Raw genomic sequence first — 57671 nt, forward strand, 5'->3', positions numbered from 1 at the left:
CACACGCCCCCCCCGGGGCCGCCGTTTTCGTGGGCGGGGGGCGGCGCAACCCCCCCGGCGGCGCGCGCGGCCCGCTGCAGTTCGATCCGGAACGTGTCACCGCCCGCGGCGGCGATATCGCCGGCGTGGGCGTCTTCGAGCGGCAGCACCTGTTCGCGGATGAACTCGCGGGTGCGTTCGGTCAGTGTGTGCACCTCGGGCGGAAGTGTCAGATCGATCGCCACGGACCACTCCTCGTTCGCAGTCGCCGAACGATCGCTCGGCATTCGACTGTTATGCAGACAAGCATGCGGTGATAAGTACTGTCAAATCACCATTTATCCCGACACGTGGTGTTCAGGTATTCTGAACAAATGGACAACGCTGAGCGTGATCGACAGGCGCTGGGAGCCCGGGTGCGGCACGCCAGGACGGCGTCGGGGCTCTCGTTGCGCGCCGCCGCGCAGCGCATCGGTGTCAGCCCGGCGACCCTGAGCGCGGTCGAGAACGGCAAGACCGGCGTGTCGATTCCGCGGCTGCGCGTAGTGGCCGCGGAACTCGGCACCACGGTGCCCTGGCTGATCGGTGCGTGGCAGCCGTCCACGACCAGTGCTCCCCAACGACGCCGCGCACCTGGCATTCCCCGCGATACCGGCGGTGACGTGGTGGGCGACTGGCGGCGGTTTCCCCCGCTCGAGATCGACCCGGTCCTGGCCGCCGCGATCGGCGCGTTCACCGAGATCGGGTACCACGGCGCCACCATGCGCTCGATCGCGCAGCGTGCCGGGATGAGCGTGCCCGGCGTCTATCACCACTACCGGGACAAGCAGGAGCTGCTGGTGCGGGTGCTGGAGTTGACGATGGACGAGTTGCACTGGCGGGTTCGCGCCGCCCGCGGCGAGGCGGGCACCGGTCGCGCGCGGGTGTGGCAGGTGGTGGAAGCGCTGGCCCTGTTCCACACCCACCGCCGCGAACTGGCCTTCATCGGCGCCAGCGAGATGCGGGGCCTGGCCCCCGCGAATCGACGCCGGATCACCGCGGCCCGCAACGAGATTCAGTATCTGCTCGACGAGGATATCGATGCCGCGCTCGCCGAGGAAGGCATGCCCGCCGAGCACGCCCGCGTCGCGGGCCGCGCCATCGCGACCATGTGTACCGCACTGCCGCAATGGTTTCGGCTCGACGGTCCCGTCACGCCAGAGCAAATCGCCACGGAATACGCGGCTTTCGCCCTTCGGCTACTCGGGATCCGGGAGCCGGACCGGTGATCCGATGCCGCCGCGGGTGCTGTCAGCGGATCGAGGAACCGATGCCCAGGCCACCGTCGACATCGAGGACCACTCCGCTGACATATCCCGCGGCCGGTGAGCACAGATAGGCGGCCGCCTCGGCGATGTCGCGGGGCTGCCCGGTCTTGCGTTGGGGCACTTTGGCGATCAACTTGTCGCGGGCCGCGGTGTTCATCGAGGCCAGCATGGGTGTATCGATGAGGCCCGGCGCTTCATCGAGGAGAACGACACGATCTGGCCGTAACCGCGTAACCGCGTAACCGCGTGATCGCATGTGCGGCAGCACGTTTCGCGTGCAGTAGAAAGCGCCCGTGAGCGAGGCGTCCAGCACCGCGTGCCCGTCGGCGTCGGGCGAGCAGGGGGCGGGGGACACCCCGCTGTCCGAACTCCTCGATCGGGCAATGGGCGTACTGGCGGAGCCGGAAATCAGCCAGGGGATAGCGCAGGGGTAGTTTCCCCGGCGAATAAATAAAATCGCGATGATTGCAATGAATAGCTCGAGCCGCGGAATCCTCGTACGCGGTGAGGCCTTATTCGAATCATCGTGATTTCATCGGTGGCGGTGCGCCGGAATTTACGCTCCCGCGGCCAGTCGCAGATGCGGTGAGAGCAGTGGGCGCAGTGCGTCCGCCGCTATTTTCGCGGTCGTCGTCGGCAGGCCCGGTCGAACGCCGACAGAAAGGTGCAACGGCTGTGCGGCGGGAAGGTCCGGGCGCGGAACGAGGCCCTCCGGCGTCTGCCCGAGCGTGGCGAGCAGCGCTACTCCCACGCCTGTCGCGACCGCCGCGTGCACGCCGCTCAGCTGCGGCGCCTCGGCGCGGATCGATGCCGGCAGCGCGAGCCCGGACAGGGTTTCCAACGCGCGGGTGCGCAGTGCGCAGGGACTGTCGAACGCGACGATCGGCACGGGCTCCGGCCGGGGCGGGAGCTGCCAGCCCGGAGCGGAATACCAGGTCAACTCGAGTTCTCCGACGCGGATCGCGCTGGGATCGTCGCTGTTCAGCAGCAAGGCGAGGTCGAGCCGGCGGCTCGCCAGGCCGTCGCGGAGGGCGCCGCCGCGGTCGATCCGGAACCGCACCGAGAACTGCGGCAACGCATGCTCGAGCGCGGTCGCCAGGGCCGGCAACAGCCGCGCGGCCGCGTGCTCGGTCGACCCGATCGTGAGGGTGCCCGCGGCCTCCGCGCCGAAGCTGCGCAGCGCTTGATCGTGCAGGTCGAGGATCCGCCGGGCCACGGCGAGGAGTTCGTCGCCGTCGGCCGTGAACCGCGAGCCGCGGCCGTGGCGCCGCACCAGCTGCCGGCCGACCGCATCCTCGAGTCGGCGCACGTGCTGGCTGACCGCTCCCTGGGTCAAATGCAGATGTGTCGCCGCGCGCTGGAAGCCGCCACAATCCGCGATGGCGACGAAGCTTCGTAACGGAGCAATGTCGAGATTCTTTTGCATGATGCCGACAATTATGCACTCTCATTACGAATCATGATGGTTCTCATCATGGATGCTCGTTGGATGGTCCGTGAGAATTCCCGTAATTTCGATGATGCGGGATATCAATGGGATGGAGCGGCGTGCGAAGCAGACGGCAGATTCATCTGGGTGCCGTTCCCTATGGAACGGGTGGTCCGGGCAGTCATACTCTCTGGCTGGATCCGGACATCCCCGGCGACGCGAGCGTGAACATCGACTGGTTCACCGAGGTCGCGCGACTGGCGGAGAGCGGCCTGTTCGATCTGGTGTTCATCGTCGACAGCCAGTTCATCACCCCGTTCTCGCCGCCGCACTACCTCAACCGCCTGGAGCCGTTGACCCTGCTGAGCGCGCTGGCGGTGCAGACCGCCCGGATCGGCCTGGTCGGCACGGCGACAACGAGTTTCAACAGCCCGTTCAACCTGACGCGCAGGTTCGGGTCGCTCGACCTCATCTCGCGCGGCCGCGCGGGGTGGAACGTCGTCACGACCGGTGACGCGGGCACCGCGCGCAACTACGGGCTCGACGAGCACTACGACTACGACACGCGGTACGGACGAGCGCGCGAGTATGTCGAACTGGCTCGGGCACTGTGGGATTCGTACGAGGACGACGCCTTCGTGCGCGACCGGGCGACCGGGCGATTCCTCGACCGCAGCAAGCAGCATCGGCTCGACCACGACGGTGCCTTCTTCCGGGTGCAGGGCCCGCTCAACCTGGTCCGCTCGCAGCAGGGACACCCCGTGATCTTCCAGGCGGGCGACTCCGACCAGGGCCGAGACCTCGGGGCATGCGTCGGCGAGGGCATCTTCACCCACGCCGCCGACATCCCCGCCGGTCAGGCGTTCTACAACGACATCAAGGACAGGGCGACACGGCGATTCGGCCGCGATCCCGACCATGTACTGATCCTGCCCGGCGTCCAGATCGTGGTCGGGGACACCGACGCGGAGGCACGGGAGATCGAGGCCGCGAACCACGCCGCCGACCACACGTTCACCGCGGCGCTCGAGGAGTTCGGGCGGCCGTTCGGATGGCACGATTTCACCGGCTACGACCTCGACGCGCCGTTTCCCGCCGAAGCGCTGGCATACGGCGAGCGCTCCTTCTATACGCAGGCCAAGGCGATCACCGAGCGCGCCCAGCGCAACGGATGGACGCTGCGGCAGACGGTGGAGGCCACCCGCGAGCGGCGCAAGAGCGAGTTCGTCGGCTCCCCGGCGACGGTCGCGGACAAGCTCATCGAATGGTGGCAGGCGCGGGCGTGCGACGGGTTCAACATCGCCGTCGACCACCCCGCCAACTTCCGCCGGATCGTCGCGGAGGTCGTGCCGATCCTGCAGGAGCGCGGGGTGTTTCGCACCGAGTACACCTCGGAGACCCTGCGCGGCCACCTCGGCCTGCCGATCCCGCCGAACCGGTACAGCGCGGTCGTCTGACCGGGCCGGATATTTGCCGCGAGAAGGAACCAGCCCGCCCATGTCTCTCAGCGTTCAGCGGACCGACCGCACCGCTCCCGTCACCGTCAGCCGCCGGGCGATGCTCCGGCTCGGCCTCGGTGCCGGCGCCCTCTTCGCCCTCGGGGCCTGCAGCGACGCGGGCGCCGGATCCGTCGGTGGCGGCGGCCCGGGCACCGTCTCGTGGGCCTGGCAGCTGCCGACCACCTGGGACCCCGTGACCTCCTCCGCCGGTTCCGACGTCACGATGCTCGCCCTCGCCTACGACGCCCTGACCGCGCTCGACGGCGACGGCAACGCGGTCGGCTGGCTCGCCGAGCGGTGGGCCTACAACCACGACGGCACCCAGGTCACGTTCACTCTCCGCCCGGGGCTGCGGTTCTCCGACGGGTCGCCGCTGGACGCGGCGGCGGTGGCCAAGTCCATCGAACGCGGGCGTTCCGCGCCGGGCTCGCTCATCGCTCCGCAGATCGCCGACCTGAGAAGGGTTACGGCGCAAGGGGATCGGGATGTCGTGATCGACCTGACCGGGACCAACTATCAGTACCCGCTGCTGCTCGCCGGGAAGACGGGCATGGTGGTCAACCCCGCGGTCTTCGAGAAGGACGCCCATGCCCTCGCGACCCGCCCCGCCGGATCGGGGCCGTTCACGCTCACCTCCTACGTCGACAACGACCACGCGGAATTGCGGAAGAACGAGCATTTCCACCTCGCGGATCAGGTCGGGATCACTCGGTTCCTGCTCTACCCGGCCGCCGACCCGGCGACCGTCGTCGCCTCGGTGGCGTCGGGGCAGTACGACGTGGCGAAGATTCCGGCCTCGGGTATCCGGGCCGCCCAGGCGAGTGGTCTCGAGGTGCAGGTGCTCGACTCGATGTATGTCGCCGTGCTCGACGTCAACACGTCGAAGCCGCCCTTCGACAACCCCGCGGTCGTCGAGGCGCTGAAGTACGGCATCGACCGCGAGGCGATCAAGAAGATCGCCAACTTCGGCATCGGCGATGTCGGCTACCAACCCTTTCCGCAGGGTTATGTCGGCCACAACGCGGCGCTGGCGCGGGCGTTCGCCTACGACCCCGCCAGGGCGCGCAAGATTCTCGCGGAGGCCGGCCTCTCCGGCGGTGTGCGCTCCACGTTGTCGGCGCCGGCCCCGATCTCGGCCGCCGTGGAGCAGATCCAGGCCCAGCTCGCGGAGATCGGGATCGACCTCGCCATCGACCCTGTGCCGCAGTCGCAATGGACCCAGATCGTCTACCTCAACCGCGCCAAACCCCTCGCCTACGACGGCTTCGCGGGCCGGGAGTCGCCGGTGCAGGCGTTCCAGGTCCTGTTCAGCTCCACCGGGCTGATGAACCCGGCGCGCTCCGGCGACCCGGAGCTGGTGGCGCAATTGGCGAAGGTCGCCGCGACCCCGACCGACGCCCCGTCGTACCCCGCGGCGCTGCAGGAGGCGACGCGCCTCGCGGTCACCCGATTCCCCAACACCTTTCTGTACGAGGTCCCGAGCATCCTCGTCCGGCGTAAGTCGCTCGCGCCGCTGCGGCAGCATCCGAGTCTGCTCCGCTGGGAAGGGGTGTCCGTATGACCGCGGTGACGGCGGCACCCGATCCGGTCGCACCCGGTCGCACATTCCGTGGCCTGCCGACTGCACCGGTTCGCAGGTGCGCCCGGCTGCTTCTCACGTCGGCCACCGTGCTCGTGCTCGCGTCGATGATCACCTTCGTGCTGGGGGCGCTCAGCAAGAACAACCCCGCCGCCGTGGTGCTCGGCGAGACCGCGACGCCGGAGGACATCGCCCGCCTCGACCACGAGTTCGGGCTCGATCGGCCGCTGGTGGTGCGCTATCTCGACTGGATCTGGGACGCGCTGCACGGCGACCTCGGGCGGTCGTGGTTCACCACAGTGCCCGTCTCCCGGTCGATTCAGCTCGCGTTTCCGGTGGATCTCTCGATCGCGCTGTACGCGCTGCTGCTCGCGCTGATCCTCGGCTTCGGGGCCGGAGTCGCCGCGGCGGCGAGGCCCGGAGGCCCGGTCGACCGGATCATCACCGTCGTCTGCTCGGTGCTGGCGACGCTGCCGCCCTTCGTCATCGGCATTGCGCTGATCGTGCTTTTGGCGGTGCAGGCCCGCGTCTTCCCGGCCGGGGGCTACTCGCCGTATGCCATCGACCCGGTGCAGTGGCTGCGCTACGCCACGCTGCCCGCCCTGGCCCTGGCACTCGAGGTGGCGGCGAACATCGCGCGCCAGCTGCGCACCACCTTGGTGACGGCGCAGGCACAGAACTACGCCATCGGCGCTCGCATGCGCGGATACAGCAGGGGCCGAGTGCTTTTCGGCCACGTGCTACGCAACGCCGTCGCGCCGACACTCGCCGTGGTGACCAACGCGCTGCCGCTGATCATCGGTGGCGCGGTGATGACCGAGAAGCTGTTCAACCTGCCCGGGGTGGCCCAGCTGGCATTGCAATCCGCCCAGCGCGGCGATGTGCCCGTCGTGCTCGGCACGCTGCTGGTCACCTCCGGCGTCGTACTGCTCGGCACCCTGGCGCTGGGCGCGCTGCAGATCCTGCTCGACCCGGCCGCTCGCCGCGGCACCGCCTCAGGGAGCCGACGATGACGACGCTGCGCAGGCTTCTCTCCATCCCCAGTGCCCGGGTCTGCCTGGCGATCCTCGCCGTGGTGATCTTCCTCGCCGTCTTCGGCGCCGCGCTGGCGCCCTACGACGCGCTCCGCCAATCCCCGGAGATCCTGCAGGGGCCCAGCGCCGATCACCTGCTGGGCACCGACTACGTCGGCCGGGACGTCCTCAGTCGCCTGATGGCCGGGACTCGGCTCTCGGTTCTCGGCGCGGTGGAGGTGGTCCTCGTCGGGATGTGCCTCGGCGTGCCCACCGGACTCGCGTCCGTATGGGCGGGGCGGGCCGGCGAGTGGCTGGCGCTGCGCGCGGCCGAGACGCTGACCGTGCTGCCCTTCACCGTTTTCACGATCGCGGTGGCCGCGACCCTCGGAAACGGCATGAACCAGGCCATGATCGCGGTCGGGATCCTTTCCGCCCCAACCTTTTTCCGCATCAGCCGCGCCGTCGCACTCGGCCTGCGCACGACCCAGTACGTCGAGTCCGCCGAGCTGATGGGCGCGTCCACCTGGTGGATCCTGCGTACGCACATGTGGAGCAAGGTGCTGCCGAACGTCGCCGTGGCGGCGGCACAGGCCACCGGCGCCGCGCTGCTGGTCATCGCCTCGCTCGCCTTCCTCGGCGTCGGTGTCACGCCGCCGGCTCCGACCTGGGGCGGCATGCTGGCCTCCGACCTCGGATACCTGGAACTGCAACCGTGGGCGCCGCTGTTCCCGGGCGTGCCGATGATGCTCACCGTCGGCGCTCTCAACATCCTGGCCGACTGCCTGCGCGAGGCGGGCTCCGAGACGCCCCGCGCGCGGCGCGGACTGTTCGCGCGGCTGCTCGGCCGCGGCCTGTCGCTGCCGGTCGTCGTGCCGAAATCCGCCTTCCCCACCGAGGAGCCCGACCGTGTCACTGCCCGATGATCCGGCCCCCGGCGCCGAGCCCCCGGTGCTCCGCGTCGACGGGCTGAACGCCGACGTCGCCGACGGCCGGCGGATCCTGCGCGACGTCTCCCTCGAGATCCGGCGGGGAGAGACCGTCGCCCTGGTCGGCGAATCGGGGTCCGGTAAGACGCTGACCTGCCGGGCCGTTCTCGGGTTGCTGCCGCCAGGCGCGGGGATCGCCAGTGGCACAGTCACTTTGGGCTCGGGTACGGCCGCGGTCGATCTCACCAGCGCCCGGCCCGCCACCTGGCGGCGGCTGCGGGGCACCCGGCTGGCCGCGGTCTTCCAGGACCCCGGCTCGTACCTCAACCCGTCGCTCACCATCGGCTACCAGGTCGCGGAGCAGTTGCGGGTGCGTGGGGGCCTCACTCGCCGGGCCGCCCGCGACCGCGGCCGAGAACTCCTGCGCGAGGTAGGTATTCACGATGCGGAGCGGGTGTCCGGCCTGTACCCGTTCCAACTCTCCGGAGGCATGCTGCAGCGGGCGCTCATCGCCGTCGCGATCTCCCTCGGCCCCGAACTGCTGATCGCCGACGAGGTGACGACCGCGCTCGACACCGTGGTGCAGGCCGAGATCCTGGACCTGCTCGAGCGACTGCGGCGCGGCCACGGGCTCAGTGTGCTGCTGGTGACGCACGACCTGGCCGTGGTCGCCCGGACCAGTCACCGCGTGCTGGTCATGTACGCGGGCGAACTCGTCGAGAGCGGCCCGACCGAGCAGGTACTGCGCACTCCGCGGCACCCGTACACGCAGGCCCTGTTGCGCGTCGCCGCGCCGGGCGACTGGTCGCCGCGCACGCTGGAGACGATCGACGGGCAGCCGCCGGCCGCGGGCGAGGAGATCGCCGGCTGCCGCTTCGCGGCGCGGTGCGCACACTCCGCGCCCGACTGCGCCGACGGTGTGATCCCGTTGCGTGAGGTCGGTCCGGGACACCTCGCCCGGTGCGTCCGGGATCGGGTGGCCGCATGAGCACCGCGCCACTGCTCCGGATCACCGACCTGTCCGTCACCTACGCGGTGCCGCGCCGGGGCGTGGGGCTCGGCACCGGCGCCGCGTTGCGCGGCGCGAGCCTCGAGGTGCACCCGGGCGAGATCGTCGGGATCATCGGCGAAACCGGTTCCGGCAAAACGACATTGGCCCGCGCGATCGTCGGGCTGACGGTCCCGGCGGGCGGCACCATCGAGTTCGACGGCCGCGACCTGACCGGCCTGCGCGGCCGCGACCTGCGTAACTTCCGGCGGCAGGGCCGGATTCAGCTGGTGTTCCAGGATCCGCTGCGCTCGCTCGACCCCGATCTCACCGTCGCGCGCCTCGTCGGCGAGCCGCTCGAGGTGGCGGGTGGCCTCGACACCACGGCCCGCGGCGAGCGGACCGACCGCGCGCTGCGCGAGGTCGGGCTGGAGCCCGAGGCGGTGCGCGACCGGCGCCCGGGCGATCTGTCGGGAGGCCAGCGCCAGCGAGTGTCGCTCGCGCGCGCCATCGTGACGGAACCGCGGTTGCTCATCTGCGACGAGCCGGTCAGCGCGCTCGACGTCTCCAACCGCAACCTGGTACTGAACCTCCTCGACCGATTGCGGCGCGACCTCGGCGTCGCGGTCGTGATCATCGCCCACGACCTCGCCTCGCTGGCCGGCATCGGCGACCGCGTGGCGGTGTTCTACCGGAGCCGGCTGGTCGAGCAGGGACCCTTGCATGAGGTGCTGACGCGCCCCGCCCACCCGTACACGGCCCTGCTGGTCGCGTCCGCACCGACCCTCGGCGAACGGTCGGCGATCCGGCCCGCCGACGTCCGCGTCGACCGCGAGCCCGCCGGCGCCGCGGACCCGGACCGGTGCGTGTTCGCCGACCGCTGCCGGTTCGCGTTCGCCGACTGCGCCACCCAGCCACCGTTGCGCGAAGTCGGTGAACGCTGGTCCGCCGCATGCCATCTCGCCGCCCGATGGTCCGACGAGACACCCGATGACCCCCACACCCCGCCGACGCACACCGGCACCCCCGCGAAAGGCGAACGATGACATACGACGACGTCGAGATCCTGGGCATGATCGGCACGGCCGACGCCTCCGAAACGCGGGCCGGCAACGGAGCGGCCATCGACCCCGACTACACGATCCGGTTCGCGCGGGCCCACGAGGACGGAGGATTCGACCGCGTGCTGATCGGGTACGGCTCCGGCTGGCCCGAGGGCTCTCAGGTGGCGGCCGCCGTCGCCGCGCACACCGAACGACTCGGTCTCCTCGTGGCGCACCGGCCGGGGGTCGTGCACCCCACGCTGGCCTCGCGCCTGTTCACGACCCTCGACCAGTTCTCCGGCGGCCGCGTGGCCCTCAACATCGTCACCGGAAGCACCGCCGCGGAGCAGCGGCGCGAGGGCGACTATCTGCCCCATGACGAGCGGTATGCGCGGACCGACGAATATCTGCGGGTCCTGCGCTCGGCGTGGGACACCACCGGGCCTCGCGACTTCGCGGGCGACTACTACCGATTCGAGGGTTTCCACCCGCACGTCCCTCCCTACGAGGATCGGCATCTCGAACTGTTCTTCGGCGGTAGTTCCCCGGCGGCCTACGCCGTCGGCGCCCGGCACGCGGACACCTACATGCTCTGGGGCGAGCCCCTGCGCGAGACGGCCGAGCAGATCGCCACCATCACCGACCGCGCGGCCGCCGCGGGCCGCGACCGCAGCCCGCGGATCTCGGTGTCGTTCCGGCCGATCCTCGGGGCCACCGACGACGCCGCCTGGCAACGGGCACACCGCATCCTGGACACGATCACCACCGGCGCGGCACACAACCTGCGCGCCAACCAACTGCACCCGCGCGGCGCCGAACCGCAGAACGCGGGTTCGCAGCGGCTGCTGGCCGTCGCCGACAAGGGCGAACTGCACGACCGATGCCTGTGGACCCCGACCGCGAAGGCGGTGGGGGGTGGCGGCAACTCCACCGCGCTGGTCGGTTCGCCCGAGACGGTCGCGGCCGCCCTGCTGGACTACATCGAGATCGGCGTGGACACCGTGCTGATCCGTGGGTACGACCCGCTCCAGGATGCGATCGACTACGGCCGGGATCTGCTGCCACTGGTGCGGCAGGAATTGGCGCACCGCAAGGCGAGTCGTTCCGACCGGGCGGCGGTCTAACCGATGCGGCCGTTGCACGGTGTGCGCGTCGTGGAGTTCGCCCACGTCGCGGCCGGTCCGTTCGCGGGGATGCTGCTCGCGGACCTGGGCGCGGATGTCGTGAAGGTCGAGCCCCCGACGGGCGACCAGATGCGCGCGTGGCCGCCCTTCGCCGACGACGGCGAGGAGCGGTTCAGCCACAACTTCGCCTCGGTCAATCGCAACAAGCGGTCGGTGGTCGCCGATCTGCGCGACCCCGATGATCTGGCGCGGGTCCGCGAATTGGTCGCCGCCGCCGATGTACTCGTGGAGAACTACCGGCCGGGAGTCCTGGACCGCCTCGGCGTCGGCTACGACCAGGTACGGCATCCGGGGTTCGTCTACTGCTCGATCTCCGGCTACGGCCGCACCGGGCCTTTTGTCGACCACGGCGCGTACGACGTGGTCATCCAGGGGATGTCGGGGCTGATGAGCGTCACCGGCGAACCCGGCGGCGGTCCGGTGAAGGCGGGGGTTCCGGTCGGCGATTTCACCGCCGGGCTGTACGCCGCCTACAGCATCGCCGCCGTACTGCCCCAGGCCCGCGCCGAGGGCCGGTCCGTGCGGCTGGACTGCCCGATGCTCGACTGCCTGATCGGCGTCTCGGCATTGCAGACCAGCGAGTTCTGGGGCTCGGGGGAGGAGCCCGCCAGGCTGGGGACCGCGCATCCCCGCAACGCGCCGTACCAGGGATTCACCGCGGCCGACGGTGATTTCACCGTCGCCGCCGGCAACGATCGGCTCTGGGCCGCGGTCGCCGAGGCGGTCGGGATGCCCGAACTGATCGACGATCCACGTTTCCTTTCCCAGGTGGACCGGGTCGCGCACCGCGCCGAGCTGGCGGCGATCCTGCAGGCCCGGTTCGTGACCGAGAAGGTCGACCATTGGCTCACCGAGCTGCGGGCGCGGGGAGTGCCGTCCGGCCCGGTCAATTCGTTCGGCGACGTCCTGTCCGGCGAGCACGTGCGCGGCACCGGATTGGTCGGTTCGCTCGACATCCCGGTCGCCGGGCCCACTCCGACCGTCGTGTTCCCCGTGCGGATCGAGGGCCAGGACGCACGCCTCGACCGGGCGGCGCCCCGCCTGGGCGCCGACGACGACGTCTTCGACGAGTGGTGCGGCGCGTGACTCTCGTCGTCCATCGCGGCGCCACGTGGCGGGTCGGCCTCGACCGTCCCGAGGCGGCCAACGCGCTGTCGCCCGCGCTCGTCGAGGGCCTGCACGACGTGCTCGCCGAGGCGGCGGAAATTCGACCGGAAGCCCTTGTGCTGGAAGGGAATTCACGGCACTTCGCCGCCGGGTTCGATCTGGTCGGGCTGTCCCGCGAGTCCGATGCGTCGCTCGCCCATCGGTTCCTGCGGATCGGGTTGTTACTCGAGCGGCTGGCCACCGCGCCGTATCTGACGGTGGCCGTCGTGGAAGGCAGCGCGATCGGGGCAGGCGCGGACCTGGTCGCCGCGTGCGATCACCGGCTCGCCGGACCGGACGCTCGCTTCGCCTTCCCCGGGGCGCGTTTCGGAGTCGTCCTCGGGACGGCCCGCTTGCGCGGCATCACCGATCCGTCGGTGTTCCTGGGCGGCGGCACGGTCGCCGCCGCGGACGCCGGGGGACTGGTGACCGGCACGCCCGGCGATCTCACCGCGATCCTCGACGCCTGGGCCGGTATCGACCCGGCGACCCGGCCCGCCCTGTTGGCCGCGGCGCGGCCGGTGCACGACGCCGACGCCGCACTCGCCGCACTGGCCCGGTCCGTGATCAGACCCGGCCTGCACGACCGGCTGAGCGCCTATCGCCGCCGCGTCCGCTCGCCTCGATCGCACAGTGAGGAATTGGCATGACCCGACCCCCGATCGTCCCGGTACAGACCGATGTCCCCGAGTTGGCGGCCTTCGCCGACACCGTCGCGCGGCGGATCGCCGACATCCCGGACGAGCGCGCGCTGACCGCTGCCATCCGCGACGACCTCGCCGCCGTACTGGCCGCCGGGCTCGACCTGCCGCCGGACAAGACGCGACCCGATCCCGACCACTACGTCATGTATCCGCTGCACGTCGCCCCGGGCGGGACCTTCTCCATCGCGGCCGCGGTGTGGAACGTCGGGCAGGGGACCCCGGTGCACGGCCACGAAACATGGGGTGTCGTGGGCATCCACCGCGGCACCGAGATCGAGACCCGATTCCGCAAGCCGACCGCGGCGGGCGGGCCCCTCGTCGAGGCGGGCACCGCGGCGTGGACCACCGGCCAGGTGACGGTCTGCTGCACCACCGACGACGACGTGCACCAGGTGCGCTGCGGCGGCGACGAGCCGGTGATCGGAATACACGTCTACGGCGCCGACATCGGGACCCTCCCGCGACGGTCCTACCGCCCGGAAACCGGTGCGGTGCACTGGTTCACGTCCGCTTGGGCCCAGGGAGCGACCGAATGACAGCGGTGCGGACACACCCGGCCCCCGGCGCCTGGGACGAGCCCGAGGGCGTCGCGCCGCGCGGCACCGTCGTGCTGCTGCCCGGGCGCGGCGAGACCGCCGCGTCGTACGCGCGTCTCGGCCGGCGGCTCGCCGCCGACGGATACCGGGTGCGGTATGTGCCGGTGAGGCTCGAGGACGTCGCCGCCGCCGCCGTCGAGGAACTGCTGGCGGACGAGTCCCTGCCCGCGCCCCGAGTCCTGCTCGGCTCGGACAGCGGCGCCGCGCTCGCGGCGCGGTGCGCCGCGGAGCTGCCCGTGGAAGGTATTGTGCTGGCGGCGATCACACTCCCGGAATCCGTGCTGCGACCGTCCGGCGCGGCGGACGCCGATTGGGCGGACGAGCTCGACGCCCGCACCGCGTGCCCGGTGCACCGGGCCGTGATATCGGCGGACGAGGAGTTCGGCCGCGGCGCGATAGCCACGCCGGTGCCGTGGGACACGGTGACCCTCCGAACACCGGATCGCCCGACGCTCGCCCTGCACGGCACCGACGACCGCATCACGCCGCTCGCCGCGGCGCTCGACGTGTACGCGCGGGCGCCACGCCCCGATGTCCGTCTCGTACAAGGCGGTCGGCACGACGTGCTCAACGATGTCGCCCACCGTTCCGTCGCGGCGACGATCGTGCTGTTCCTCGAATCGCTGCGACTGGGACCCGGCGCCCCGCCGATCGTTACCGAACCGGCCTGAGCCCCTGAGGGAGAGACCGCGTTCGATCGCCGGGGGGCGTGCGGTCGTCTTCCCCGTTCCGCCGACGCGTGCGAACCTGCGGCCGACATAGAGAAGATTTCCAGGACGTCCAGTTTGTCTTGATCCCCGGAATTAGGTTGGGTACCTTGACAAATCGGCATCCGGAAGGAACTCTGAGGTATAGACGGGGGTTCCAACGACGGGGCCGAACATCCACTACCGTGTTTTGCGGGCCCATTTGCCGTGGCCTCGTTTCAGTGTTCTCCAATGGTTCGTCCAGCTGATTCCAGCCAGCGTGTGCGCCCTGTCGGTATGGATTCCGTTCGAAGCCGAAAGGAGTTTCGGAATGAGTGCAGAAGCCACGGGGGCGGTCGGAAGACGTCGAGTGTGTCATCGCGGTGTCTGCGCCGTCTTTGCGCTAGGCTGGTCCCGCTGACCACGATGTGACGGCCGGTCGAAAATCTATCTGGATCACAACAGAACACTCGATTGCGTTCGCTTTTCCCTAATGCTCGTCCGGTTGGTGATGCGCGCAGGATAGCCGACCGGGTATGTCGCACACAGGATTTCCGGTCCATCCGGTGTGCGCCCGCAGGAAACCACACAATGACGGCTTGTTCGATATGCAATCCGGGAGTTAGGTCACCTATGCATCGTTCGACTTCGATTCAGAACGAACTTTGGATCGCTCACGAATTGTCGGATATTCCTAATAATTGCATTGTTTATATCGATATCCGTGCCGCATTGGACCGACGCCGCATGGACACCGCGCTCCGACAGGTATTCGCCGAGTCGGAGGCGCTGCGGGTGAACTTCCTGCGCGGCGCCGACGGGCTCATGGCCGTCGAACGGGATATCGACGGCTGGGCCTCCGCGTACGTCGATTTCACCGCGGAGCCCGATCCGATATCGGCCGCCTTCGAATATATGGCCCGGGACCGTGAGTCGGGTTTCGATCTGGAGCGGGATGCGCTGCTGCGGGTCGCGCTGCTGCAGGTGGGAGATGATCACTATTTCTTGTCGGCGTGTTTCGATCACATCATCATGGACGGTGTGGGCGTCGCGGCCTGGGCGCAGCGGGTGCTGGATGTGTACGGCGCGCTGACGGCCGAAACCACTCCCGAGCCTTCGGGTTTCGTGAGCATCGACGATATCGTCGAAGACGATCGTGCCTATCGCCGCCACCAATGGGCGCTCGATCGCGAGTACTGGCGCGGGCGCGTGCGGCCCGATGTCGACCCGCTGCGGCTCCCGGGCCGTGCCGATGCCGACGCGCAGCCCGGACGGCTCGGTCGCACGTACAGCTTCTCCGCCGCGGCGCTCGGCGAACTGGTGAGTGCGGCGCGCGCCGCCGAGGTCAAGCTGCCGTTCCTGCTCATGTCCGTCGCCGCGGCCGCCATCCAGCGCTGTTCGCTGCGCGACGAATTCTGCCTCCAGATGCCGGTATCGAACCGGGTCGGCCGCGCCGGCCGGACGCCGTGCCAACTCTCCGATACCGTTCCCCTGCCCATCGAGTCGAGTCGCGACCTCTCGCTGCGCGAGCTGGCCGCCAGGATCGCCGGCGCCTTCTCGGAGGCCGAACCCCATCTGCGGTACGGGATTCCGGACATTCTGCGCGACAGGCGGATACCGAACACCGGGCACAACCCGTTCGGTCCGGTCGTCAATGTCATGTCGTTCTTCGGCGCCCTGCGAATGAGCGGCGGCACAGCCGATCTCCAGCTGTACTCGGCCGGAAACAGTGGCGATCTGTCGATCGTCTTCTATTACGAGCGACAGTCGGAGCGTGGGGGATATCTACGGCTGGAGGGGGACGCCCGCGTATACACCGACGACGATCTCCGCACTTATCTCGGATTCATCGAGCACTATCTGCGGCAAGCGATGTCCGATCCGGCCGTGCCGATCGGGGACGTAGATATTCTCGGTGACGACCGCCGGCTGGTGACGGATGTATGGAACGACACCGCAGTGCCGATCGATGCGGATGCGACGCTGCCAGGGTTGTTCGAGGACCGAGCGCGGCAGGTACCGGACGCGGTGGCGGTGGTCTCCGACGGTGTCGAACTTTCCTACCGGGAGCTGAACGCGCGGGCGGACCGCGTCGCGCGGGAATTGATCGTGCGAGGCGTGGGTGCGGATAGTGTTGTGGCCGTGGTCCTGCCGAGATCGGCGGACCTGATCGTCGCGATGCTGGCGGTGCTGAAAGCGGGCGGCGCCTATCTTCCCCTCGATCCGAGTTATCCGGCGGACCGGCTGGCATTCGTGCTCGGGGATGCCGCGCCGGTCACGGTCCTCACCGATGGCGCCACTTCGAAAGCCGTGCCGGAGAACGGGATTCCGCTCATTCTCCTCGACGAGATCGGCGCGGAATTCCCGCACGAACAGGCGGCGGCCCGCGAACCGCGACCCGGCAACCTCGCATATGTGGTGTATACGTCCGGATCTACCGGAACACCGAAGGGTGTCGCCGTCACCCATCGCAATGTGGTCTCGTTGTTTCTCGGCACCGCTTCGTGGTGTGAATTCGGTCCCGACGACGTCTGGGCCTGGTGCCATTCCCAGGCGTTCGACTTCTCCGTCTGGGAAATCTGGGGCGCGCTGCTGCACGGTGGCCGGATCGTGGTTGTGCCCTGGGATGTGGTGCGCACTCCCACACAACTGTGGGATTTGGTGGTGGACAAGGGAATTACGGTCCTCAACCAGACCCCCGCCGCATTCCGTGCCCTGGCGGAGGCCCGATTGCTGCGCGACAGCACCGATTCCGCGCTGCGCCTGGTGATATTCGGCGGAGAGGCGCTGCACGACACGCACGTGCGGCCCTGGTATGCGGCCGGACGCTCCGAACTTCCGGCTCTCGTGAACATGTACGGAATTACCGAGACCACGGTCCATGTGACGCGGCTGGACCTGTCGACGGTACACGACATCGCGGGCGGCAGCCCTATCGGGCGTCCGTTGGCCAATGTCCGGGTGTACGTGCTGGATTCGTGGATGCAGCCGGTTCCGGTCGGGGTAGCGGGTGAGTTGTACGTGGCCGGTGCCCAGGTAGCGCGCGGGTATCTCGACCGGCCCGCGCTGACCGCCGCGCGGTTCGTGGCCGATCCGTTCGACCCGGGCGGCCGGTTGTATCGCACGGGTGATGTGGTGCGGTGGAACTCCGCCGGGCAGCTGGAATTCGTGGGCCGGGCCGACGATCAGGTGAAGATCCGCGGATTCCGCATCGAACCGGGCGAAGTGGAAGCCGCGCTGGCACAGCATCCTTCCGTCTCACAGGCGGTCGCGACCGGCCGTGACGTCCGCGGTGACACCAGGCTGGTCGCGTATGTCGTGGTCGACCGAGGCAGTCCGGTCGACGGCGGGGAGGTGCGTCGATGGGTGGCGGATCGGCTGCCCGATTTCATGGTGCCGAGCACGGTCACGGTGATCGAGTCGATTCCGTTGACCGCCAACGGGAAAGTGGATCGGCGGGCACTGCCCGATCCCGAGGTGGCGTCGTCGGCGGAATATCGAGCCCCCGGCAGCGAGCGTGAGCGGGTACTGGCGGAGCTGTTCGCCGAAGTCCTCGGACTCGATCGAGTGGGCGTGGACGACAACTTCTTCGAATTGGGTGGCCATTCGCTGCTGGCGACTCGGTTGGTGAGTCGTATACGGGTGGTGCTGGGAATCGAGGTATCGATCCGCACGGTGTTCGACGCCCCGGCCGTCGCGCAACTCGCGACCCGGTTGGACGCGAACGCTTACGTGCGTCCGGCGCTGTCGGCCCGGCCGCGCCCCGATGTGGTGCCACTGTCGTTCGCGCAGCGGCGGTTGTGGTTCATTCATCGGCTCGAAGGTCCTTCGGCTACCTACAACATCCCGTTGGCCGCACGGCTGCGGGGCGTCTTCGACCCGGACGCGTTCGCGGCGGCGGTCGGTGATGTGATCGCGCGGCACGAGAGTTTGCGGACGGTTTTCGCCGAGGTGGACGGTGTGCCTGCACAGCGGGTGCTCGAGGTCGCGGATCTCGAACCGCCGGTGACGGTTGCGGACGTGGATTCCGAGGCGCTCGATGCGGCCGTGACCTCGGCCCTCGGGCACCACTTCGATCTGTCCACCGAGATCCCCGTGCGCGCGTCCGTATTTCGTGGTGACGGCGACGAGTACGCCATGGTTTTGCTGATGCACCACATTGCCGGTGACGGGTTGTCGGCGGCCGTGTTACTGCGCGACTTGTCGACGGCGTATACGGCACGGCGAGCGGGCCGACCGCCGGAGTGGGCGCCGTTGCCGGTGCAGTACGTGGATTACACGCTGTGGCAGCAGGACTGGCTGGGGGCGAGCACCGACCCCGACAGCATCCTGTCTCGTCAATTCGAGTACTGGCGGCGCGAACTCGACGGGTTGCCGGAGGAGTTGCGGTTACCGACCGACCGGCCACGGCCGCGGATGGCGTCCTATCGCGGGGACATGGTGCTGTTCGACATCGATCCTGAAATCCGTGACGCGGTGGAACGCCTGGCCGTTCGTGAGGGTGCGACGGTGTCGATGGTGTTGCAGTCGGCACTGGCGGTGTTGTTGTTCAAACTCGGTGCGGGCGAGGATATCCCGATCGGATCGCCGATTGCCGGACGCACCGATGAGGCGTCGGCCGATCTGGTGGGATTCTTCGTCAACACGTGGGTGCTGCGCGCATCGGTCGCTCCGGCCGCCGCCTTCACCGAATTGCTGGCGCAGGTGCGAGCGAAAGCGCTGGCCGCGTACGAGAATCAGGACGCGCCGTTCGAGTTGCTGGTCGAATTGCTCAATCCGGCCCGCTCGGCGGCCCACCATCCGCTGTTCCAGGTGCTGCTGAGCTTCCAGGACAACACCCTGGCGACGCTGGAGCTGCCGGGCGCCGACATCGAGCCCAGGCCGCTCGCCACCACGACCTCACGATTCGATCTGACCGTCAATATCGGCGATACCGCCGGCACCGCCGGGTGGGAAGGATTCATCGAGTACGCCACGGATTTGTTCGACCGCCCCACGGTCGAGGCGATGGCGGCGCGGCTGGTGCGAATACTGCGGCAGCTGATCGCCGACCCGCACACCGCGATCGGGTCGATCGAGGTGCTGGGCGCCGACGAACGCGAACGAGTAGTGCACCGCTGGAACGACACCGCCGTCGAGGTCCCCGGCGGCACCGTGCTCGACTTGTTCCGCGCGCAGGTCGCCCGGACACCGGACGCGGACGCCGTGTACTGCGGTGATATGGTCCTGTCGTATCGGGAACTCGATTCCCGGGCCGATCGGGCGGCGCGGCTCCTCATCGCACACGGAGTCGGCCCGGATGCCGTGGTCGCGGTGGCACTGCCGCGGTCGGCGGAACTGATCGTGACGGTGCTGGCTGTGCTGCGGGCGGGCGGTGCGTATCTGCCGATCGATCCGGCCTATCCGTCGGATCGGCTGGCCCTCATCTTCTCCGATGCCGCGCCGGTGGTCGTCGTGACCGACTCCGCCACCGCGAACATCCTGCCGCACACCGAGATACCGCAACTCCATGTGGAGACCCTCGACCGGGCCGGAGAGCTCGATCGGCCCGCTCGGATCGCGCCGGCGTATCCGCAGAATCTGGCCTACGTGATCTACACCTCCGGTTCGACCGGGGTGCCGAAGGGCGTCGGCATCACCCACCGGAACCTGCTGAATCTGGTGTCCCAGACCTGGTCGGCAGGGCCGGGCGAACGCGTGCTGGCGCATTCGTCGATCGCCTTCGACGCGTCCACCTACGAGATCTGGCCCGCGCTGACCAGTGGCGGCGCACTGGTCGTGGCCACCGAGCAGCGCTCGGACCCGGCCGAGATCATCGACCTGGTCGGTACTCGATCGGTGACGAAGATGTTCTCGACCCCGGCATTTCTCTCCGCGCTGCTCGACCGGGCGGAGTCGGCGCCCGGCAAGGGATTACGAAGCCTGAACCAGCTGATCGCCGGTGGCGCGGAGCTGACCTCTCCGACCGCGCGCCGAATGAAAGCCCTCGCCGCGACGGCCAACGGCTACGGTCCGACGGAGACCACGGTGTTCGCCACCATGTTCGCGGTGGGCACGGCGTCGACGGGCCTCTCGGTGCCGATCGGTGCTCCGTTGGCGAATATGCGTGTGTACGTGCTGGATTCGTGGTTGCAGCCGGTTCCGGTGGGGGTGGCCGGTGAATTGTGCGTGGCCGGTGCGCAATTGGCGCGCGGGTATCTCGGACAGGCGGCGCTGACCGCCGCGCGGTTCGTGGCTGATCCGTTCGATGTGGGTGGCCGGTTGTATCGCACGGGTGATGTGGTGCGGTGGAACCCTGCGGGGCAGTTGGAGTTCGTGGGTCGTGCCGACGATCAGGTGAAGATCCGCGGATTCCGGGTCGAGCCGGGCGAGGTGGAAGCCGCACTCGTACAGCATTCTTCGGTGTCGCAGGCCGTGGTGGTGACGCGTGACACCGAGGCGGGCGGCAAACAGCTGATCGCGTACGTCGTCGCCGATCCGGGCAACCCGGCCGACGGCGGACGACTGCGCCGGTGGGTGGCCGACCGGCTGCCGGAATTCATGGTGCCGGCCGCGGTGACGGTGATCGACTCGATTCCGTTGAACCCCAATGGAAAAGTGGACCGCCAAGCCCTGCCCGACCCCGAATTCACCGCGATGGCCGACTACCGCGCACCGGATACCGAGCCCGAGCGGGTGCTGGCCGGACTGTTCGCGGAGATTCTCGGGGTCGATCGGGTCGGTGCGGACGACAGCTTCTTCGCCCTGGGCGGGCATTCGCTGCTGGCTACCCGGCTGGTGAGCCGGATCCGGGCGACTTTGGGAATCGAGGTGCCCATTCGGACGGTGTTCGACGCACCCACCGTCGCACAGCTCGCGCACCGCATGGATACCGGTGTCCAGGTCCGCCCGATACTGACCCCCCGGCCGCGACCCGATGTCGTGCCGCTGTCGTTCGCGCAGCGACGGCTGTGGTTCATCCATCGCCTGGAGGGCCGGTCCGCCACCTACAACATGGCCCTGGCGGTCCGCTTGCGTGGCGTCGACATCGCGGTCCTGCGTGCCGCGGTCGGTGATGTGGTGGCCCGGCACGAGAGCCTTCGCACGATCTTCGCCGATGTCGACGGCGAACCGTCGCAGCGCGTACTCGACTCCGGCGATGCGGACGTGCCGTTCCTCGTCACGGACACGACCGCAACGGAATCGGCGCCGGAAGTGACCGCGGCGGCGCGGTACGGATTTGAGCTGTCCGCGGAGATTCCTTTGCGCGCCACCGTCTTTCGCCGTGACTCCGACGAGTGTGTGCTGGTGTTGCTGATACACCATGTCGCCGGGGACGGCTGGTCGATGACGCCCCTGCTGAACGACCTGTCGACGGCGTACGCGGCACGCCTCGAGCATCGCGCGCCGGAGTGGACGCCGTTGCCCGTGCAGTATGTGGATTACACGCTGTGGCAGCGGGAATTACTGGGGTCGCCGAACGATTCGGGCAGTGTGCTGTCCAGGCAGCTCGAGTACTGGCGCCGTGAACTCGACGGATTGCCCGAGCAACTGCGCCTGCCGGCCGACCGGCCGCGGCCCCGGGCCGCGAGCTATCGCGGCGACATGGCCTATTTCACCATCGACCTCCCGACCCGGACGGCGGTGGAGCGGCTGGCGGCCCGCCGGGGCGCGACGGTGTCGATGGTGTTGCAGTCGGCGTTGGCCGTGCTGTTGTCGAAACTCGGTGCGGGACAGGATATCCCGATCGGAGCGCCGATCGCCGGGCGCACCGACGAGGCTCTGACCGATCTGGTGGGGTTCTTCGTCAATACCTGGGTGCTGCGGACCGAAGTGACGCCGGAGTCCCCGTTCACCGACATCATGGCCCAGGTCCGCGCCAAGGCGCTGGCGGCGTACGAGAACCAGGACCTTCCGTTCGAATTACTGGTCGAATTGCTCAACCCGGCCCGCTCGGCGGCACATCATCCGCTGTTCCAGGTGTCGCTGGCATTCCAGAACAACACCATGCCCGCCCTGGATCTGTCCGGTGTCCGGGCCGAGCCCTACCCCGCGCCCACCGGCACCTCCCGCTTCGATCTGTTCTTCAATATCGCGGATGCTCCGCCCGGCCGGGAGTGGAGCTGTTTCGTGGAATACGCGACCGAGCTGTTCGACCGGTCCACGGTCGAGGCGATGGCGCAGCGATGGGTGCGATTGCTGCGGCTGGTCGTGGCCGATCCGGACGTGCCGGTCGGGTCGATGGATGTACTCGGCTCCGACGAGCGTGAACTGGTCCTGCGCCGTTGGAACGACACACCCGTGGCAGTCCCGGACACCACGCTCGTCGGTCTGTTCGAGGACCGGGCCGCGCTCTGCCCGGATGCCGTCGCCGTGGTCTGCGACGAGACCGAGGTGACCTACCGCGAGCTGGATACTCGCGCGGACCGGCTGGCGGGCGCCCTGCGTGCTCGCGGGGTGGGCCCGGACACGGTGGTGGCGGTCGCGCTGCCCAGGTCCGCGGAGTTGCTCGTGGCGTTGGTCGCGGTGCTGAAGGCCGGTGGCGCGTATCTGCCGATCGACCCGGCCTATCCGTCGGAGCGGCTGGCGTTCGTCCTCACCGACGCCGAGCCGGTGGCGCTCGTCACCGATCGGCCGACCTCGAAACTCCTGCCCCGCAACGCGATACCGCCGCTGTATCTCGACGAGACCGACCTCGCCGACATGAGCGACCGCCGCCGGAACGTCGCGGTACGGCCGCGGAATCTGGCCTACGTGATCTACACCTCGGGTTCGACCGGTGTGCCGAAGGGCGTCGGGATCACTCATGGGAACGTGGTGAATCTGCTCGCCCAGGCATGGACGGCGACCTTCGGGGATCGGGTGCTGGCGCATTCGTCGGTGGGGTTCGACGCCTCGACCTACGAGATCTGGCCCGCGCTGACCGGTGGCGCGGCGCTGGTCGTCGCGAGCGGGCAGCGATCGGATACGAGCGAGATCATCCGCGTGGTCCAGGAGCGGTCGGTGACGAAGATGTTCGCGACCCCGCCTCTGCTGTCGGCGCTGGTGGAGCACCTGGAAACCTTGCGCGGCAACCCTTTCGAGAGTCTGACGCAGATCGCCACCGGCGCCGACTCACTCACCGGTGAACTGGCCGATGCGCTGAAATCCGCACGGCCGGGCCTGCGGCTCGACAATCTCTACGGGCCGACCGAGGCGACGGTCGATGTCACGGCACTGGCCGTACCCGACGGCGTCACCGGCACGGTGCCGATCGGTGCGCCGGTCGCGAATACCCGGGTGTTCGTGCTGGACTCGTGGCTGCTGCCGGTACCCGTGGGAGTCCCGGGTGAACTGTATGTCGCCGGCGCGCAAGTGGCCCGCGGGTATCGGGGGCGGGCCGCGCTGACCGCGACGCGATTCGTGGCCGACCCGTTCGATGCGGGCGGCCGGGTGTATCGCACGGGCGACGTGGTGCGGTGGAACTCCGCCGGAGAGCTGGAGTTCGTCGGCCGGGCCGACGACCAGGTGAAAATCCGCGGTTTCCGCGTCGAGCCGGGCGAGGTGGAAGCCGCACTGGCACAGCATCCTTCGGTGTCGCAGGCGGTGGTGGTGGCCCACGACACCGATACCGGCGGCAAGCAATTGGTCGCCTATGTGGTCCCCGACAGCCGCGGACCGGCCATCGGCGAGGACGAATTGGTCGGTCAGTGGCGGCGGGTGTACGACGACCTGTATTCCGGCACGGCCGCTCTCGGGAACGCCGGTGCACCGGCGGCGTTCGGCGCGGACTTCTCCGGCTGGAACAGCAGCTATACCGGGGCGCCCATCCCGATCGAGCAGATGCGGGAATGGCGGGCCGCCACCGTCGACCGCATTCGAGAATTGCGGCCGCGCCGGGTGCTCGAGATCGGTGTCGGCACGGGACTGCTGCTGTCGCAACTGGCCCCCGAGTGCGAACAGTATTGGGCCACGGACTTTTCCGCCGCTACCATAGCCACACTCGAACGGCACTTGCGCGAACTCGGCGCCGACTGGACCGACCGGGTCGCCCTCGAGGTCCGGGCCGCCGTGGACACCCGCGGACTGCCGGAGAACCACTTCGACACCGTGGTGCTGAACTCCGTCGTGCAGTACTTTCCCGGCGAGGCCTACCTGCGCCGGGTGCTCGGACAGGCGCTGCGGCTGCTGGCTCCCGGCGGTGCGATATTCGTCGGCGACGTGCGCAACCTGGCACTGCTCGAGGAATTCGCCACCGCGGCGCAGCTCGCGCGGCACGGTGTCGGAGATGCCGCGGCGATCGGTCGCCGGGTGCGCCGGGATATCGCCGCCGAACAGGAACTCCTGGTGGCGCCCGAGTATTTCGTGAGCCTGTGTCGCGAAGGCGACGATGTCGACGCCGTCGATATCGAACTCGAGCGCGGCCGCTGCCTCAACGAATTGAGCCGGTACCGCTACGACGTCGTGCTGCGCAAGTCGCCCTCGCGGCCGCTGTCGGTCGCCGACGTGCCGAAAATCGAGTTCCGTGACCAAGATCGGCTGCGCGAGACGCTCCGGGAACGCCACAGCGACGGCATTCGCATCACCGGCATTCCGCACGCCGGGCTGATCGATGAGGTCGAAGCCGCCCGTCGCGTCCGCGGCGGCCGTCTCGGCGACGCCACCCAGGGGCTCGCCGTCGGGGTGGAAGGCGTGCTCGCTGCTACGAACGAGCGGCCGGGCGACGGCCTACTGCCCGAGGATCTGCACGCGCTCGGACGGCGATTCGGATACGCCACCGCGGTCACCTGGTCGGCGGAACCGGACCGGATGGACGCGGTGTTCGTCGATCCCGTCGTCGCTCGCGGTCGCGCGCTGACCGACGTCTACCAACCGCCGGTCCCGCTGGGTGACCCTGCAGCTCATACGAACAACCCGCAGATCGGCATCCTGGCCGCCGACGCGCGCCGATTCGCCGAGGCGCGGCTGCCGGAATTCATGGTGCCCGCGGTGGTGATGGTGATCGACTCGGTGCCGTTGACGGTGACCGGGAAACTCGATCGCAGGGCCCTGCCGGATCCGGAGTTCGCCTCGTCGATGGAGTACCGGGCGCCCGGCAGCGTCGAGGAGCAATCGCTGGCGGACCTGTTCGCCGAGGTGCTGGGGCTGGACCGGGTCGGCGTGGACGACAACTTCTTCGCGCTCGGCGGCCACTCACTACTGGCGACGCGCCTGGTCAGCCGCATCCGGGCGGTGCTGGGCGTGGAAGTGCCGATTCGGACCGTCTTCGATGCCCCGACCGTCGCGCAGCTGGCGGCCGGACTGGACACCGGCGCGCGGGTGCGCCCCGCGCTGTCGGCCCGGCCGCGCCCCGACGTGGTGCCGCTGTCGTTCGCGCAGCGACGGCTGTGGTTCATCCACCGTCTCGAGGGACTGTCCGCGACCTACAACATCGCGCTGGCGCTGCGCGTGACCGGTGCGTTCGATGTGGCGGCCTGCCGGGCCGCGGTCGGCGATGTCCTGGCCCGGCACGAGAGCCTGCGGACGATCTTCTTCGAAGATGACGGCACGCCCGTGCAGCGAGTGCTCGACGCCGCCCAGCTCGTGGCGCCGGTAACCGTGTGCGATGTCGATGCCGCCGAACTGGACTCGGCCGTGACCGCCTCGGTGCGGTACGGATTCGAGCTCTCGTCGGAAATCCCCCTGCGCACCACCGTCTTTCGCGTCGGCGCGCGGGATTGCGTGCTGGTGGTCCTGATCCATCACATCGCCGCCGACGGCTGGTCGATGACCCCACTGCTGCGAGACCTCGCCACGGCCTATACGGCGCGACTGGGCGGGCGCGCGCCGGACTGGGAGCCCCTGCCGGTGCAGTACGCGGATTACACGCTGTGGCAACAGGAACTGCTCGGCTCGCACCTCGATCACGAGAGCGTGCTGTTCCAGCAGTTCGAATACTGGCGCCGCGAATTGGACGGTGTGCCGGAGCAATTGCGGTTGCCGACCGATCGGCCGCGCACCCGGCTGGCCGACTATCGGGGCGACATGGTGCTGTTCTCCATCGACGTCGACACCCGCGCGGCCGTGGAGCGGCTGGCGGCGCGCGAGGGCGCGACGGTGTCGATGGTGTTGCAGTCGGCCTTGGTCGTGCTGCTGTCCAAACTCGGTGCGGGAGAAGATATTCCGATCGGTTCGCCGATCGCCGGGCGCACCGATCAGGCCTTGGCCGATCTGGTGGGTTTCTTCGTGAATTCGTGGGTGCTGCGGGCGCAGGTGGATTCGGCCGCGTCGTTCGCCGAGTTACTGGGGCAGGTGCGGGCGAAGGCGCTGGCGGCGTACGAGAATCAGGACGTTCCGTTCGAATTACTGGTCGAATTGCTCAATCCCGTGCGGTCGGCGGCGCATCATCCGTTGTTCCAGGTGTCGCTGGCATTCCAGAACAACACGCTGCCGGCGCTGGAACTGCCGAATGTGCGAATCGAGCCGTACCCGGCCTATACGGCGACGGCACGGTTCGACATGTTCTTCAATATCACCGACGCCCCGGCCGGCCGGGAATGGGCCGGGTTGGTCGAGTACGCGACCGGGTTGTTCGATCGGTCCACGGTCGAGGCCATGGCGGATCGGCTGGTGCGGATTCTGAGACGGGTCGCGGCCGATCCGGGTACGCCGGTGGGAGCGATCGACGTGCTCGAGGTCCGGGAGCGGGAACTGCTGTTGCGGCGGCGCAACGAGACCGCCGCACCCGTCGCCGACACCACCCTGGCCGCATTGTTCGAGGCTCAGGCCGCCCGGACCCCGGAGGCGGTCGCGGTCGTCGGTGCGGACACGAGCCTGACGTATCGGGAACTCGATACCCGCGCGGAGCAGTTGGCGCGGTCGTTGACCGCGCGTGGCGTGCGTCCGGATTCGGTTGTCGCGGTGGCGTTGCCGAGATCCGCGGCACTGATCGTGGCGATGCTGGGCGTGTCGAAAGCCGGTGGCGCGTACCTGCCGATCGACCCGGCCTATCCGCCGGACCGGCTGGCATTCATCTTCACCGATGCCGCGCCGGTACTCGTCGTGACCGACTCCGCCACCGCGGGCGGACTGCCGCACACCGCGACACCGCACCTGTGTCTCGATGCCCCGCACGCCGAGGACGCGGGCGGCCGGGAGCGGTTCGTGGCGCGGCCGGGAAATCTGGCGTACGTGGTCTACACCTCGGGTTCCACCGGTGTCCCGAAGGGCGTGGGAATCACCCACGCCAACATGGTCAATCTGGTTTCCGGGGCGTGGCCGACCGGCACGAGCGACCGCGTGCTGGCCCATTCGTCGATCGCCTTCGACGCGTCGACCTATGAGATCTGGCCCACGCTGTGCGGCGGCGCGACGGTCGTGGTGACGAGTGCCCAGCGCTCCGATCCGGCGGAGATCACGCGGTTGATCGAAACCTGGTCGGTGACAAGGATGTTCGCGACCCCGCCGCTGCTGTCGGCCCTGCTCGACCATGCCGGGTCGGTCCCGGGCACGCCCCTGGCCACGCTGGAACAGATCATGTCCGGCGGCACCGAACTGACCGCGGACGTGGTGCGCGCACTGCACGCGAAATACCCCCGAACCGGGATCGTGAACGGCTACGGCCCCGCTGAGACGACGGCCTGCGTGACCGAGCACGCGGCCGCCGCGGGCGGTGACGGCACGGTCCCGATCGGGCGTCCGGCGCGGAATGTGCGTGTGTTCGTGCTGGATTCGTGGCTGCTGCCGGTGCCGGCGGGAGTCGTGGGCGAGCTGTATGTGGCCGGTGCGCAAGTAGCTCGCGGCTACCTCGGCCGCCCGGCGTTGACCGCGGCGCGGTTCGTGGCCGACCCGTTCGACGCGGGCGGCCGGCTGTATCGCACCGGCGACGCGGTGCGGTGGAACTCCGCCGGGGAGCTGGAGTTCGTCGGCCGGGTCGACGATCAGGTGAAGATTCGTGGTTTCCGCGTCGAGCCGGGGGAGGTGGAAGCCGCACTGGCGCAACATCCTTCGGTATCGCGCGCCGTCGTGGTGGCGCGCGATACCGGCTCCGGCGACAAACAGCTGATCGCGTACGTCGTCGCCGACCGATCCGGTCCGTACCACGCCGAGGACGATCTGGTCGGAGAGTGGCGGCAGGTGTACGACGACCTGTACGTCGGCAACGGCGACGGGGCGGACAAGCCGGTGTTCGGCGGGGATTTCGGTGGCTGGAACAGCAGCTACACCGGGAAACCCATACCGCTGGAGGATATGCGGGAATGGCGTGCGGCCACCGTCGAGCGCATCCGCGACCTGTCGCCGCGCCGCGTGCTGGAGATCGGTGTGGGTTCGGGCCTGTTGCTGTCGCAGCTCGCCCCGGCATGCGAAGAGTATTGGGCGACAGACCTTTCCGCCGCCACCATCGGCACACTGCGGGACCAGCTGCGCGGCCTGGGTGTGGGCTGGGCGGACCGGGTGTTCGCGAGCGCTCAGGCGGCCGATGACACGAGTGGATTGCCCGACGGTCATTTCGACACCGTGGTGCTCAACTCCGTCGTGCAGTACTTCCCCGGCGAGGCGTACCTGCGGCGGGTCCTCGACGGGGTGCGGCGCGTGCTCGCCCCCGGCGGCGCGGTCTTCGTGGGTGACGTGCGCAATCTGGCACTGCTGGAACAGTTCACCACCGCGGTCGAGATCACCCGCAACGGTGGCGACGACCCCGCCGCGGTCCGGGACCGCGTGCGCCGGGGCGTGTCCGCCGAGAAGGAACTGCTGATCGCCCCGGAGTACTTCGTCGGTCTGTGCCGCGAGGCGGGCGGTTTCGGCACCGTCGACATCGAACTCGAGCGTGGCCGCGCGGTCAACGAGCTGACCCGGTACCGCTACGACGTCGTGCTGCGCGAGGCCCCGGCGAACCCGCTGTCGGTGGCCACCGTGCCGGAAGTCGCGTTCCGCGACGAGGATTGGTTACGCGCGCTGGTGGCGGCCCCGCACCCCGAAGGCATTCGCGTCACCGGCATTCCGCGCACCGGGCTGCTGGGCGAAACCGAGGCCGCCCGGCGCATCGGGACGGGCCGTCCCGTCTCGGTCGATCAACTCGACGACCCCGATCCGTCCGGCCTGCTGCCCGAGGATCTACACCGGCTCGGCCGGCGATGGGGGCACCGCACCGCGGTGACCTGGTCCGCCCAACCGGATCGGATGGACGCGGTCTTCATCGACGCCGCGACCGCGCGGAACCGGCCGCTGACCGATGTCTACCTGCCCACGGCCGCCGCGGATGATCCGGCGGCGCACGTGAACCGGCCCCAGGACCTGCTCCTGCCGATCGATCTGCGCAGGCTCGCCGCCGAGCGGCTGCCGCAGTTCATGGTGCCCGCGGCGGTGCTGGTCATCGACTCGCTGCCGTTGACCGCCAACGGAAAGCTCGATCGCGGCGCATTGCCCGACCCCGAATTCGCCTCGTCGACGCGCTACCGCGCCCCGGGCAGCGAGCGCGAACGGGTCCTCGCCGAGTTGTTCGCCGAGATCCTCGGGCGCGACCGGGTCGGTGTGGACGACGACTTCTTCGCACTCGGCGGCCATTCGCTGCTGGCCACCCGGCTGGTCAGCCGGATTCGGGCGGTGCTGGGCGTGGAGGTTCCGGTCCGGGTGATATTCGACGCCCCGACCGTCGCGCAACTCGCACAGCGGTGGGAACAGCTGGCCCCCTCTCGGCGACCGGCGCTGCGCAGGATGAACAGAGAGGTGGTCTGAGATGATCCCGTTGTCGTTCGCGCAGCGCCGGCTGTGGTTCATCGACCGGCTGGACGGTCCCTCCGCCACCTACAACATGCCGGTGGCGGTCCGACTGCGAGGCGAATTGGACGAGTCGGCCTTCGCCGCCGCGGTCGGCGACGTCGTGACCCGGCACGAGAGCCTGCGCACCATCTTCGTCGAGGTCGACGGCGTGCCCGCCCAGCAGGTGCTCGACTCCGGCGGCGTCGAGGTGCCGATCGCGATCGCCGACGTGCCCGTCGGCGAGGTGGACGCGGCGGTCGCCGAGGCCGCGCGGCATCCGTTCGATCTCGCGACCGAGATCCCGCTACGGGTCACCGTGTTGCGTTGCGGCGCGGGCGAATACGTGGTGCTGCTGCTGATCCACCACATCGCGGGTGACGGCTGGTCGATGGCGCCGCTGCTGCGGGACCTGTCGGTCGCGTACGGAGCGCGCAGCCGGGGAAGTGCGCCGGAGTGGGAGCCACTGCCGGTGCAGTATGTGGATTACACGCTGTGGCAGCGGGAGTTGCTGGGGTCGGCGGATGATCCGGACAGTGTGGTGTCGCGGCAGTTCGAGTATTGGCGTCGCGAGCTGGAGGGTGTGCCCGAGCACTTGCGGTTGCCCACCGATCGGCCCCGGCCGCGCGCGGCGGGCTCGCGCGGGGACGTCACGGTCATCGAGATCGAGGCGGATCTCCGCGCCGCGGTGGAGCGGCTGGCGGCCCGCGAGGCCGCGTCGGTGTCGATGGTATTGCAGTCGGCCTTGGCCGTGCTGTTGTTCAAACTCGGTGCGGGGGAAGACGTTCCGATCGGCTCGCCGATCGCGGGTCGCACGGACGAGGCCCTGACGGAGCTGGTGGGATTCTTCGTCAACACCTGGGTGCTGCGGGCCCGCGTGGACCCGGCGGCGAAATTCACCGACATTCTCGGCCAGGTCAAGGCGAAGGCGCTGGCCGCCTACGAGAATCAGGACATCCCGTTCGAACTGCTGGTCGAACTGCTCAACCCGGTCCGCTCCACGGCCTATCACCCGCTGGTACAGGTCCTGCTGAGTTTCCAGAACAATGCCGCGCCCGCGCTGGAGCTGCCGGGGCTCGTCATGGAGCCGTACCCCCTGGCCGCGACGACCTCGCAATTCGATCTCGTATTCAATATCGGTGACGCGTCCGCGACCGGCGGCTGGAACGTCCACGTCGAGTACTCGACGGACCTGTTCGACCGGACCACCGTCGAGGCGATGGCCGCACGGCTGGTGCGGGTGCTGCGACAGGCGGCGGCACGTCCGGACATCGCGGTGGGTGCGGTCGAGGTCCTCGATACCGCGGAACGCGAACTCGTCCTGCGCCGATGGAACGAGACCGCCGCCGAGGTCCCGGAGGCCACGCTGACCGGGCTGGTGCGGGCACAGATCTCGCGCACACCCGACGCGGCCGCCGTGCTCTGCGGTGACGCCGCGCTCTCGTATCGGGAACTGGATGTGCGGTCGGCCCGGCTGGCGCGAGACCTGATCGCCCGCGGCGTGCGGCCGGACGATGTCGTCGCGGTGGCCTTGCCGCGGTCCGCGGAGCTGATCGTGGCGTTGCTGGCGGTGCTGCGGGCCGGTGCCGCGTATCTGCCGATCGATCCCGCCTATCCCTCCGAGCGGCTGGCATTCATCCTCGCCGACGCCGGGCCGGTCCTCATCGTGACCGATTCCGGGACGGCGTCCGCGGTGCCCGCCACCGTGGCGGCGCTGTACCTCGAGTCCGTCGACGTGGCCGCGGAGGACGCGCCCGATCTCGCCATCGATGTGCGGCCGCGGCAACTGGCCTACGTGATGTACACCTCGGGTTCGACGGGTGTACCGAAAGGCGTTGGTATCACGCACCGTAACGTGGCGAATCTGGTTGCGCAGGCGTGGTGTGCGGTGCCGGGGGATCGGGTGCTGGCGCATTCGTCGGTGGCCTTCGACGCGTCCACGTATGAGATCTGGCCCGCGTTGTGCGGCGGCGCGACCGTGGTGCTGGCGACCGAGCGGCGTTCGGACCCGGCCGAGATCACACGACTGGCCGAGACTCGGTCTGTGACGAAGATGTTCGCGACGCCCCCGCTGCTGACGGCGCTGGTCGAGCACGCGGAGTCACTGCCGGACAACGCCTTCCGGAGTGTGGTGCAGGTGAATACCGGCGCCGACACCCTCGGAGCCGGGCTGGTCCATGCGGTGCGGGACATGTGCCCTGGTGTGCGGATCGACAATCTGTACGGCCCGACCGAGGCGACGGTCGATGTGACGTCCTCGGTCGTGCCGGACAGTGTCGACGTGACGGTGCCGATCGGTGCTCCGTTGGCGAATATGCGGGTGTACGTGCTGGATTCGTGGTTGCAGCCGGTTCCGGTGGGGGTGGCCGGTGAGTTGTATGTGGCCGGTGCGCAGTTGGCGCGCGGGTATCTCGGTCGGGCGGCGTTGACGGCTGGTCGGTTCGTGGCTGATCCGTTCGATGTGGGTGGCCGGTTGTATCGCACGGGTGATGTGGTGCGGTGGAATCCGGTGGGGGAGTTGGAGTTCGTCGGCCGGGCCGATGATCAGGTGAAGATCCGAGGTTTCCGGGTCGAGCCGGGTGAGGTGGAAGCCGCTCTGGCACGGCACCCTTCGGTGTCGCAGGCCTTGGTGATGACGCGCGACACCGATTCCGGCGACAAGCGGCTGATCGCCTATGTGGTCGCGGACCGAGCCGAGCCCGGCGAACTCGACGGGACCGCGGTGCGCGAGTTCCTCGCCGGACAACTACCGGATTTCATGGTCCCGGCCGCGGTGACGGTGATCGAGTCCATTCCGTTGACCCTCAACGGGAAGGTCGATCGCGACGCCCTGCCCGTCCCGGAGATCACGTCCGCGGTGGAATACCGGGCTCCGGGCACCGAGCCCGAGCGGGTGCTGGCCGGACTGTTCGCGGAGATTCTCGGGGTCGATCGGGTCGGTGCGGACGACAGCTTCTTCGCCCTGGGCGGGCATTCGCTGCTGGCTACCCGGCTGGTGAGCCGTATCCGGGCGGCACTGGGGATCGAGGTGCCGATCCGGACGGTGTTCGACGCACCCACCGTCGCACGGCTCGCGCACCGATTGGACGCCGACCTCCAGGTACGTCCCTCGTTGACGGTCCGGCAGCGCCCCGAGCCCGTCCCGCTGTCGTTCGCGCAACGACGACTGTGGTTCATCCACTGGCTCGAAGGACCGTCCGCCACCTACAACATCCCGGTGACGGCGCGGTTGACGGGCGAGCTGGATATCCCGGCGCTCGAGGCGGCGATCGGGGACGTCGTGACGCGGCACGAAAGCCTGCGCACGATGTTCGCCGAGGTCGATGGCGTGCCCGCACAGCGGGTCCAGGACGCCGACCGGATCCGGCCGCCGCTCACGGTGACCGAGACGACCGCCGCCGAACTGGCGGCGGACGTGACCGCCGCGGTGTGCTACGAATTCGATCTGTCGTCGGAAATACCCTTGCGCGCCACTGTCTTTCGTAGCGACAGTGACCGCGTACTGGTGCTGCTGTTGCACCACATCGCGGGTGACGGCTGGTCGGCGGCGACGTTGCTGCGGGATCTGTCGGTCGCGTACACGGCGCGCAGCCGGGGGACCGCGCCCCGGTGGGAGCCGTTGCCGGTGCAGTATGTGGATTACACGCTGTGGCAACGGGAGCTGCTGGGATCGGCGGACGATCCGGACAGCGTGTTGTCGCGGCAGTTCGAGTATTGGCGTCACGAGCTGGACGGTATGCCCGAGCATCTGCGGTTGCCCACCGATCGGCCCCGGCCCCGCACGGCCGGATATCGCGGGGACGTTGTGGGTTTCGGCATCGATGCCGAAACGCGCGCCGCCGTGGAGCGCCTGGCCGCACGCGAGGGCGCGACGGTGTCGATGGTGTTGCAGTCGGCCCTGGCGGTACTGCTGTTCGAACTCGGTGCGGGAGAAGACATTCCGATCGGTTCGCCGATCGCCGGTCGCACCGATGAGGCGCTGACGGAGCTGGTGGGATTCTTCGTCAACACCTGGGTGCTGCGGGCGCGCGTGGATCCGGCGGCGTCGTTCGCCGAGCTGCTGGGGCAGGTCCGGGCAAAGGCCTTGGCGGCGTACGAGAATCAGGACATCCCGTTCGAGCTGCTGGTCGAATTGCTCAACCCGGCGCGCTCGGCGGCCCATCATCCGCTGTTCCAGGTGATGCTGGCGTTCCAGAACAACACGCTGCCCAGGCTGGAACTTCCGGGAGTCGGCATCGAGCCCTACGCCGCGTTCACCGGCACCGCCCGGTTCGACCTGCTGTTCACCATCGCCGACGCCCCGGCGGGACACGACTGGGGCGGGCTCGTCGAATTCGCCACCGACCTGTTCGATCGGCGGACGGTCGAGGCCATCGCCGGGCGTCTGGTGCGACTGCTGCGGCAGGTGGCCGGGGAGCCCGGCGTGCCCGTCGGATCCGTCGAGGTGCTCGACGCCGGTGAGCGGGAACTGATTCTGCGGCGGTGGAACGACACCGGGGTGCCGGTCGCCGACACCACCGTGGTCGGGTTGTTCCGGGCGCAGGCCGCCCGGACCCCGGACGCGGTCGCGGTCGTCGGTACGGACACCGAGCTGACCTACCGCGAGCTGGATGTCCGGGCCGACGCGCTCGCCGATGCGCTGATATCGCACGGCGTCGGCCCGGAAGCCGTTGTCGCGGTGGCATTGCCGCGCACCGCGGACCTCATCGTGGCATTACTGGGCGTGCTGAAGGCCGGCGGCGGATATCTGCCCGTCGACCCGGCATATCCGTCGGATCGCCTGGGTTTCGTCTTGACCGACGCCGCGCCCGCGGTCGTCGTGACCGACACGGCCACCGGAGAAACGCTGCCGGACAACGACATACCGCGGCTGCGTCTCGACGCCATCGACGCCGGTGCGGCCCGGCGCGACCGGCTCCCGGCGGTGCGGCCGCAGCAACTGGCGTACCTGATCTACACCTCCGGTTCGACGGGCCGCCCGAAAGGTGTCGAGGTCACGCACCGCAACGTCGTGAACCTGATCGCCCAGGCCTGGGACACCGATACCGCGGACCGGGTCCTGGCGCATTCCTCGGTGGCATTCGACGCCTCGACCTATGAGATCTGGCCGGCCCTGTGCGGCGGCGCGGCGGTGGTGATCGCGGGTGCGCAGCGCTCGGACCCGGCCGAGATCAGCCGGTTGGCCGACACCGGGCCGGTGACGAAGATGTTCGCCACACCACCACTGCTGTCGGCGTTGCTGGACTACGCGAAGACCTTGCCGGGCAACCCTTTCCGGGCTCTGCGACAGGTGAATACCGGCGCCGACGTCCTGTCCGCGGCACTGGTGCGGACCCTGCGGGCGGGGTGGGGGGAGATCCGGATCGATAACCTCTACGGGCCGACCGAGGCGACGGTGAATGTCACCGCGTCGGTGGTGCCCGACGGCGTGGCGGGCGCCGTGCCGATCGGTGCTCCCGTGGCCAATACGCGTGTCTACGTGCTGGATTCGCGGTTGCGGCCGGTGCCGGTGCGGGTACCCGGCGAGTTGTATGTGGCCGGTACGCAGGTGTCACGAGGTTACCGGGGCCGGGCAGCGCTCACCGCGGCGCGATTCGTGGCGGACCCGTTCGACGCGGCGGGCGGGCGGCTGTACCGCACCGGGGATGTGGTGCGCTGGAACAGCGACGGGATGCTGGAGTTCGTCGGCCGCGCCGACGACCAGGTCAAGATCCGTGGGTTCCGGGTCGAACCCGGTGAGGTGGAAGACGCACTCGCACAACATCCTTCGGTGTCGCAGGCGGCGGTGACGGCGCACGCCACCGAGACCGGCGCCAAGCAGCTGATCGCGTACGTGAGCGCCGGTGGCGGCACGGTCGACGGCGCGGAGGTGCGCGAATTCGTGTCCGGGCGCCTGCCGGAATTCATGGTGCCCGCGGTGGTGATGGTGGTCGAGTCGATGCCGCTGACCACCGGCGGAAAGCTCGACCGCGCGGCGCTGCCGGAACCGGAGTTCACCTCCGCGACGCCGCATCGGGCGCCGCGCACGCCGCAGGAGCGAATCCTCGCCACCGTGTTCGCCGAGGTGCTCGGGCGCGATCGGGTCGGGGCGGACGACGACTTCTTCGAATTGGGCGGGGACAGTATTCGTTCCATCCAAGTGGTGTCCCGGGCGCGCGCACTGGGCGTCGAAGTCGGTCCGCGGCAGGTGTTCGAATGCCGGACCGTGTCGGCGTTGGCGGCGGTGGCGACCGAACCCGCGAGCGCGGTGACGGACGAGTCGGCCCTCGGCGCGGTGGGCTGGCTGCCCTTGCTGCCGGTGGCGCGGTTCGTGCGCGAGCTGGGCGGCCGGTTCGACGGTTTCCATCAGTCCATGACGCTGGATCTGCCGGTGGGCATCGACCGGGCGGGTCTGGAGGCGACGCTCACGGCCGTGCTCGACCATCACGATGCGCTGCGGTCGCGGCTGGTCGACGACGAGCGCGGCCCCGGACTCGAGATCGCACCGCCCGGTTCGGTGGACGCCGGGATGTGGCTGCATCGCGTCGAGGCGGCCGAACCCGAACCCGCCGAGGTGACCGCCGGACACCTGGCGGCCGCGGTCGGCCGGTTGGCCCCGGCGGCCGGGGTGATGATGCAGTTCGTGTGGTTCGACGCCGGTCCGGCGCGCGCGGGCCGACTGGCGATCATCGCGCACCACCTGGTGGTCGACGGCGTCTCGTGGCGAATCCTGTTGCCGGACCTGGTCTCCGCGTGGCAGGCCGTGTCCGCCGGAACGCCGCCGGACCTCATGCCCACGGGCACCTCGCTGCGGCACTGGGCGCACGGACTGGCCGAACAGGCGTCCGCGCCGGAGCTGACCGAGCAATTGCCGTGCTGGCGTTCGGTTCTCGACGGACCCGACCCGATGCTGGGCACGCGGCCGCTGGACCCGCGGGTCGACGTCATGGCCACCGTGCGCCATACGGTCGTCGAGCTTCCCGTCGTGGAGACCGAGGCGCTGTCGACCACCCTGCCGTCGGTCTTCCACGGCGGCGTGGCGGACGGTCTGCTGGCGGCCCTGGCGGCGGCGGTGACGCGCTGGCGCCGGGCTCGCGGGGTAGCCGAGGAATCGGTGCTGATCTGGCTCGAGGGGCACGGGCGCGAGGAGGAGACCGTGCCGGGCGCCGACCTGTCGAATACCGTCGGCTGGTTCACCAGCGTGTTCCCGGTGCGGTTGCGTGCGAACGCGGCGGCGTGGGAGGAGTTCTGCGCCGGTGGTCCGGCGGCGGGCGCCTCGATCAAGTCGGTCAAGGAGCAGTTGCGCGCGATTCCGGGCAAGGGCATCGGCTACGGGTTGCTGCGCTACCTGAATCCCGAGACCGCCGCGGCACTGCGGCCGTACTCGGCGGGACAGCTCGGGTTCAACCACCTGGGCCGGTTGACCTCGACGGACCTGCTCCCGCAACGACTGCGGGGCGCCGGATGGACTCCCGCACAGGGCGATTCCGGATCGGTGGCGGCCCCGGACTCGGCGATGCCCGCGCTGGCGGTCGTCTACGTCACCACCATGATCGCCGACACCGACTAAGGCCCGGTCCTGCGAGCGGTGTTCGCGACTCCGGCCGGAGTCGCGGACACGGCGGCGGCCGAGGAATTGGCCGGGCTCTGGCGGGCCGCGGCGCTCGGACTGGCCCGGCACGCCGTCGGCTCGGGTGCGGGTGGCCTGACGCCGTCCGACCTGCCGCTGGTGGAGCTGGCGCAGAACGAGATCGAACACTTGGAGCGGCGCTATCCGGGACTGGTCGAGGTCTGGCCGCTGACCGCCATGCAGTCGGGGTTGCTGTTCCATCGCGCGCTGGCGGGCAAGGGGCCGGACTTCTACCACATGCAGGTGGTGTTCGGCCTGACCGGAACGGTGGACCCGGCCCGGATGCGCGCGGCCGGTCAGGGATTGCTCGACCGGTATCCGAACCTGCGGGTCGGATTCGCCGAGGACGCCGCCGGTGTTCCGGTGCAGGTCGTCGTCCACCCGGTCGAATTGCCTTGGCGTGTCGTAGATTTGCGGGACTGCGACGAGGCGGAGGGCGCCGTGGCGCTGGATGCGCTCCTGGCCGAGGACCGGCACACGCAATTCGACGTGGCGACGCCGCCCCTGCTGCGACTGACGTTGGTACTGACCGCCGACCGGCGCTCGGAATTGGTGTTCACCGCCCACCACATGCTGCTGGACGGCTGGTCACTGCCGCTGCTGATCCGAGATCTGCTGCGGCTCTACGGTTCCGGTGGTGACGCCGCGGCCCTGCCGCCGGTACCCGGCTATCGCGAATTCCTGGCCTGGCTGAGCCGATGGGATTCCGGCGCGGGCCTGCGGGCCTGGGCCGCGGAACTCGACGGCTTCGACGAACCCACGATGCTCGCCGGCGCCGCCGACGACGCCGCGCCCGCGGAGGTCGAGCAGGTCGAGGCGCCCCTGCCCGCGGCGACCGCGCAGGCGGTGAGCAGGCGGGCCGTCGAACTCGGGGTCACGGTGAACACGGTCGTGCAGGCGGCGTGGGGGATTCTGCTGGCCGCGTCGACGGGCCGCCGCGATGTGGTGGCCGGGACGACGGTCTCGGGCCGGCCACCCGCGATCGCGGGGGTCGATTCGATGGTCGGCCTGTTCATCAATACCGTGCCCGTGCGCGTGCGGTTCGACCACGGCGACACCCTCGCCGACGTGCTGACCGATCTGCAGGCCCGGCAGGTTGCCCTGCTGGACCACCATCATGTCGGGTTGAGCGATATCCACCGGGCCACCGGGCTGCACACGCTGTTCGACACGCTCATCGGCTTCGAGTCCTATCCCGTCGATTGGACCGGGATCGACGCGGCCGTCACCGCCAGCGGACTCGGCCTCACCGATCTGCGTCCCACCGCGCCGACGCACTACCCGCTGACCGTCGTCGCCGGCGCCGCCCCCGACCTGACGCTTCGACTGGAATACCGCACCGATATGTTCGATCGCGCCACGATCGAGTCCGTCTCGCGGCGGCTGGTGCGGATATTCGAGCAGGTGGCCTCGAACGCGACGGTGCCGGTGGGCTCGATCGACCTCCTCGGCGACGAGCGCGACCTGGTGCTGCGGCGGTGGAACGAGACCGCGCTGGACGTCCGGGACACCACGCTCCTCGGGTTGTTCGAGGCGCGGGTGGCCCGCACTCCGGACGCCGTAGCCGTCGTCTGTGGCGATACGGAGCTGACGTATCAGCAGCTCGATTCCCGGGCGGCCCGGCTGGCGCGAGTGCTGGTCGCGCGTGGCGTGGGACCCGACACGCTCGTGGCCGTGGCGCTGGGGAGATCCGTGGAGCTGCTGGTGGCGCTGGTGGCGGTGGTGCGGGCCGGTGGCGGCTACCTACCGGTCGATCCCGCCTATTCGGCGGATCGGGTGGCGTTCGTGCTCGCCGACGCCGATCCGGTCGTGATGGTGACCGACCGATCGACGGCGGACCGCTTGCCGCGCAACGCGATACCGCGCCTGTATCTGGACGAGGTCGGCGAGGCGGGCGGCCGCGATCGAACGGCGGCGGTGCGGCCGCGGAATCTGGCGTATGTCATCTACACCTCGGGTTCGACGGGTGTACCGAAAGGCGTTGGTATCACGCACCGTAACGTGGTGAATCTGGTTGCGCAGGCGTGGTCTGCGGGGCCGGGGGATCGGGTGCTGGCGCATTCGTCGGTGGCCTTCGACGCGTCCACGTATGAGATCTGGCCCGCGTTGTGCGGCGGCGCGACGCTGGTGCTGGCGGCCGCGGAACAGTCCGACCCCGCCGAGATCACCCGGCTGGTCGAGACCCTGTCGGTGACGAAGATGTTCGCTACGCCGCCGCTGTTGTCGGCGCTGGTCGAGTACGCGGAGTCGTTGGAGCGTCAGCCGTTCCGGAGTCTGACGCAGGTGAATACCGGCGCGGACACGCTGACCGGGGGATTGGCCGCCGCGGTGAAAGCGGTGTGCGGCGGCGTCCGGGTCGACAATCTCTACGGTCCGACCGAGGCGACCGTCGATGTGACGGCGTTCAGCGTGCCCGACGGCACGAAGGGCTCGGTGCCGATCGGCGCTCCGGTGGCCAATACCCGGGTGTACGTGCTGGATTCGTGGTTGCTGCCGGTCCCCGTCGGTGTCGCGGGCGAGCTGTATGTGGCCGGTGCGCAGGTAGCGCGGGGATATCTCGGTCGGGCGGCGTTGACGGCTGGTCGGTTCGTGGCTGATCCGTTCGATGTGGGTGGCCGGTTGTATCGCACGGGTGATGTGGTGCGGTGGAACGCGGTGGGGGAGTTGGAGTTCGTGGGCCGGGCCGATGATCAGGTGAAGATCCGTGGCTTCCGGGTCGAGCCGGGGGAGGTGGAAGCCGCACTCGCACAGCATCCTTCGGTATCGCGGGCCGCGGTCATCGCGGTGGACACCGGGACCGGCGGCAAACAGCTGGTGGGATACGTCGCCCCCGGCGTGGCCGGACTCGAGGGAACACGGCTGCGCGAGTTCGTCTCCCGGCGACTGCCGGAGTTCATGGTGCCGGCCGTCGTGATGGTGCTCGACTCGATTCCGTTGACCGCCAACGGCAAGGTGGATCGCAAGGCGCTGCCCGCTCCCGAGGCGGCGCCGTCGGCGCGCTACCGGGCGCCGGGCACCGCCGAGGAGCGGGCGCTGGCCGCGGTGTTCGCCGAGGTGCTGGGAGTGGAGCGGGTCGGGGTCGACGACAGCTTCTTCGAATTGGGCGGGGACAGCATTCGTTCCATCCAGGTGGTGTCGCGGGCGCGGGCGCTGGGCGTGGTGGTGAGCACGCGGGAGGTGTTCGAACGCCGGACGGTGGCGGCCTTGGCGGCCGTAGCCGATGGGCGCGCGGCGGATTCGGTGCTACGGGAACCGGCGGGCGCCGGAGTGGGCTGGATGCCGCTGCTGCCGGTGGCACGGTTCGTGCGGGAGCTGGGCGCCGGTTTCGACGGTTTCAATCAGACCATGGTGCTCGAGCTGCCGGCCGGCATCGACCGAGCGGGCCTGGTGGCGACGCTGACGGCGGTCCTCGACCGTCATGACGCGCTGCGGTCGCGGCTGGTCGACGACGAGCGCGGTCCGGGACTCGAGATCGCACCGCCCGGTTCGGTGGACGCCGGGATGTGGCTGCATCGCGTCGAGGTGAGTGAGGCTTCCCGTGCGGACGTGATCGCCGCGCAGCTGGAAGCCGCGGTCGGCCGGTTGGCTCCGGCGGCCGGAGTGATGATGCAGTTCGTGTGGTTCGACGCCGGTCCGGCAGAGGCGGGCCGGCTGGCGATCGTGGCGCATCACCTGGTGGTCGACGGTGTGTCGTGGCGAATCCTGTTGCCGGACTTGGCCGCCGCGTGGCAAGCGGTGGCGTCCGGAGCGCAGCCGGTGTTCGCTCCCGCGGGGACATCGATGCGGCGGTGGGCGCGCGGACTGGCCGACGAGTCGGTCCAGCCGCGTCGGGTGGCCGAACTCTCCTGGTGGCGTGGCGTTCTCGACGGACCCGATCCGATGCTGGGCGCGCGGCCGCTACGGCCGGACGTCGACGTCCTGGCCACCGTGCAGCATGTCGAGGTGCCGATTCCAATGGCCGAGACCGAGATCCTGGTGACGACCCTGCCCGCGGTCTTCCACGGTGGCGTCGAGGACGGGCTGCTGGCGGCCCTGGCGGTGGCCCTCACGCGCTGGCGTCAAGCGCGCGGGGTCTCCGAGGAATTTGTCCTGCTCCGGCTGGAAGGCCATGGGCGCGAGGAGGATACCGTTGCGGGCGCCGAGCTGTCGGACACCGTCGGCTGGTTCACCAGCATGTACCCGGTGCGGCTGCGGGCCGCCGCGACGGCGTGGGATCGACTGTGCGCGGGCGGCGACGCCGCGGGCGACCTGGTCAAGTCGATCAAGGAGCAATTGCGGGCACTGCCGGACAAAGGCATCGGCTACGGGTTGCTGCGGTACCTGAACCCCGAGACGGCCGCCGTCCTGCGGCAGTTTCCGGACGCCCAGATCGGATTCAACTACCTCGGCCGGTTCACCTCGGCGGATCTGCTGCCGCAACGATCGCGGGGAGCGGGCTGGGCGCCCGCGGCCGACGCCGGACCGGTGATCACGCCGGTGGACCCCGCGTTGTCCGCGATGCCGGTGATGTCGGTGCTGGACATGAGCGCCATGGTGATCGACACCGACGCCGGTCCGGAGCTGCGGGCGGTGTTCGCCGCGCCCGCCGGGGTGCTGGCGGAGTCCGAGGTGCGGGAGCTGGCCGAGCTGTGGCGAAGCGCGGCACTGGGATTGGCACGCCACGCCGCGACGCCGGGCGCGGGTGGCTTGACGCCCGCGGACCTGCCGCTGGTGGAATTGGAGCAGGCCGAGATCGAACTCCTGGAGCGACGCTATCCGGGACTGGTGGACGTGTGGTCGCCGACCTCGATGCAGTCGGGGCTGCTGTTCCATCACGGGCTGGCGGACACCGGCTTCGACGCCTATCACATGCAGGTGGTTTTCGGCCTGGCCGGGCAGGTCGATCCGGCCCGGCTGCGGGCGGCGGGTCAGGGCCTGCTCGACCGGTATCCGACACTGCGGGTGGGTTTCGCGGCCGACTCCCACGGCGCACCGGTTCAGGTGGTCGTCGACGGTGTCGAATTGCCTTGGAACGCAGTGGATCTGCGCGACCTGGACGAGGCCGGACGGGCGGGTGCGCTGCGGACATTGCTGGACGAGGATCGGAACGCGCGTTTCGATGTGACGACCCCGCCGCTGCTGCGGCTGACATTGGTGCGGACGGCCGAGCAGCGATCCGAACTGGTGGTCACCGCCCATCACGTCCTGTTGGACGGCTGGTCGCTGCCCCTGCTGATCCGGGACCTGTTGCGGCTCTACGGTTCCCGTGGCGACGCCCACCGCCTGCCCGCCGCACCGGACTACCGGGAATTCCTGACGTGGCTGCACCGGCAGGACCGCGACGCGGGCCTACAGGCATGGATGCGGGAGCTGGAGGGTGTCCACGAACCCACACTGCTCGCCGACAGTCTCGGAAAGCCCGGTGGCGCAGCGCCTTCCGAGGCAGCCGATGTCGACCGGGTCGAGGTGGAAGTGACCGCCGAGACGGTCTCGGCGCTGGGCCGCCGGGCCAAGGCGCTCGGGGTCACGGTGAACACCGTCGTCCAGGCGGCGTGGGGGATGCTGCTGGCGGTGTCGACCGGTCGCCGCGACGTCATCGCGGGAGCGACCGTCTCGGGACGGCCGCCCGCGATTCCGGGCGTGGATTCGATGGTCGGATTGTTCATCAACACCGTGCCCGTGCGGATGCGATTCGATCCGCGTGACACCTTCGCCGCTGTGCTGAACGATCTGCAGGCCCGGCAGGCGGCCCTGCTGGACCATCATCATGTCGGATTGAGCGAGATACATCAGGGCGTGGGGTTGCCCGTCCTGTTCGACACGCTCATCGGATTCGAGTCCTATCCCATCGACCAGGACGGGATCGGCAGCGGCGCCGCCGACAGCGGCATCGCCCTCACGGGTGTGCGCTCCGATACGCCCTCGCACTACGCGGTCACGCTGGTCGCCACCGCCGTCCCGGACGTGCGCCTGCATCTGGAATACCGCACCACCGTGTTCGATCGGTCCACGGTCGAGGCGATGGCGCGCAGGCTGGTGCGGATCTTCGAACAGCTGGCGGCGGACCCGAACGCCGCGTTGCGGTCGATCGATGTGCTCGACGCCGGCGAACGAGAAGCGGTGCTGCGCCGATGGAACGAGACGAGCGCCGAGGTTCCCGGTGGCACCGTCGTCGCGCGGTTCCGGGAACAGGTCGCGGCGACGCCGGACGCGGTGGCCGTCGTGTGTGGTGACGTCGAGGTGACATATCGCGAACTCGACAGTCGCGCCGAGCTTCTCGCCCACGCCCTGACCGCGCACGGGGTGCGTGCGGACGCCGTGGTCGCCGTGGTGTTGCCGAGATCGGCGGAATTGATCGTGGCGCTGCTGGGCGTGCTGAAGGCCGGTGGCGGATATCTGCCCATCGATCCGGCCTACCCGTCCGATCGGCTGGCGTTCGTCCTCGCCGATGCCGACCCGGTGGTCGTCGTCACCGATCGGGTCAGCGCGAATGTGCTGCCCGACAATCCGATTCCCCGGCTGTGGCTCGACGCCGTGGACGCCGAACAGGGCTCCGGCGACGATCGAATCGTCACGGTGCGGCCGCAGAACCTGGCATATCTGATCTACACGTCCGGTTCCACGGGTGTGCCCAAAGGTGTCGCGGTCACCCACCGGAACGTGTCGGCATTCGCGGCCGCACCCGGGTGGCGGGGCGATGCGCACGACAGCGTGCTGATGCATTCCTCGGTGGCCTTCGACGCCTCCACCTACGAGATCTGGGTGCCGCTGCTCCGCGGCGGCCGGGTGGTCGTCGCACCGGCGGAGCACGCCGATATCGCGGCCCTGACCCGTGTGCTGACCACGCACGCGGTCACGGCGGCATTCTTCACCACCCGGCTGTTCGAAGTACTCGCCGACGACCACCCCGAGGCCCTCGCCGGGCTTCGCGAGGTGTGGACCGGTGGCGAGGACATGCCGCCGGAGGTGTTCCGGCGGGCGGTGCGGAGGTCTTCCGGGACGCGCGTCGTGCATGTGTACGGGCCGACCGAGACCACGACTTTCGCCGTCCGCCGGTCGTTCGAGGCCTCGGAATCCGTCGCGGGCACAGCGGTGCCGATCGGGCGTCCGTTGGCGAATGTCCGTGCGTACGTGCTGGATTCGTGGTTACTGCCGGTTCCGGTGGGTGTGGCCGGTGAATTGTATGTGGCCGGTGCGCAATTGGCGCGTGGGTACCTGGGCCAGGCCGCGCTGACGGCTGCGCGGTTCGTGGCCGATCCGTTCGATGCGGGTGCTCGGTTGTATCGCACGGGTGATGTGGTGCGGTGGAACGCGGTCGGAGAGTTGGAGTTCGTCGGCCGGGCCGACGATCAGGTGAAGATCCGCGGTTTCCGGGTGGAGCCGGGCGAGGTGGAAGCCGCACTGGCGCAGCATCCCTCGGTGTCGCAGGCCGTCGTGACAGCCCGCGATACCGGTTCCGCCGGCAAACAGCTGATCGCGTACGTGGTGGGCGACGGCCGTGTGCTCGACGGCGGGGATGTGCGTCGATGGGTGGCCGACCGGCTGCCGGAATTCATGGTGCCGACCGTGGTCACGGTGATCGACTCGGTGCCGCTGACCGTGAACGGCAAGCTGGACCGCGCGGCGCTGCCACAGCCGGAGCTCGCCTCCTCGGCACGGTATCGAGCCCCCGGGGGCGAGCGCGAGCGGGTACTGGCGGAGTTGTTCGCCGAGGTGCTGGGCCTCGCCCAGGTGGGTGTGGACGACAGCTTCTTCGAACTGGGCGGGCACTCGCTGCTGGCGACTCGCCTGGTGAGTCGAATCCGTGCGGTGCTGGGCGTCGAGGTGTCGATCCGGACGGTGTTCGACGCTCCGACGGTGGCGCAGTTGGCAACTCGGCTGGATGTGCACGCGCAGGTGCGCCCGGCAATGTCGGTGCGGGAGCGGCCGGACATCGTTCCGTTGTCGTTCGCGCAGCGGCGGCTCTGGTTCGTGCACCGGCTGGAGGGCCCCTCGGCTACGTACAACATTCCGTTGGCCGCTCGGCTGCGGGGCGTGTTCGATCCCGTGGCGTTCGAGGCGGCGGTGGGCGATATCGTCGCGCGGCACGAGAGTCTGCGGACGGTCTTCGCCGAGGTGGACGGTGTGCCTTCGCAGCGGGTGCTCGACGTCGCGGATCTCGAACTGCCGGTGACGGTTGCGCAGGTGGATTCCGGTGCGCTGGACGCGGCCGTGACCTCGGCGCTCGGGTACCGGTTCGATCTGTCGGCCGAAATTCCGATCCGCGCGACCGTCTTACGGTCCGGTTCCGGCGAGAGCGTGCTGGTACTGGTGATTCACCATATCGCCGGTGACGGCTGGTCGATGACGCCGCTGCTGCACGATCTGGCCGTCGCCTATACGGCACGGCTGCACGAACAGGCCCCGGAGTGGGAGCCGTTGCCGGTGCAATACGTGGACTACACGCTGTGGCAACAGGATTGGCTGGGCTCGACCGCCGACCCCGACAGCATCGTCTCCCGTCAATTCGAGTATTGGCGGCGCGAACTCGACGGCATGCCGGAGGAGTTGCCGCTACCGACCGACCGGCCGCGGCCGCGCGTGGCGTCCTATCGCGGGGATCTGGTCACGTTCGACATCGACGCGCGGACCAGAGCGGCGGTGGAGCGGCTGGCCGCCCGCGAAGGGGCGACGGTGTCGATGGCGCTCCAATCGGCGCTGGTCGTCCTGCTGTCCAAACTCGGTGCGGGAGAGGACATTCCGATCGGCTCGCCGATCGCCGGGCGCACCGACGAGGCGGTCGCGGACCTGGTGGGATTCTTCGTCAATACCTGGGTGCTGCGCGCGCGGGTCACCGCGGCGGCGGCGTTCACCGAGATCCTGGGCCAGGTCCGGGCAAAGGCGTTGGCCGCGTACGAGAACCAGGACGCGCCGTTCGAACTGCTCGTCGAATTGCTCAACCCGGCCCGCTCGGCGGCGCGTCACCCGCTGTTCCAGGTGACGCTGGCCTTTCAGAACAACGCCCTGCCGACGGTCGCCCTGCCGGACGTCGAACTCCGGCCCTATCCGACGACCGTCTCGACCGCGCGATTCGACCTGTTCTTCAATATCGCCGACGCCCCGGCCGGTCACCCGTGGAGCGGTTTCGTCGAGTACGCGACCGAGTTGTTCGACCGGTCGACGGTCGAGGCGATGGTGGAGCGGCTGCTGCGGCTCCTGCGGCAGCTGGTGTCGCATCCGGATACGCCGGTCGGGGCGATCGATGTGCTCCGCGACGACGAGCGCGAGCTGGTGTTGCGGCAGTGGAACGACACCACCGCCCCGGCCGCCGCGCAGGCGACTCTGATCGGCTTGTTCGAGGCCCAGGCCGCCCACACCCCCAGCGCGCTCGCGGTGGTCCACGGTGACGACGAGGTGACCTACGGCGAACTCGGTCGCCGCGCCGATGGGCTCGCGCGGATCTTGACATCGCGGGGCGTCGGCCCGGATACCGTGGTCGCGGTGGCCTTGCCGCGGTCGGTGGATCTGCTCACGGCGATGCTGGCCGTGCTGAAGGCCGGCGGCGGGTACCTGCCGATAGATCCTGCCTATCCCTCGGAGCGGCTGGCGTTCATCCTCGCCGACGCCCGTCCCGTGCTTGTCGTGACCGACTCCGTGACCGGAAACATGTTGCCCGACAACGGATTGGCGCGCCTGCATATCGACGCGCCGGGCGCTGCCGACGGGGCGGCTCGCGGCCGGGACGTAGCGGTGCGGCCGGAGAATCTGGCGTACCTGATCTACACCTCGGGCTCGACCGGCGTTCCCAAAGGCGTCGAGGTGACGCATCGCAATGTGGCGAGCTTCGTAGCGCAGGCGGCGCGGCCCGGGAGTCCCGAGGATCGGATCCTGGTGCACTCGTCGGTGGCGTTCGATGCCTCGGCATATGAGATCTGGCCCGCCCTGTGCAGTGGCGGCGCGCTGGTGATCGCGGGTGAGCAGCGCTCGGATCCGGCGGAGATCGCGCGGTTGGTCGAGGCCCGCGCGGTGACGGCGATGTTCGCGACACCGCCCTTGCTGGCGGCGCTGCTCGACCATGTCGGGACGCGGTCGGGCAATCCGCTGCGGACGCTGAGCCGAATCCTGTCCGGCGGAGCCGAATTGACGGCGCGTATGGTGCGCGAGCTGACCGACGCATACCCGGATATCCGGGTCGCGAACGGTTACGGCCCCACCGAGACGACCGTGTACGTCACCCGGTACGACTGGCGGGAAGCCATCGACGGAGCCGTTCCGATCGGCCGCCCGATCGGGAATGTCCGTGTGTACGTGCTGGATTCGGGGCTGGCGCCGGTCCCGGTCGGGGTGGCCGGGGAATTGTATGTGGCGGGCGCGCAATTGGCCCGCGGATACCACGATCGGGCCGGGGCCACGGCCGCGCGGTTCGTGGCGGATCCGTTCGGATCGGGCGGCCGGTTGTATCGCACCGGCGATATGGTGCGCTGGAATGCCGCGGGCGAGCTGGAATTCGTCGGCCGGGCCGACGATCAGGTGAAGATTCGTGGTTTCCGGGTCGAGATCGGGGAAGTGGAAAACGCGCTCGCACAACATCCTTCGGTCTCGCAGGCCGTGGTGTTGGCGCGGGAAACCGGCCTCGGCGACAAACAGCTGGTCGGCTACGTGGTCGCCGACAGATCCGGGCCGGTGGTCGGGCAGGACGAACTGGTCGGGCAGTGGCGGCAGGTGTACGACGACCTGTACGCGGGCGCCGAGGACGCCGGCGACGGCCCGGCGTTCGGCGCGGATTTCGGCGGGTGGAACAGCAGCTTCACCGGGGAGCCGATTCCGTCCGAGCAGATGCGCGAATGGCGGATGGCCACCGTCGAACGCATTCGTGAGCTGACGCCACGCCGCGTGCTGGAGATAGGTGTGGGTTCGGGCCTGATACTGTCGCAGCTCGCGCCCGAATGCGAAGAGTATTGGGCGACAGACTTTTCCGCGCCCACCATAGCCACGCTCCGGAGGCAGCTGGACGCGCTGGGAGTCGAATGGGGTGACCGCGTCATCCCGAGCGTGCGGGCCGCCGACGATACCGACGGCCTGCCCGAAGGCTACTTCGACACCGTGGTGCTGAACTCGGTGATCCAGTATTTCCCCGGCGAGGGTTATCTCCGCACGGTCCTCGAACGCCTGGAAAGACTGCTGGCCCCCGGCGGCGCGGTCTTCCTCGGCGACGTGCGCAATGCGGCGTTGCTGGCGGAGTTCGCCACCGCGGTGCAACTCGCGCGCACCGGCGACACCGATCCCGCGGCGGTCGGCGCCCGGGTGCGCCGGGATATCGCGGCCGAACAGGAACTGTTGCTGGCGCCCGAATACTTCGTGGGATTGTGCCGCGCCGCAACCGGTTTCGACGCCGTCGATATCCAGCTTCAGCGGGGCTACGCGGTCAACGAGCTGACCCGGTATCGCTACGATGTGGTCCTGCGCAAATCGGCCACGGCCAGGCTCTCGGTGGCCGACCTGCCGACCATCGAATTCCGCGACCGTGATCGGTTGCGCACGCTCCTGGAGGCGCCGCGGTCCGGCGGAATTCGTGTCACCGGTATTCCGCATATCGGCTTGATCGACCAGGTCGGCGCGACACGCAGCATCGGGGATGGCCTGCCCGTCATCCCCGCCGGAACCCTCGCCGTCGATTTCGAAGGTGTCCTCGACGACGGCCGGCGGGCGGATACGGCACTGCTGCCGGAGGATCTGCACGCGCTGGGACAGCGGTTCGGCTACCGCACGGCGGTGACCTGGTCGGCCGACAAGGGCCGGATGGACGCGATCTTCCTCGACATCGCGACCACCGAAGACCGGCCGCTGACGGATATCTACCTGCCGCCGGACGCGGTGGGTGACGATCTCACCGCCTACGCCAACAATCCGCGCGCCGGTCTGCTGGCCGCCGATGTGCGCCGGTGGGCAGGCGAGCGCCTCCCCGAATTCATGGTGCCCGCGGTGGTCATGGTGATCGAGTCGCTGCCACTGACCGCGAGCGGAAAACCGGACCGCAAGGCGCTGCCGGACCCCGAATTCGCCTCCGCGAACGAATATCGGCCGCCGGGCACCGAGCGAGAGCGGGTGCTGGCCGGGTTGTTCGCCGAGATCCTGGGCATCGACCGGGTCGGCATCGACGACGACTTCTTCGCGCTGGGCGGGCATTCCCTGCTGGCGACCCGCCTCACCAGCCGAATTCGGGTGACACTGGGGGCGAATGTGCCGGTCCGATTGATATTCGACGCGCCGACGGTCGCCCGATTGGCGGCCCGGCTCGAGGACGGCACGGAATTCGGCACGGATTTCGACCCGGTGCTGGTGCTGAAGGACTCCGGGACCCGGGAACCGCTGTGGTGCCTGCCGCCCGGCGGTGGTCTCGGCTGGTTCTATCAGCAACTCGGACCGCACCTGCCCGACCGGCCGATCCATGCGGTCCAATCCCGCGGGCTCGACGGCGGGGCGATGGCCACCTCGTTCGAGGAAATGATCGACGACTACGCCGACCGAATCCGCACAGTGCAGAAAGAGGGACCGTACTTCCTGCTGGGGTGGTCCTACGGCGGCATCGTCGCCCACGCGCTGGCGCAGCGACTCACCGAGCGCGGAATGCCGATCGGATTCCTGGGGGTCGTCGACAGCAAGCCGCCCGTGCCCGCGGTCGATCAGCCGGACGTCTCGGAACAGGACGCCTTGGCCAGCCTGCGGGAGTGGATGGCCGACAGATTCGGTGAGCACCTCGAGGCGCCGGTCGTGCAGGAACTGGCGCAGCGCGCGGCGCGGGTCCTCATCAACAGCAGCACATTGCTGGAAGGCTACGTCGCACCAATCTACGACGGTGATCTCACGATATTCGGCGCCGCACTGGACGCCGAGGGTGATCCACTTCCCGATTTCGCGGACGACCTCGAACAAGCCTGGCGCCCGCACATCGGCGGACGGGTGCGCGTGCTCGAAGTGCACTGCGCCCACGGCGATTTCGACCGTCCCGAGAATATGAGCACGGTGGGGCGTCTGCTGAACGACCTCTTGTGACCGCCGGGGGCGGCGCAGGGGGTCGTCAGCGCACGTTCATCGCCGGAAAACAAGGGACCTTTGGCACGAAAATCGGGACCGGCGAACGTTCATCGAACGGTTGCTACGGCGTAGCGTTCGCCCTGGGTCGGCCGAACGGTGAGGTGACCGGACATGACGAAATTCGTGCAGACGATCGAGTTCAAGACCACACGACTCGACGAATTCAACAGAAATCTCGACCAGTGGCTCGCGGTAACCCAGGGTAAGCGGGCCGCGACGCACAGCATGGAGACCAAGGACCGCGATCAGGACGACACGTATCTGCAGATCGTGGAATTCCCGTCCTACGAACAGGCCATGGCGAACTCCGCGATGCCCGAGACGGCCGGGTTCGCCGAATCGCTCGCCGCACTCTGCGACGGGCCGGCGGTATTCCGCAACCTGGACCTGGTCCGCGAGGACGACATGGCTCCCCACGAGACACCCGGCCTCCAGGTGCGGAGTTTCGACACGCCTGACGAGACACGGCGATTCGAGGCCGGCAGCGGCCGGCTCGAGGTCCTCGCGGCGGCATCCGGCGCGGTCGGCCGCGGCACCTTCCTCCCGGGCTGGCGCTGGTCCACCCACGTCAAGCCGATCGCGGGCACCGACAGTTGCGAGGCCGCCCACGTCGGATACTGCGTCTCCGGGCGGATGCACATCGTGCTGGACGACGGATCCGAAGGCGAGGTCGGCGCCGGCGATTTCATGGTCTGCCCGCCGGGGCACGACGCCTGGACCGTCGGCGAGGAGCCCTGCGTGCTCATCGACTGGGCGGCAGCCGCCGACTACGCCCGGCGCCACTGAGGTCGGGGCCGCCGGGTTGTTCACGCAGATGGACATGTCATCTGGTCGGGACCCCTACCACTCCAAGGTCGATTGACTTAATCTACTGACGACCTGGAGAACGGATCTCAGAAGATGGCACTTCCCGGCATATCTGGTAACTCGAGGACGAACGACCGGGAGAACGCTGTCCTACCAGGCCTTCGATAGCTGCGCCCGGCATGCGGATACCCCTGCGGGGATGAACCGCTCTTTTTATTTCACGGATCGTCGCCCCTCGGCGCGGTCCCTTTCCTGGAGTTTCCATGACCGACGAAAGTACCGTTCGGCAGTTGCTCACCGAGGACCCGCAATCGGCGGATCTCGGTGGGCATCGGCCGCGCCGGATTCACGACACCTACTTCCCGGCGAGCACCGAGGAGGTCCGGCAGCACATAGTGTCGGCGGCTCGCACGGGAATTCCGTTGTACCCGTTGAGTACCGGCCGCAATTGGGGGATGGGTTCGCGAAATCCGGTGCGCGACGGCTGCGCGATACTGGATCTACGTCGAATGTCGGCGGTGCGGACGCTCGACGTGGAACGCGGCTACGCGGTCATCGAGCCGGGCGTCACCCAGCGCCGATTGGCCGAATTGCTCGACGGCACACCATGGATGCTGAACGTGACAGCGGGTTGCGCGGACGCGAGCATCGTCGGAAACACCCTGGAACGCGGCGACGGCACGATCCGCCCCCGATCCGAGGACCTGCTCGGTCTCGAGGTCGTCCTCGGCACCGGCGAGATCATCACGACGGGCGGGCTCGACCGCAACGGCCGCCGCCCGGGCTGCCCCTCCGGACCGGACCTGACGCGCGCGTTCGTGCAGAGCAATCTCGGTGTCGTGACCGCTATGGCGGTCGCGCTGATTCCGCGACCCGAAGCCGCGACCGTCGTGCACGCCACGATTGCCGGTGCCGCGCTGGGCGACGCCATCGACACGACGATCGAACTCGGCCGGGCATTGCGCCCGACCGACGGCATGCTCCGGTTGAAAGAGATCTTCGTCGTGCCCACCGGTGCGGCCGTTCCGGACGGGGCCGACCCGGACCACGTGACCATCCAGCTGCCCGTGCTCGGCTCCCGCTCATCGGTGCGGCTCGCTGAAAAGACTGTTCGCGCAACACTTTCCCGCACTCCCGGCCTCACCACGCTGCGCACGGTCGCCGCCGGGTCCGTCGTCTCCGGGGATCCCCTGTACCCCCAGGCGCAGTTCGCCCGCGGGATTCCGTGCTGCGCGAATCTGCGGCGGCGGCTGGGAATCAGCGCGTGCGCCCAGGTCGATGCGGCCGGCACCGGCTGGCTGATGCTCCTTCCGGCCGTACCGCTGGAACGAGCGGCCATGACCGAGGCGGTCGGCCTGTTCACCAGCGAGGCGGAACGGCACGGCACGGCCGTCATGCTCGAGTTCAATGTGATCTCACACCACAGCACCAACCTGGTGGCCCAGATCCCGTTCCGCCGCGAGCCCGCCGCGGTCGCGCGGGCCCACGCGCTGCGCGACGCCGCCCGGAGGCGATGCATCGACGCGGGGTTTCCGCCGTATCGCTCCGACATCGACCACGCCCCAATGGAATTGGCGGACCGGGCGGCCACCTACAGCGACGGGCCGCTCACCGCGCTGAAGCAGGTCTATGACCCGGCCGGAATCATTGCCCCGGGCCGATTCCTGGTGGCCGGCCGATGAGCGCCACCGCGAAATCGCCGGAAAGTGTCGATTGCGTCATTCTCGGGTCGGGCGTCGGCGGTGCGCTGCTCGCCTTGCTGCTGGGCCGCCAGGGTCGGCGAGTGTTGCTGCTGGAGGCCAAATCCCGGCCGCCCTCCCGCGGCGCCGAGGTCCTCAAGCCACGCGGGATCCGCGTGCTCGCCGAGCACGGCCTGCTCGACGAAATCCTGAACCGGGGCGCGCTGGAACGCGTGGTCATCGACTTCTATCACGACGGGTCGCTACTGCTGTCGTACGACTTCGCCGAGCACACCCGGCTCGGCCATTTTCTCATCGTGCCCTATGCCCGGATCGTGTCGGTCATCCTCGACGCGTGCGCGGAACTGCCGAATGTCGATATCCGATTCGGGTGCCGCCTGGCCGATCTGTGCAGCGAGCAGTTTCCGGTGTCCAGCGGCATTCTGGACGACGGGACCCGCGTCCGGGCAGGGGCATTCGTCGATGCGGGCGGGTCGATGTCGGCGCTCAGCACGTTCGTCGAATCCCTGCGGGACGTCAGCCGGCATGGACAAGTACTGCGGATGGCAACGATTCCCATCACCGCCAGCATTCTGTCGCGGAATCGGCTCTATTTCAGTTCGAACGGCCGGCTCGCGTACTTCTATCCGGTCGACAGCGGGAAAGCCAGAGTGTTCCTCGGGTTTCCGGGTGCGGAGGATACGCTGGTATTCGACGCGCCCTGCGGCGACCTGGCGGGGCGGCTCGCCGATTTCGTCACGAAAAGCGGTGACGCGCTGGCATTGCTGCGGACCGACCACTTCGCGCGGGTCCCGATATCGGTTTACACCAGTAAGCCGTATCATCGGGAAAACGTTGTCCTGCTGGGGAGTTCGGCATTTTCGCCGCATCCCATGACCGGTCAGGGAATGAGCTACACCTTGGAGGACGCCACCGTGCTCGCCGACATTTTGGTGACGGCGACCGACGCACAGCAACTGGAGTTGTTACTACAGGAACGATACGAGGTCCGCCGCGCGCTGCACGGCAGGCTCGTCGCCTATGGCGACGCGCTCGCCGGGTCGTACCACGATCGCGACGCGTACCTGGACGTCCACGACCCGGTCCTGCACGGTGGTGACCGATGACAGTGGCCACGCTGTACTACTTCTCGGGTTTTCCGGCTTTGCCGTTGCCCTGCCCGCGATTACCGTGATCCGACTTGCCGTTGCCGTTGCCGTTGCCGTTGCCGTGTGGTGTCGAAAGAGACGGCTCCGGAATACTCTCCGCCGGTTCGGGAAACGCGGGCGGGCAGCCGCCGCCCTCGGGACAGAACGGGCCGGTGGCCGGGAGCGGCCGGCCGATTTCGGCGTGCGGCCGCGCGGAATCGAACACCAGCGGAGGCTCGGGAGCGGTCGTCTGCGCCGTCCCGCTCTCCGGCCCCGGTATGCGCTCGGGAGCGGTGTCGGTCCCGAGCGTTCCCGGTCGGCCGAACCACAGGGCCGCACCGATCGCCGCGGCGAGTAACGCCAGCGCCGTGACCGCGACGAGTGGTTCGGTCAACGGTGCGAGCAGCGCGATCGCGCTGTATCCCGGTGTGCGCCGCACCCGAGCCGGTATGGCGGGGTTGGTGGCGACGGCGCTGTCGACGGTCGGGGCGTCTCGGCCGGTGATCGCGATGTGCGCGGCGTCGGCGAACGCGCCGGCCGAAGGCCAGCGTCGCCGCGGGTCCTTGGCCAGGGCGCGGGCGAGGATCGCATCGATCGCGGTGGGCAGGACAGGGTTGATCGTGGAGGCGGGCGGCGGCTCCTGGGTCAGGTGCGCCCGTACCTGTCCGGCGGCGTCGGCGTCGCCGAAAGTCTTTCGGCCGGTGAGGCATTCGTAGAGCACGCAGGCCAGGGAATACTGGTCCGAGCGGGCGTCCGCGCGGCCGTCGAACCGTTCGGGCGCCAGGTAGCCGAGCGTGCCGACGACATTGCCGTCGAGGGTGAGGGCCGGTTGGTCGGCGCGGTAGGCGGTGCCGAAGTCGATCAGGTGGGCGGTGCCGCCGGCATCGACGATGATGTTGGAGGGCTTCACGTCCCGGTGGGTCACGCCCGCGCGATGGGCGGTCTCCAGCGCGTTCGCGATCTGGGCGACGATGGCCGCCGCGGTCGCCGGCGGCAGGGGCCCGACGCTCAGCAGCGTGGCCAGGGTGCTGCCGGGGAGATAATCCATGGCGAGGTAGAGGCGATTGTCGATCTCGCCGAACGCATGGACCCGCGGCAGGTACGGGCTGCGCAGCTGCGAGATCAGACGGGCCTCCCGGGTGAAACGCTGCCGGTGCGAGACGTCGACCGGGGCGGCCGCGAGCACCTTCAGTGCGACCTCGCGCTGCTCGAGCGTGTCGTGCGCCAGCCACACCAGCCCGGTGCCCCCACTACCGAGTAACCGATCCAGCCGGTAGCGCCCGAATCGGCGCTCCCCGGCATCGTGCCTCACGACCCGTTCGCTCCCGGCTCATCGAGCGCGTCGGAGCCCACGGACTCCGTAGCGCCGCAACAGCCGCGGATCCGAGCATGCCCGGTCGCCCGGCGGCAGGGGAGAGGTTCGTGCATCCGGTCATGGTACGACCGCGCCAGACCGGTGTCCCGCAGTGAAACGAATTCGCTCCGGTTCGGGTGCCGAGCGCTGTGCCCGGCCTGAGGGTTCGTCGCGGAATTACCGCGAATGCGAATTCGATAATCCGCCGAGGGCTGCGGCAGCCAGTCTCAAGAGACTGTAAAGTTGCCGATTCCGGTCTGCGGCTTCGAATGGCCGATGCTAGCTTTCTGTGCGCGGATCGGGGCACGAGTCCGGATCTGCGCGGACATTGTTCGGTAATTCAGCGGCTCGGCCCGCGGAGAGGGTCGGCGTTGACGCAGCAGCCTGTGGTGCGCATTCTCGCCGGGGTGGCCGGTCGGAGTCTCAGCATGATGGTGGGGATGGCGAGCGGGGCCGTGGATGCGCTCGCCGACCGGCGGGCCGGGAGCGGCATGCCGGGTGCTGTCCCGTTCCAGCCGATTGTCGCCGGTGTCAGCGGCGGCGCGATCGCGGCGGCGGGGACAGCGCTCGGAATGACGCGAGAGCGGACACGGCAGATCGCGATCGCCTATCCGGAATCCGACGTCCTGGGGGCGAGAAGTTTTCGCGCTTTTCTGGCGCGCCGTGTGCTGTATCCCGACGCTCGAATTCGCGAACTCGCCTATGCCGTGGTCGGCGATCGCACCTTCGCGGACTTCGCTCTCGAGCCGACCGCACCGGGGCACGAGGCGGCGTCGGCGCTGATTATTCCGGTCTACTCGGCTGAATACGGCACCCTGGTGTTGCCGCGGGACCTGCCGAAGCTCGGCGTGTCGGACCTCCCGGTCGCCGACGCGCTCGTGGCCGCGACGCGAATCCCGGGTGCGCTGCCCGCCGCCGCGGGCCTCGAGAACATCTTCGACGGCGGCTGCCACCACCGCGTTCCGCGCGACATCTTCGCGCCCCATCGCGCGCTGGTGCTCGACCTCTACGGGCCGCAGCCGTACAACAGCCGCGGCGGGCTGCTCTTTCCCGTACTGCACCCGTCGCTGCGGGCAATTCGCAACCGGCCGCGGCCTTTTCACGACGCGGCCCTGCGCGACGCGACCGTTTTCGCGCAGCAGCCCTACGGTGCGGCGCTCAGGACACCGGGGCGATCGGCGGAGGAATTGTTCGACAGCGGCTACGACATCGCGGCGACCTGGATCCGTTCCCGGACCGACGCGCAATTGCTGAACGTGGTCGACCCCGAGGTGCTCGGGGCGGCGGAGGGCGCCGTCGACGGCGATCGGATCCAGCCGGTCACCTGACGCGGCGACCGCCGCCGGACGGGTGTTACAGCCCCGGCCCGTTCAGGCCCTTCAGCAAACCGCAGACCTTCCACTCGCCGCCCTCTTTGACCAGATCGTAGGTCAGGGCATGGGTGGTGGGTTTGGTGCCGATCTTCACCTGCGACTCCACGGTGAAGGTGCCCTTGTCGGCGCCGTCGGGCACGTCGACGCTCTTCAGCGTCGTCTTCACCTCGACCTTCGGGCTCTTGGACGGCGTGACCGTCGTCTTCCCCGCGCTGTCGATCTTCGCTTTGTCCGCCTTGCAGATCAGGGCGCTGTTGTCCTTGCCCTCGCTCGCGCCGTCCACGAACTGCTGTGCGACGTCGCGCGGGCTGCTGGATGTCCCCGGCAGTCCGCCGCCGCCGGAGAACAGGAAGAACCCGCCGACCACGAGGACGAGCACCAGAATGCCCGCACCGCCGAGGATCCAGGGCAGCGGGCTCTTGCCGCCGCCTTGCGGCGGGTAGGGATACTGCCCGTACGGCGGTGGCTGACCGTGGCCCGGCGGCGGGCCGTAGGGCTGCTGCGGCGGCGCACCGTAGGGTGGCGGCATGCCGGGGCCGGGTGGCGGCGGCGCGCCGTACGGCTGTTGCGGCTGCCACCCGCCGGGTGGCATGCCGGGGTAGGGCTGATGGGGGTCGGTCATATTTTCGGTCCTAAGGATCGGTGATGACAGCGGCCGATTCTCGGCCGCCGCGCCTCGAACGGCGGGCCGTGTGCCGACTCCGCCGCGGCACACGCGACGCCATTGAAACACGCGAAAGGCGTTGGGCGAATTCGGTGTTGGGGTTTTTACAGTCCTTTGAGGTGGTGTCCTCGGTCACCGCGGGCCGGTGCGGGATGTCGGGTTCGGTGCCGAAAGTATCGCGTCCGCTCCTCGAATCCGGAACAAGCGGT

General features: G+C 69.3%; 24 protein-coding genes and 1 pseudogene. 20 read left to right on the top strand and 5 right to left on the bottom strand.

The features are described 5' to 3' along the window. Positions 1–224: pseudogene (locus tag QH470_RS08720) on the bottom strand (acyl-CoA dehydrogenase family protein); the annotation flags it as partial. 129 nt (positions 225–353) lie between these two features. Here QH470_RS08720 and QH470_RS08725 point away from each other — a divergent pair. Next, complete coding sequence (locus QH470_RS08725) at positions 354–1247, top strand: TetR-type transcription factor C-terminal domain-containing protein (RefSeq protein WP_280271769.1); 894 nt, start codon at positions 354–356, stop codon at positions 1245–1247. 22 nt (positions 1248–1269) lie between these two features. Here QH470_RS08725 and QH470_RS08730 read toward each other — a convergent pair whose 3' ends face one another. Further along, complete coding sequence (locus tag QH470_RS08730) at positions 1270–1542, bottom strand: SDR family oxidoreductase (protein ID WP_280271794.1); 273 nt, start codon at positions 1540–1542, stop codon at positions 1270–1272. Between the two features lie 37 nt (positions 1543–1579). Between QH470_RS08730 and QH470_RS08735 the strand changes: the two genes are divergently transcribed. Then, entirely contained in the window at positions 1580–1720 is a 141-nt protein-coding gene (locus tag QH470_RS08735) for a hypothetical protein (protein ID WP_280271796.1), read from the top strand. 122 nt (positions 1721–1842) lie between these two features. Here QH470_RS08735 and QH470_RS08740 read toward each other — a convergent pair whose 3' ends face one another. Further along, complete coding sequence (locus QH470_RS08740; protein ID WP_280271770.1) at positions 1843–2712, bottom strand: LysR family transcriptional regulator; 870 nt, start codon at positions 2710–2712, stop codon at positions 1843–1845. A 122-nt stretch (positions 2713–2834) separates the two neighbouring features. Here QH470_RS08740 and QH470_RS08745 point away from each other — a divergent pair, with 122 nt between their 5' ends. The 17 genes from QH470_RS08745 (at position 2835) to QH470_RS08825 (ending at position 54050) form a co-directional block, all read left to right on the top strand. Then, positions 2835–4172 (top strand): LLM class flavin-dependent oxidoreductase, encoded by a 1338-nt coding sequence (locus QH470_RS08745; RefSeq protein WP_280271771.1) that lies wholly within the window; start codon positions 2835–2837, stop codon positions 4170–4172. A gap of 40 nt (positions 4173–4212) precedes the next feature. Further along, the gene (locus QH470_RS08750; protein ID WP_280271772.1) at positions 4213–5775 is read left to right on the top strand and encodes an ABC transporter substrate-binding protein; all 1563 of its coding nucleotides are present in this window, start codon (positions 4213–4215) and stop codon (positions 5773–5775) included. Beyond that, positions 5772–6806, top strand: a complete 1035-nt coding sequence (locus tag QH470_RS08755; protein WP_280271773.1) for an ABC transporter permease — start codon at positions 5772–5774, stop codon at positions 6804–6806. Before QH470_RS08750 ends, QH470_RS08755 begins: the two co-directional genes overlap by 4 nt. Beyond that, positions 6803–7732: an ABC transporter permease gene (locus QH470_RS08760; protein ID WP_280271774.1), complete on the top strand. Its 930-nt coding sequence runs from the start codon at positions 6803–6805 to the stop codon at positions 7730–7732. Before QH470_RS08755 ends, QH470_RS08760 begins: the two co-directional genes overlap by 4 nt. Next, a complete protein-coding gene (locus QH470_RS08765; RefSeq protein WP_280271775.1) occupies positions 7716–8723 on the top strand; it encodes an ABC transporter ATP-binding protein in 1008 nt (335 codons plus the stop codon). The genes QH470_RS08760 and QH470_RS08765 overlap by 17 nt, the downstream gene beginning before the upstream one ends. Beyond that, positions 8720–9769, top strand: a complete 1050-nt coding sequence (locus tag QH470_RS08770; RefSeq protein WP_280271776.1) for an ABC transporter ATP-binding protein — start codon at positions 8720–8722, stop codon at positions 9767–9769. The genes QH470_RS08765 and QH470_RS08770 overlap by 4 nt, the downstream gene beginning before the upstream one ends. Next, positions 9766–10890 carry an LLM class flavin-dependent oxidoreductase gene (locus QH470_RS08775; protein WP_280271777.1) on the top strand — a complete coding sequence of 375 codons (1125 nt, stop codon included), beginning with the start codon at positions 9766–9768 and terminating at the stop codon, positions 10888–10890. Before QH470_RS08770 ends, QH470_RS08775 begins: the two co-directional genes overlap by 4 nt. 3 nt (positions 10891–10893) lie before the next feature. After that, on the top strand, positions 10894–12036 hold the full coding sequence (locus QH470_RS08780; protein WP_280271778.1) for a CaiB/BaiF CoA transferase family protein: 1143 nt from the start codon (positions 10894–10896) through the stop codon (positions 12034–12036). Continuing rightward, the gene (locus QH470_RS08785; RefSeq protein WP_280271779.1) at positions 12033–12746 is read left to right on the top strand and encodes an enoyl-CoA hydratase/isomerase family protein; all 714 of its coding nucleotides are present in this window, start codon (positions 12033–12035) and stop codon (positions 12744–12746) included. The genes QH470_RS08780 and QH470_RS08785 overlap by 4 nt, the downstream gene beginning before the upstream one ends. Then, positions 12743–13336 carry a cysteine dioxygenase family protein gene (locus tag QH470_RS08790; RefSeq protein WP_280271780.1) on the top strand — a complete coding sequence of 198 codons (594 nt, stop codon included), beginning with the start codon at positions 12743–12745 and terminating at the stop codon, positions 13334–13336. Before QH470_RS08785 ends, QH470_RS08790 begins: the two co-directional genes overlap by 4 nt. Further along, a complete protein-coding gene (locus QH470_RS08795) occupies positions 13333–14067 on the top strand; it encodes an alpha/beta hydrolase (RefSeq protein ID WP_280271781.1) in 735 nt (244 codons plus the stop codon). The genes QH470_RS08790 and QH470_RS08795 overlap by 4 nt, the downstream gene beginning before the upstream one ends. A 606-nt stretch (positions 14068–14673) precedes the next feature. Next, positions 14674–29754: an amino acid adenylation domain-containing protein gene (locus tag QH470_RS08800; protein ID WP_425302637.1), complete on the top strand. Its 15081-nt coding sequence runs from the start codon at positions 14674–14676 to the stop codon at positions 29752–29754. 1 nt (position 29755) lies between these two features. Continuing rightward, positions 29756–37324, top strand: a complete 7569-nt coding sequence (locus tag QH470_RS08805) for a non-ribosomal peptide synthetase (protein ID WP_280271783.1) — start codon at positions 29756–29758, stop codon at positions 37322–37324. A gap of 18 nt (positions 37325–37342) precedes the next feature. Then, positions 37343–50395 (top strand): non-ribosomal peptide synthetase, encoded by a 13053-nt coding sequence (locus tag QH470_RS08810; protein ID WP_280271784.1) that lies wholly within the window; start codon positions 37343–37345, stop codon positions 50393–50395. Positions 50396–50548: 153 nt separating this feature from the next. Continuing rightward, positions 50549–51223: a cupin domain-containing protein gene (locus QH470_RS08815; RefSeq protein WP_280271785.1), complete on the top strand. Its 675-nt coding sequence runs from the start codon at positions 50549–50551 to the stop codon at positions 51221–51223. Positions 51224–51507: 284 nt separating this feature from the next. Continuing rightward, positions 51508–52926: an FAD-binding oxidoreductase gene (locus QH470_RS08820; RefSeq protein WP_280271786.1), complete on the top strand. Its 1419-nt coding sequence runs from the start codon at positions 51508–51510 to the stop codon at positions 52924–52926. Next, the gene (locus tag QH470_RS08825; RefSeq protein ID WP_280271787.1) at positions 52923–54050 is read left to right on the top strand and encodes an FAD-dependent monooxygenase; all 1128 of its coding nucleotides are present in this window, start codon (positions 52923–52925) and stop codon (positions 54048–54050) included. The genes QH470_RS08820 and QH470_RS08825 overlap by 4 nt, the downstream gene beginning before the upstream one ends. A 16-nt stretch (positions 54051–54066) precedes the next feature. Here QH470_RS08825 and QH470_RS08830 read toward each other — a convergent pair whose 3' ends face one another. Beyond that, a complete protein-coding gene (locus QH470_RS08830; protein WP_280271788.1) occupies positions 54067–55383 on the bottom strand; it encodes a protein kinase domain-containing protein in 1317 nt (438 codons plus the stop codon). Positions 55384–55796: 413 nt separating this feature from the next. Here QH470_RS08830 and QH470_RS08835 point away from each other — a divergent pair, with 413 nt between their 5' ends. Next, a complete protein-coding gene (locus QH470_RS08835; RefSeq protein ID WP_280271789.1) occupies positions 55797–56753 on the top strand; it encodes a patatin-like phospholipase family protein in 957 nt (318 codons plus the stop codon). A 25-nt stretch (positions 56754–56778) separates the two neighbouring features. Here the strand turns inward: QH470_RS08835 and QH470_RS08840 are convergent, their stop codons facing one another. Continuing rightward, positions 56779–57420: an Rv0361 family membrane protein gene (locus tag QH470_RS08840; RefSeq protein WP_280271790.1), complete on the bottom strand. Its 642-nt coding sequence runs from the start codon at positions 57418–57420 to the stop codon at positions 56779–56781. Between the last annotated feature and the right edge of the window lie 251 nt (positions 57421–57671).

The organism is Nocardia wallacei (assembly GCF_029868745.1).
Taxonomy (GTDB): domain Bacteria; phylum Actinomycetota; class Actinomycetes; order Mycobacteriales; family Mycobacteriaceae; genus Nocardia; species Nocardia wallacei_B.

What these genes read in the sequence shown, in the direction of transcription:
- QH470_RS08725 (WP_280271769.1), top strand. Translation starts at nt 354, where the DNA reads ATGGACAACGCTGAGCGTGATCGACAGGCGCTGGGAGCCCGGGTGCGG.
- QH470_RS08730 (WP_280271794.1), bottom strand. Translation starts at nt 1,542, where the DNA reads ATGCGATCACGCGGTTACGCGGTTACGCGGTTACGGCCAGATCGTGTC.
- QH470_RS08740 (WP_280271770.1), bottom strand. Translation starts at nt 2,712, where the DNA reads ATGCAAAAGAATCTCGACATTGCTCCGTTACGAAGCTTCGTCGCCATC.
- QH470_RS08750 (WP_280271772.1), top strand. Translation starts at nt 4,213, where the DNA reads ATGTCTCTCAGCGTTCAGCGGACCGACCGCACCGCTCCCGTCACCGTC.
- QH470_RS08755 (WP_280271773.1), top strand. Translation starts at nt 5,772, where the DNA reads ATGACCGCGGTGACGGCGGCACCCGATCCGGTCGCACCCGGTCGCACA.
- QH470_RS08760 (WP_280271774.1), top strand. Translation starts at nt 6,803, where the DNA reads ATGACGACGCTGCGCAGGCTTCTCTCCATCCCCAGTGCCCGGGTCTGC.
- QH470_RS08770 (WP_280271776.1), top strand. Translation starts at nt 8,720, where the DNA reads ATGAGCACCGCGCCACTGCTCCGGATCACCGACCTGTCCGTCACCTAC.
- QH470_RS08775 (WP_280271777.1), top strand. Translation starts at nt 9,766, where the DNA reads ATGACATACGACGACGTCGAGATCCTGGGCATGATCGGCACGGCCGAC.
- QH470_RS08780 (WP_280271778.1), top strand. Translation starts at nt 10,894, where the DNA reads ATGCGGCCGTTGCACGGTGTGCGCGTCGTGGAGTTCGCCCACGTCGCG.
- QH470_RS08790 (WP_280271780.1), top strand. Translation starts at nt 12,743, where the DNA reads ATGACCCGACCCCCGATCGTCCCGGTACAGACCGATGTCCCCGAGTTG.
- QH470_RS08795 (WP_280271781.1), top strand. Translation starts at nt 13,333, where the DNA reads ATGACAGCGGTGCGGACACACCCGGCCCCCGGCGCCTGGGACGAGCCC.
- QH470_RS08800 (WP_425302637.1), top strand. Translation starts at nt 14,674, where the DNA reads ATGACGGCTTGTTCGATATGCAATCCGGGAGTTAGGTCACCTATGCAT.
- QH470_RS08805 (WP_280271783.1), top strand. Translation starts at nt 29,756, where the DNA reads ATGATCCCGTTGTCGTTCGCGCAGCGCCGGCTGTGGTTCATCGACCGG.
- QH470_RS08815 (WP_280271785.1), top strand. Translation starts at nt 50,549, where the DNA reads ATGACGAAATTCGTGCAGACGATCGAGTTCAAGACCACACGACTCGAC.
- QH470_RS08820 (WP_280271786.1), top strand. Translation starts at nt 51,508, where the DNA reads ATGACCGACGAAAGTACCGTTCGGCAGTTGCTCACCGAGGACCCGCAA.
- QH470_RS08825 (WP_280271787.1), top strand. Translation starts at nt 52,923, where the DNA reads ATGAGCGCCACCGCGAAATCGCCGGAAAGTGTCGATTGCGTCATTCTC.
- QH470_RS08840 (WP_280271790.1), bottom strand. Translation starts at nt 57,420, where the DNA reads ATGACCGACCCCCATCAGCCCTACCCCGGCATGCCACCCGGCGGGTGG.